Source organism: Phytopseudomonas argentinensis, assembly GCF_900113905.1.
Classification (GTDB): domain Bacteria; phylum Pseudomonadota; class Gammaproteobacteria; order Pseudomonadales; family Pseudomonadaceae; genus Aquipseudomonas; species Aquipseudomonas argentinensis.
Genome location: NZ_FORC01000001.1, coordinates 1,242,190 through 1,298,041, shown reverse-complemented (window position 1 = coordinate 1,298,041; position 55,852 = coordinate 1,242,190). Strand labels below are relative to the sequence as shown.

Here is a 55,852-nt window from a genome sequence, read left to right as displayed (position 1 = left end):
GGGTGTGGTCAACCGCGACTACGATGCCGCCGCCATCGCCAACTCGGTGCTCTCGCAGATGCAGGCGCGTGGTGTGGTCAAGGCCGACCAGTACAAGGTGCTGTACACCTCGCAAACCTTCCCCACCACCGGTTATGGCTACGTCTACAACCTCAAGCCGGAACTGGCCGACAAGGTGCGCAAGGGCTTCGAGACCTTCGACTGGGAAGGCACCGCGCTGCAGGCGGAATTCAAGAACTCCGGCCAGGCGCAGTTCATCCCCATCACCTACCAGGAGCACTGGGAAGTGGTGCGCAAGATCGACCAGGCCATGGACGTGAGCTACGCGTGCGACAACTGAGCCATACGGCGTTGAGAGGAGCACAGCCATGAACCTGCTCGAGATCAAGGGCCTGGGCAAGCGCTACGCCACCGGTGACCAGGCCCTGGCGGACATCCGCCTGGCGCTGCCGAAAAGCCAGGTGATGGCGCTGATCGGCCCGTCCGGCGCCGGCAAGAGCACGCTGATTCGCTGCATCAATCGCCTGGTGGAGCCCAGTGAGGGCCAGGTGCTGCTCGGTGGCCTGTCACTGACCGGGCTGCGTGGCGGCGCCTTGCGCAAGGCGCGGCGGCGCATGGGCATGATCTTTCAGGACCATGCCCTGGTCGATCGCCTGACGGTCATGGAGAACGTGCTGTCCGGGCGCCTTGGTTATGTGGGCTTCTGGCGCAGCGTCTGGCGCCGCTACCCGCGGGCTGACGTGCAGGAGGCGTTTCGCCTGCTCGAACGCGTGGGCCTGGCCCATGCCATCGACAAGCGCGCCGATGCGCTGTCCGGTGGCCAGCGCCAGCGTGTCGGCATTGCCCGCGCGCTGCTGCAGAACCCGGAGCTGCTGCTGATCGACGAGCCCACGGCGAGCCTCGATCCGAAAACCTCCCGGCAGATCATGCGGCTGATCCGCGAGCTGTGCGAAGAGCGCGGCCTGACCGCGATCATCAATATCCATGACGTCGACCTGGCACGGCGCTTTTGCGACCGCATCGTCGGCCTGCACGCCGGTCGGGTGGTCTTCGATGGTTTGCCCGATGCCCTGGATGCCGCGACGCTGACCCGCATCTACGGTGAAGAAGACTGGGACGCCCATGCCGCCGAAGCGGCGCAGGATGACGACCCCGATGCGCCGCCCGCACTGCATGCGTCGCGCTCCGGCTGGCCACGGGTGACCACCTGATGGCCGGGCAGGTGAGCCTGGACGAGCGCCTTGCCAGAGCAAGGGCCGGCGACTGGCGACCGCCCGCGCTGTTGTCGGGAAGAGGGCAGCGCTGCCTGGTGATCGGCGGCCTGCTGCTCTATCTGCTGCTGGCCGGTTCGAGCATCAACCTGGACTGGCATCGCATCGCCGAAGGCTGGTCGCGGGGCCTGGCCTTCGCGGCCGGTTTCCTGCAGCCGGATTTCACCAGCCGCGGTGGCGATATCCTCGAAGGCCTCCTGGAAAGCCTGAGCATGACCCTGGTCGCCAGCGTGCTGGGCATTGCCCTGTCGGTTCCGGTGGGCCTGGGCGCCGCGCGCAACCTGTCGCCGCTACCGATCTACCTGTTCTGCCGGTGGCTGATCATGGTGTCGCGCACCTTCCAGGAGGTGATCATCGCCATCCTGTTCGTGGTGATGTTCGGCTTTGGCCCCCTGGCCGGCGTCGCCACACTGACCTTCGCGACCATCGGCTTTATCGCCAAGTTGCTGGCCGAGGCGATCGAGGACATCGATGCGCGACCGCTGGAGGCCATTCGCGCCACCGGCGGCAGCTGGTTGCAGGTGCTCAACCACGCCGTGCAGCCACAGATCCTGCCGCGGCTGATCGGGCTGTCGCTGTACCGCCTGGATATCAACTTCCGCGAGTCGGCGATCATCGGCATCGTCGGCGCGGGAGGCATCGGCGCGACGCTCGGCACCGCCATGGATCGTTACGAATACAACACGGCCGCCGCCGTGCTGCTGATCATCATCGCCATCGTGCTGGCCGCCGAGTATCTCTCCGGTTACGTACGTCGCTGGCTTCAGTAAGGCGCTATCCCCATGCCGATCATTCATGCCGACACCGCAGAGCCGCAATGGCGGCGCCGTACCAGCGCCCAGCAGTGGTGTAACTGGCTCGCCTGGTTCGCCGGCGCGTTGCTGTTCGTCTGGTGCGCACGGTTCATCTCCGAGAACACCCTTTGGGAGTTCGTGGCGGACGCCGGAAGCCAGGGTGCCTCGCTGCTGGCACGTATGGTGCCACCCCAATGGGACTACACGCCCGAGTTGCTCAGGCCGCTGTGGGATACGCTCAACATCGCCACTCTGGGCACCGCCCTCGGGGTAATGCTGGCCTTTCCCCTGGCATTTCTCGCGGCGCGCAACACCACCCCATCGCCGCTGATCAGAAGCGCCGCGCTGCTGGTGATCGTCTCCTCGCGCTCGATCAACTCGCTGATCTGGGCGATGCTGCTGGTGGCGATACTCGGCCCAGGGGTGCTGGCCGGGATCATCGCCATCGCACTGCGCTCGGTCGGCTTCGTCGGCAAGCTGCTCTACGAGGCCATCGAAGAAATCAGCACCTCGCCGGTGGAGGCCATCGGCGCCACCGGGGCAGGGCGCCTGCAGGTGCTGCAGTTCGGCGTGGTGCCGCAGATCATGCCGGCCTTCGTCGGCACCTCGCTGTATCGCTGGGATATCAATATCCGTGAGGCGACCGTATTGGGGTTGGTCGGCGCTGGCGGCATCGGCCTGCAGCTCGATGCGGCTATCAACAACCTCGCCTGGAGCCGGGTCAGCGTGATCTTCATGCTGATCTTCGCCACCGTGATCTTTTCCGAGTGGGCCTCGGCGAAGCTGCGTCAGCGCCTTTCCTGAGCCAAGCCTCCTCGGCGCCTCCTCGGGCTGCCAGATGTGCCGGCATGCGCCGGTCTTTTGTGGTTCTGCCCACGTTCATTGTGATCCAGTGCCGATTCGCAAATGCCACGATTGTCAGCGTCAAGGCAACTCGCTAGCATTCCCGCCCAGCATGTAACTTGATGTGACGGCGGCGCCTGCAAAGGCTGCTGGCGCCACAGCCAAGACCAAACCTTTTCCAGAGCCAACAGTGTGAAGTGCGGGCGCCAGGATCCCTGAGCCAGCACAAGGAGTGCAGTGCGGTGGTTCGCTTTCTTTCGCAGCGCCGAGCGATTCGGTTCGCTCCCACCGGTCGCTGGCTGGCGCGCTGCGTGCTGCTGCTCTGCGCTGCCCTGACGATGCCATCGAGCTGGGCCGACCCTCGCGGCGGCGAGCCGTCCGTTTCCCTGCAGGCACCAGGCGGCGGCTGGCGCTATTACGGCCTCAACGACGGCGATAACGACGCCCGCGTGGCCTACCCGACACCGCCCATCGATCGTGGCGCCCAGCGTGGGCGCAGCCTGATCGAAGGTACCCTGCAGAACATCGGTCACCTGCGCACGCCACACCGGCTGGTGGTCAACGGCAACCCGCTACCGCTGTATACCGACGAGCAGGGCAGCTTCGCCCGACCCTATGCCTTCGGCGCCGGCTCCAACAGCGTGGAACTGGTGGCCGGCGAAGGCAAATCGCTCAAGCGGGTGCAGTTCTATGAGGCCAACAACCTGCGCACGCCGGCACGCATTCGCATGGTGCTCGGCTGGGACGACCCCAAGGCCGAGCTCGACCTGCATGTGGTCACCCCGGATGGTCAGCACGCGTTCTGGAGCCAACCGGTGCTCAGCAACGGCGGCGGCCTGGATGTGGATAGCGTCGATGGCCCCGGCCCGGAAATGTTCACCATGACCGCGCCGCTGCAAGGCACCTACCTGATCTACGTGAACTACTGGGGCAACCTGGGCAGCGAAGGCTACAACTTCGAGGCCGGCAGCAACCAGAACGAGATCATCACCGCGCAGATCAACCTGATCTTCAACGAGAACACCGTCAACGAGAAGCGCGAGACCTTCGTGGTGCCGCTACGCGCCATCGGTGAGCTGCTGTTCGTCAAATCTTTCAATTACTGATATCCCGAGGCTCGGATGAACCGGAATACCACTGCCCACCTGCGCCACGTCGCTCTCCTGCTGGCGGCTGGCCTGCTCGCCGCCTGTGGCCAGGATTCGCGCGATCTGGGTGAACGCAGCGCCCTGGGTCTGGATCTGCAGCGCCCCGATGCGCTGATCGAGAGTGCCTCGCTCAGCCGTCTGCCCAAGGATCTGCTGGCGGTGCCGCTGCTGCGCGACACCCTCACCGAAGACTTCGTGTTCTATTACGAGCACAACGCCGACCGCCTCGGTTTGGTCGGCAGCCTGCGGCGGATCATCTACGAGCGCGACCTGAAGCTGCGCGACGAGCTGCTCGACGAATTGCTCGACCAGCCCGCCGACGTGGCGTTGTGGAAGGGCGCCGATGGCAAGCTCAAGCATTTCGTGATGGTCATGCAGCGTGGTGGCCTGGCCAAGGTCCTCGAGCCGCTGGCCCATGTCGCCCTGGATGACACCCAGCTCAGCAAGGCCGGCGAGCTGCACGTCGATGGCGGCAGCGTGCCGCTGTACCGCCTCAACTACCTGGGCGATCGCGCCCTGCTGCTGGCCAGCCACGGCGACAAGCTCTTGGTGCTGTCGTCTCCCGGCATGCTGTTCGGTGAGGACGACAAGCTTGGCCGTGCGGCCACCGAGTCCGTCGAAGCGCTGCTCGACGGCGACAATCCCTTTGCCAAGCGCTTCGGCCTCAAGGCGCGCGAGACCGAGCAGCAGCGTATTTCCCTGAGTGGCGAGTACGTCGCGCTGGGTTACCAGCGCTTCTTCCCGGCCTTTGCCGGCGTGCGTTTCGAGAAAGGCGAGGGCGGCTGGAGCAGCTTCCTGGCACTCAACGAATTCGACGATCAACCGGCCATGGATTTCACCCCGATCTGGAAAGCCATGCCCATGGGCGCCAGCGCCTGCGTCGCCGTGCCGGTGGCACCGGGCAGTGCCGAGAAGCTGCTGGAGCGGGTCGGCGCGAGCAAGGCCGTCAGCGAGGACCTGCAGAAACGCCTGGGCAGCACCGCCGGCCTGTGCTGGTACGCCGACTCGCGGTTGCACTCGCCGCTGCTGGTCACGCACCTCGACGAAGCCGCCACGCCGGAGCTGGATCAGGCCATCGGCGGGCTGTTCGACGGCATGATTGGCGCCTTCGAGCCCAATGCCGAGAATGGCCGCTTTCCGGTCGAAAGCCAGAGCACGGCCGATGGCCACACCTGGCGCCGCGAGGTGGGCTCCAACTTCGGTCAGTACCCGGCCGAGCAGGGCACCATTCCCGATGCCCTGGTCTCCCAGGGCTTCTTCCGGGTGAGCCTGGCGCGCCAGGGACAGACCTTGCTGTTCTCCCTCGATGACCGGCTGGTGGACAAGGCGCTCGATACGCTGAACAAGCGCTTCCCGCCGCTGGCCGAAGTGCTGCCCACCGACGGCGTGGTGCCCGGATACCTGGCGCCCGAAGGCCTCTCGCGCCTGCTCGAACAGGAAACCCTGGACAGCCTGCCGGCCAACTACGAACCGGTATTCCGCAATGCCGCCGACACCCACCTGCTGCCCAAGCTGCGCGCCATGGGCGGTTATGGCCAATTCGCGCTGACGCTGCCGAAAGGCACCGAAGCCGATGACGATTGGAAGTGGATTCCGCTCGAATGGCGCGCGCTTTGATCACCGCCATGCCGGCTTGGCGCGTGCTGCTGGCTGCGGCGCTGCTCGCGTTCGGCCTGTGCGCCCGCGCCGAGCAGGCGACCGGCCTCGATCCCGAGCAGTCGCAGATCTTTCGCGCCTGGTTCGTGCGTATCGCCCAGGAGCAGCTGCGCCAGGGCCCCAGCCCGCGCTGGTATCAGCAGGATTGTGTCGGCCTGGTGCGCTTCGCCGCCAACGAGGCGCTCAAGGTGCACGACGCCAAATGGCTGCGCGCCAACGGCCTGTCCAACCGCTACCTGCCGCCGGAGCTGCAACTGAGCGACGCACAGCGCCAACTGGCGCAGAGCTGGCAACAGGGCGGCGGCAAGCAGGGCCCCTACGTCAATGCGATCAAGATGATCCAGTTCAACAGCCAGTTGGTCGGCCGCGACCTGAACCAGGCGCGCCCCGGCGACCTGATGTTCTTCGATCAGGGTGACGACCAGCACCTGATGATCTGGATGGGCCGCGACATCGTTTACCACACCGGCACCACCACTCCCACGGATAACGGCATGCGTGCCGTCAGCCTGCAACAACTCATGACATGGAAGGACACCCGATGGATACCCGACGACGCCAACCCCAACTTTATCGGCATCTATCGGCTGAATTTCCTCGCGCGATGAACCGTCTGCTCGCCGTCGCGCTGCTGGCGCTCATGCCCCTGGCCGCTCATGCCGAGGACGAAGTGCCTGCCAGCGGCTACACGCCGCTTGCCGGTGAGTCGTTCTTCCTGCTCGCCGATTCGAGCTTCGCCGCCGATGAAGTGGCCACCGTGCGCCTCGAAGCGCCGGGCCGCGACTACCGCCGCTACCGCATGGAAGGCTACGGCGGCGTGGACATGCGCCTGTACCGCATCGATCAGCCGCTGGAGTTCCTCAAGCGCCAGAAGAACCTGCACCGCGTGGTCGCCGAGGGCCAGTTCAAGGGCGAGGGGCTGTCCAATACCCTGTCGTACCTGTGGGACAACTGGTACCGCAAATCCCGCCGGGTGATGCAGCGCGCCTTCTCCTACGAGTCGCGCAAGCAGGTTACCGAAGAGGCGCCGGAGCTGAAGATGGGCAACGCCATCGCTGCGCCTACCGAGTACACCCCGCAGGTGCAGTTCGCGCCGATGAAGGGCCTGCCGCTGGTCGCCGAGTTCCGCTACCCGCTGTGGGAAGCCAAGCCCATCGAGCCGCCTGCCGGCGTCGACCTGTCCGGCTCGTCGAGCAACTTCGTCAGCGTCGCCTCGGGCAACGTCTACGTGCCGCTGGGCAAGCTTAAACCGGGCCTGTACCTGGCCGAAGCGATCATCGGCAAGTACCGCGCCACCACCGTGGTGTTCGTTTCCAACACCGTGGCGGTCAGCAAGATCGCTGGCGGCGAGCTGCTGGTGTGGACCGCCGACAAGCACCAGGGCACCCCTGTAGCCGACGCCAAGCTGCTGTGGAGCGATGGCCTGGGCGTGATGACCAGCGGCAACACCGACGCCCAGGGCCTGCTGCGCCTGGGCCACGCCAGCCCGGAGCGCTCCTACGTGATCGGTGAGGACGCCGACGGTGGCGTGTTCGTCTCCGAGAACTTCTATTACGACAGCGAGATCTACGACACCAAGCTGTACGCCTTCACCGACCGCCCGCTGTACCGCCCCGGCGACTGGGTGGAAGTGAAGATCGTTGGCCGCGAGTTCAAGAACGCCCGTGAATCCGTAGCGGCCGGCACCGCGCCGATCAGCCTCAGCGTGCTCGACGCCAACGGCACCGTGCTGCAGACCCAGAGGCTCGATTTCGACAGCGCCCGTGGCGGCCAGGGCCGCTTCCAGCTGCCGGACAACGCCGTGGCCGGCGGCTACGAGCTGCGTTTCGCCTACCGCGACGGGCTGTACAGCAGCGCCTTCCGCGTCGCCGAGTACATCAAGCCGCACTTCGAGGTGTCGCTGGATCTCGACAAGCCGGACTTCCGCACCGGTGAGCCGGTCAAGGGCGCCCTGGTGCTGCTTTACCCGGACGGCAAACCGGTGGCCAACGCCAAGGTGCAGCTGAGCCTGCGTGCCCAGCAGCTGTCGATGGTCGACAACGAACTGCAGTACCTCGGCCAGTTCCCGGTCGAGCTGGCCAGCAGCGAGGTCAGCACCGACGGCCAGGGCCGCGCGGCGCTGGACCTGCCGGCTGCCGACAAACCGAGCCGCTACCTGCTCAGCGTGTTCGCCAGCGATGGCGCCGCCTACCGGGTCAAGACCAGCAAGGAAATCCTCATCGAGCGCGGCGCAGCCCGCTATCGCCTGAGCGCCCCGCAGCGCTTCAGTTCGGCCGGCCAGGCGGTGAATTTCGCCTACCAGAGCGAAGGCACCAGTGAGCGCAAACCGGCCCGCTACGAGTGGGTGCGCCTGGAAGACCAGAGCACCGGCAGCGGCGAGTTGGCGGCAGATGCCAAGGGTTTCGAGCTGAATTTCGAGCGCCCCGGCACCTACAGCATCACCCTCAAGGACAGCAGCGGCCTGATCCTCGGCGCCACAGGCCATTCGGTCAGCGGCGAAGGCGTCAAGTCGGTGGCCGGCACCATCGAGATCGTGCTCGATAAAGCCGAGTACCAGGCCGGTGACGAAGCCCTGGCGTTGATCACCTTTCCCGAGCCGGTCAGCGATGCGCTGCTGACCCTGGAACGTGACAAGGTCGAAGCCACCGCGCTGCTCTCCAAGGGTGGCGACTGGCTCAAACTCGAGCGCCTGTCCGACACCCAGTACCGCGCGCGCATTCCGGTCGGCAAGACCTTCTCGCCGAACATCACCTTCTCGGCGCTGTACACCCGCGGCGGTGACTACAGCTTCCAGAACGCCGGCATCAAGGTTGCCACGCCGCAGATCGACATCGCCATCAAGGCCGACAAGGAGGTGGTGCAACCGGGCGAACTGGTCACCGTCGAGCTGAGCACCCTGTTCGCAGGCAAGCCGGTACCGACACGCCTGACGGTCAGCGTGGTGGACGAGATGATCTACGCCCTGCAGCCGGAAATCGCCCCCGGTATCGACCAGTTCTTCTATCATCCGCGCCGCAACAACGTGCGCACCAGCGCCAGCCTGTCGTTCATCAGCTACGACCTGGCCCTGCCGGGCATGCCCAGTGCACCGGGCCGCGCCAACCGCAGCGAGCGCGGCGTCAAGGTGCTGGAGCGGCCGCGCCGCGAGGAAGTCGACACCGCTTCCTGGCAGCCCGACCTGGTCACCGATGCCAACGGCAAGGCGAGCTTCAGCTTCCGCATGCCGGACTCGCTGACCCGCTGGCGCATCACCGCCCGGGCGGTGAGCGCGGAGGGTGAAGTCGGCCAGAAGCGCCAGTTCGTGCGCTCGGAAAAACCGCTATACCTGAAGTGGAGCGGTCCGAGCCGCTTCCGGGTCGGCGACAAGCCGGCGCTGGGCCTGTTCGCCTTCAACCAGGGCGAGGAGGGCGCCAAGGCCGAACTGCTGATCCGTCATGGCGAGCAGGAGCAGCGCCGCGAGGTGACGCTGGCCAAGGGCATCAACTACCTGCCGGTCGAGGAGGCGGTGATCGCCGCCGGCGACTTCAGCGCCGAGCTGCGCCAGGCCGGCAAGGTGGCCGACGCTCTGGCCATCAAGTTGAGCACCGTGGCGCCTGGTTGGCAGCAGGTGCGCAGCGAGCAGCTGTCGGTGTTCCCGGGCAGCACGCCGTTGCAATTGCCGGCTGATGCAAGCCAGGTGCAACTGCGCGTGGCTGACAGCGGCGCCGGTTTGTTCAACGCCGCGCTGGATGATTTGCTCGACTACCCCTATGGCGGCGTCGAGCAGACCGCCAGCCGCCTGCTGCCGTTGAGCCTGGCCTACCCGGCGCTGGCCGCCGGCGAGCCGCGGATCAAGGATCGCCTGCGCCTGATCATGCAGAACAGCCGCCTGCGCCTGGTGCAGATGGCCGGCCCCGAAGCGACCTTCACCTGGTGGGGGGGGGATGCCGATGGCGACGCCTTCCTGACCACCTACGCCTATTACGCCGACTGGCACGCCAGCCGCGCCCTGGCCATTCAGTTGCCGCCGGAGCACTGGCAGCGCGTGCTGGAACTCTATGCCAAGCGCGCCCCGGAAACGCCGCTGTTGCAGCGTGCGCTGATCCTGGCGTTCGCCCGCGACATGGGCCTGCCGGTGAAAACCTTGCTCGAAGGCCTGGTGTATGACCTGGCCGCCGCGGGCGAAGGCCAAGAAGTGGTGCTCGGTGAGGGCGACAGCCTGGTGATGGCGGCGCCGGATTCGGCCCTGGGCCTGGCGATTGCCCGTGAGCTGGGCGTGCACCTGGCGCAGCAGAACAATGTGCCGGTGGCCGAGGCGCTGCACGGGCAGCTCGATGGCGCCCGTCGCCGCCTGGCCGAAAGCCAGTCGCCCTTCGTGGCCGCCGTCGCCCTGTACCTCAATGGCCCTGATCGTCAGCGTGCCCAGCGTCTGCTCGGCGAGCTGGCACCGGCCCAGGCCGGCCTGGAACGCGCCCTGGCGCTGACCTGGCTGCAGCCGTCGCTGGACCTGCGCAGTGCCCAGCCGACGCTGGCGCTGGAAGGTGACTGGCAGGAAGTGGAAGGCACCAGCGGCGAGAGTTACTGGCAGTGGACCGGCGCGCAACCGCCCCAGGCCCTGCAGGTGGCTGGCGATCTGGATCAGCCGAGCGATGTGCGCCTCGACTACCAGAGTGCCCAGGCCGCGCCGAGCAATGTGCCGGTCACGTTGACGCGCCGTCTGCTGCGGCTGGTTCCGGGCGACAAGGCCTTCGAGTTCCGCGCCGAGGAAGTCGGCAAGGACGAGATCTCCAGCGCCGACCTGTACCTGGACGAAGTGACCCTGAGCAGCGAAACCGAACAGCCCCTGCGCTACGGGATGCTGGAAGTACCGCTGCCGCCGGGCGCCGACGTGGAGCGCACCACCTGGGGTATTCAGGTCAGTGGCCTGGGTGGCGATGAAGCCTCGGCGCTGGAGAAGGCCCGCAACGAGCCGGGCGAGCTCAGCTACGCGGTGCCGGTGGACAGCCTGGAGGGCGAACTGGTGCTGCGTCACCTGGTGCGCTTCTCGCAGAAGGGCGAGTTCGTGCTGCCGCCGGCCCGCTACGTGCGCCTCTATGCACCGGGCCAGCAGGCGCTGGAAGCTGAACCAACCCTGCAGAAGGTCACCGTTGAGTAGCAGGCAGTTGAAAAACTATCTACGTTGCCATCGCGGCGTTAAAAACAGGCTCAAAATGCTCATGTACTACTCGTACATTCCGCTTTTTCGCCTGCTTTTGCCTTGCGCTGGCTGCCTCGATCACGTTTTTCAACGGCCTGCTAAGCGCTGCATCCTCGCTTCGCTGGTCCTGCTGGCCGCCGTCAGCGGTTCGGCAATGGCTGGCGAGGCGCCGCTGTCGCTGGCCTGGCAAACGGCCGGCGGCAGCGAACTGCTGCGCCTCGACGGGCAGCGGCTGGTCAGCCGCGAACCCTTGCCCGACACTCTGCAGGCGCCATTGGGTAGCCTGTGGAAATTGTTCGTCTATGCCTACCTGGTCGACAGCAAACAGCCGGAGCACGGCTACCAGTGCCGCGGCGGCAACAAGGAAGAGGTGTATTGCTGCAACCCGGGCGAGCGTATCGATCGGGACCAGGCGCTGGTCAAGTCCTGCGGCCTGTATTTCGAGCAGGAGAATCTGCAACTGAACCAAGGCGACTGGTCGCGCTACTGGCAGGCCCGAAAGGCGCCGAGCTGGATCAGCGAGCGCCAGCGCTTGGCGCCGGCTACCCGCGTCTCTGTTCAACAACTGCTCACGCAGCTCGCACAACTGCCGGCCCAGGCCGATGCCCGCAAGGTGCTGCTGGATGTGCTGTTGAACGGTGACGGTTCAACGGTCAGCGCCCTGGGCGGTCGCCTGCGGGTGAAGACCTGGAGCTGGCTGGCCGATAACGATCGCCAGGCTCGCCAGGGCGGTTTCGCCGGCTGGCTGGCCGACGGCACGCCGGTCTGGGCCGGTGGCTCGGGCACCAGCGTGATGGTGCTCAAGCGCCATGGCGAGGCGCTCGGTCAGGTACTGCCCACGCCCTGGCCAAGCGAGGCCGGCAGTTGCGTCGAGGTGCGCCTGTTCGCCCGCTACCCGCTGCGCCAGCTCAGGCGCGAGGGCAGTAACGCGGCAGTGGAGCCTGGCGCGCTCGATGGCCGTTACGAGGTCGAGTTCACCAACGGCAACCGCCTGCCCATCGAAAGCCACGGCGAGCTGTTTCTCGAGCAAAACAGCGAAGGGCTGCAGCTCACTGCCCATCTGGATCGTGAGGACTATGTGGCCCGTGTGCTGGATCGTGAGGCCTCGGCGCAGCCTGCCGAGGCCGCCAAGGCGCTGGCCATCACCGCGCGCACTTACCTGCTGCAGAGCGCCGGGCGGCGCGGCGAGTGCCTGCGTATCGATGACAGCAGCGCCAGCCAGCGCGTAGCGCCGCGCCCGGCCAGCCAGGGCGCCCGGGATATCGCCGCGTGGACGGCCGACCTGGTGCTGGCCGGCACGCCGGTCACCTACCACACTACCCAGCCCGGCACTGATCGTCTGGCCTGGACGCAGGCGGTCGAGCAGGCGAACAGCGGCCTGCGTTATGACGCCATTCTGGCCCGCGCCTTCCCACGCGCCACGCTGAGCCGCTGGGACAAACCCGTGGCGGCCTGCCAGCCCCTGGCTGCCGCCGAGCAGTGGCTGCGCAAGCAACGACGTGACTGGCGGCAACGCCTGGACGCCGAGCCGGGCTATGAAGAAATTCAACAGTTCACCGTTTGCCAGTTGACGGCCGGCCGGCCCTATGTGGATCGCGAGCGCCAGCGCATTTTCGTGCGCGGCTTCTTCTCCCTGCAGGACCGCCTCGACCTGACTCACGAATACCTGCACCTGGCCTTCGTCGCCCACCCCAATGGACAGGACGAGGCCTACGTGGAAGGCCTTGCCCGCACCCTGTTACTGGAATGACATCATGGCTCTGATCACCCCTCGTATCGCCCTCTGCCTGACCCTGCTGCCGCTTTGTGCGCTGGCCGAGGTAAAGCTCGACACCCCCCGCAGCGGCTGGCGCGTTGGCGGTGGCGACGGCGCGCAATTCATGCAGGAGGTCAATTACCCGGCGTCCTCGGTCAACAGTGCCGCCAATCAGGCCGACACGGCGCGGATCAAGGGAGCGATCAGCCAACTGCGCAAGGACGAAAGCAGCGCGCCTGGCCGGCTGGTGGTCAACGGCACCAGCATGCCGCTGAAGATTGACGAGGATGGTGGCTTCGACCGCCCGTTCGTGTTCCCGGCCGGCAGCAACAACGTCGAGGTGCGCAGCCCCGATGGCAGCCAGCGCCGCCGCGTGCAGTTCTACAACAACGGCAGTGGCGAAACCCCGGCGCGCCTGCGCGTGGTGCTGTCGTGGGACAGCGACAACACCGACCTCGACCTGCACCTGGTCACCCCCGATGGCGAGCATGTCTGGTACGGCAATCGTTCGCTGGCCAATGGCGCGGCCCTGGATGTAGACGTGACCACCGGTTACGGCCCGGAAATGATTGCTTCGCCTACCCCGATGAAGGGCCAGTATCTCGTCTACGTGAACTACTACGGCGGTGGTTACAGCTATGACGATGAAGGCGAGAGCAACGCAGGGCAGATTCTCACCACCGGGCAGATCACCCTGATCACCGAAGAGGGTACAGTCAACGAGAAGCAGGAGAGCTTTCTGGTGCCGATGCGTACACCGGGCGAGCTGACGCTGGTGAAGAGCTTCAGCTATCCGTAATTCGTAGCCTGCGGTTGAGCGCAGCAATAGCCAGGGTTCGGTTCCACCGGGTATCGCTGCGCTCGACCCGGGCTACGGGCTTTATGTATGTTGGTTTATATCAAAAAAAGCTTATCAATCCTTCATTATTATTCGTTTGATCGCGTTATCGCCCTTCGTCACACTCCCTCTCATTGCCCGCCACGGTTTCTCTGCCGGGGCGGGCAAGGTTGCAAACAGACGAGTACATCATCCAGGGACGGATGCTCCTGCCTGCCGCTTGCAGCGGTACCCAGCGAGCCTCTTATTTGAGAGGCTCGATCTTTTCGACGATACCGATGAAGTCCCACGCGCATTTCCCCCAATGGCTTTCCGCCTTTCTGCCTGACGCCCTGCATACCCGCCCTCGTGAATGGAGCCGCGCCGCCTTTGGCGCTGCCGCCGGGTTCCTGTTCAGCACCTGGGTGTGCAGCCAACTGTTCGGCCTGCATATGGCGGTGCATTTCTCCGGCCCGCTGGCGGCGTCGGCGGTGCTGCTGTTCGCGGTATCCTCAGGCGCCCTGGCTCAGCCCTGGTCGATTCTCGGCAGCTACCTGTGCGCCAGCGCCGTCGCGCTGACGATCACCCATTTCATCGATCACAGCCTGCTGGGTGCGGCGCTGGCCCTGGGTCTCAGTCTGCTGCTGATGTGCCCGCTGCGCTGCCTGCATCCTCCGGGCGGCGCCATCGCCTTCTGCATGGTGTTCGCCACGCCCCTGCCGGGCGATCCGTTCTGGCAGCCGGCGCTGGTGGCGATGACCGCCGGGGTCGGCCTGCTGGCTTGCGCGCTGCTCTACAACAACCTCACCCGCGTGCCCTATCCGCGCCCGCATCCGGGGACGCAGGCGGTCCACCACACCCATGACCCGCTGCCCAGCGAGCGCGCCGGCATCAATGCCGGCGACCTGGACCACGCCCTCGACGAACTGGGCTCCTTCGTCGACATCACCCGCGAAGACCTCGAACTGATCGTGCGCAGCACCGAGAAACACGCGCTGCGCCGCAGCATGGGCGAGATCCGCGCCGGGCAGATGATGTCCCGCGACCTGGTCTACGCCACGCCGCAAACGGCAGTTGCCAAGGGCCTGTACCTGTTGACCCATCACGGCTTCAAGGCCCTGCCGGTCCTCGACGCCGGGCGGCTGGTCGGTATCGTCAGCCTGGTCGATCTGGTCAGCGCCACGCGCGCCAATAGCTTCAACCTGCGCGCCATCCTCGGCCTGCAGAAGCAGAAGGTATTGGGCGAGGTGATGACCACGCCGGTGCGCACCGTGGATGCCGAAACCCATGTCGTCGACCTGATCGCGCTGCTCTCGGATGAAGGCCTGCACTGCCTGCCGGTGCTCGACGACGGCAGGCTGGTTGGGGTGGTCACCCAGACCGACCTGGTCGCCGCGCTGCACCGCGACCTGCTCAGGCATCTCGACTGAAGCATCGAATGAACCGTCGCACGCCCGTACACTGGGCGCCGGATCAGGCTTGAGGAATGGCCGGCGCCGCGTGCCGGCAGAGTGACCATGGATATCGACCTTACCCGCACCTTTCTGGAAATCGTCCGCAGCGGCAGCTTTATCGCCGCCGCCGAGCGCATGCACGTCACCCAGACGGCGATCACCGCGCGCATCCAGAAGCTGGAAAGCCACCTGGGCAGCACGCTGTTCGTGCGCAATCGCGCCGGCGCGCGGCTGACGCCTGATGGCGAAGCGTTCGTCACCTACGCCAACCAGATCCAGCAGACCTGGGAAGCGGCGCAGCGCGACCTGCCGTTGCCGGATGGCTATCACAACGTGCTGCATATCGGCGGCGAGGTGAGCCTGTGCAACCCGCTGATGCTGCGCTGGGTCAGCGCGATTCGCCAGGGCATCGAAGGCTACGCGGTGCGTGCCCAGGTCGCCGAGTGCGCCAGTTTGCTGCGTCAGGTGGAAATGGGCGTGATGGATGCGGCCCTGGTCTACCAGCCCAGCTACTGGGCCGGCATGCAGGTCGAGCAGGTGCTCGAGGAGAAGCTGATTCTGGTCCGCGCGGCAAACCCGGAGCCCTACGTGTATATCGACTGGAGCGACAGCTTCCGCGCCCAGCACGACCGCGCCCTGCCGGACAAGGCGCGGGCACCGGTGTCCTTCAATCTCGGGCCGCTGGCCCTGCAATACATCCTGGAGCACGGCGGCTCAGGTTATTTCCGCACTCGGGTGGTGCAGAGCTACCTGGACAAGAGGGTGCTGGAGCGGGTGCCCAGGGCGCCGGAGTTCAGCTACCCGACCTATCTGGTGTATTCCCGCGAGCGGGATTCGGCGGCCCTGCAGCAAAGCTTCGAGCTGCTGCGCGAGATCGCTGAACAGGATGCCGACTGGTCGCAGCGCTGGGATCCGGCGCTGTAAGCGTCTGTTCACGATCTTTCGGCTCGAACTCAGCACTTTGCCTGCAAAGTGGCGGAAGCGGCCGTTCGCTGCTTTGGCTTTTTCATGTTTCACATGCCACAAAATTAACAGGCGACATCAATCGCCCCTTCAGCAGGCCGAGCGGAATCGTTGTGGATAGGGTTGAGCGACATGGATGTCGCGGCGTGCCCTCGGAGCAACGATGTAGCGAGGGAACCCCGGCGAAGCCGGGGCCGTATGTCGGGGCTAGACCTTTTGGTTTCTTTTGGCGGGCCGGCCATCCGGGCAATGCCAAAAGAAACCCGCTCGACAGAGCGGAACCGAACGTAAGAATAATGCGATAACTCTGGCAAACCACAGCTCAAGCATGTGGAGCGGGCTGTCCTGAAGACTCGAGGCTAAAGCCTCTCCCACAAAAGCGCCGTGCCTGCCGACCGCTTCTGCCTTGTAGCAGCCTCTTGATGTCGCCTGAAAGATCGTGAACAGCCCTCCGTCTTACTTCAGGCTTTCCACGCGCACCGGCACCACGCCCGAGCGGATCATGTCCAGTGACTCCGCCGCCTTGCGCGACACGTCGATGATCCGCCCGCGGGCGAAGGGACCGCGGTCGTTGATGCGCACCACCACGCTGCGGTCGTTGTTGAGGTTGGTCACCCTGACCATGGTGCCGAAGGGTAGGGTGCGATGGGCGGCGGTCAGGGCATTCTGGTTGAAGCGCTCGCCGCTGGCCGTCCTGTTGCCGTGGTGGGCCTTGCCGTAATAGGAGGCCTTGCCGTCGGCACGGTAATCGCCAGGTACACCACCGCCAAAGCTGCTACAGCCGGCGAGCAGCAGGCTGAACAGACCCAGCAGAATCGATAATCGGCGCATTGTGTTCTCCATCCCGAACGTCAGATGTGAAAACGCCGGGTAACCCCGGCGTCTTCAAATCGCTCAGCCTTCGAGCTTTTTCTTCAGCAGTTCGTTCACTTGCCCCGGGTTGGCCTTGCCCTTGGAGGCTTTCATTGCCTGGCCGACGAAGAAACCGAACATCTTGCCGCGCTTGGCTTCGTCGCTGGCGCGGTACTGTTCGACCTGCTCGGCGTTGGCGGCCAGCACTTCGTCGAGCATCGCTTCGATGGCGCCGGAATCGGTGACCTGCTTGAGGCCCTTCTTGTCGATCACTTCATCAGCCGTTGCGCCTTCACCGGCAGCCAGGGCTTCGAAGACCATCTTGGCGATCTTGCCGCTGATGGTGTTGTCCTTGATGCGCAGGATCATGCCGCCCAACTGCTCGGCGGACACCGGCGACTGGTCGATCTCCAGGTTGTCCTTGTTGAGCAGGCTGGACAGCTCGCCCATCACCCAGTTGGCCGCCAGCTTGGCGTCGCCACAGGTTTTCGCGACCACTTCGAAGTAGTCGGCCAGCTCGCGGCTGGCGCTGAGCACGCTGGCATCGTAGGTCGACAGGGCGTACTGGCTTTCGAAACGCTCGCGTTTCTGCGGCGGCAGTTCGGGCAGCTTGGCGCGCAGGTCATCGAGAAAGCTTTGCTCGATCACCACCGGCAGCAGGTCCGGGCAGGGGAAGTAGCGGTAGTCGTTGGCTTCTTCCTTGCTGCGCATGGACTTGGTTTTGTTGGCTGCTACGTCGTACAGAACGGTTTCCTGCACGATTTTGTTGCCAGACTCAATCTCATCGATCTGCCACTCGATCTCGGTATTGATCGCGCGCTCAATGAATTTGAATGAGTTGACGTTCTTGATCTCGCGGCGCGTGCCGAACTCGGCCTGGCCCTTCGGGCGTACCGACACGTTGCAGTCGCAGCGCAGCGAGCCTTCGGCCATGTTGCCGTCGCAGATGCCCAGGTAACGCACCAGCGCGTGGATGGCTTTGACATAGGCCACGGCTTCCTTGGCCGAACGGATGTCCGGCTCGGAAACGATTTCCAGCAGCGGCGTACCCGCACGGTTGAGGTCGATACCGCTCATGCCCTGGAAGTCTTCGTGCAGGCTCTTGCCGGCATCTTCTTCGAGGTGCGCACGGGTGATGCCGATACGCTTGACGGTGCCGTCTTCAAGGGTGATGTCGAGGAAGCCCTTGCCGACGATGGGGTGGTCCATCTGGCTGGTCTGGTAGCCCTTCGGCAGGTCCGGGTAGAAGTAGTTCTTGCGCGCGAAGACGTTACGCTCGGCGATCTCGGCGTCGATGGCCAGGCCGAACTGGCAGGCCATGCGTACCGCTTCGGCGTTGAGCACCGGCAGGGTGCCGGGCATGCCGAGGTCGACCAGGCTGGCCTGGGTGTTGGGCTCGGCGCCAAAGGTGGTGGCGCTGGCCGAGAAGATCTTCGATTGGGTGCTGAGCTGAGCGTGAATCTCGAGCCCGATGACGGTTTCCCACTGCATGTCTTAATCCTTCCTCAGAAGCCGCTCGGTGCTTGTTTGTGCCAGTCGCTGACCTGTTGGTACTGGTGCGCGACATTGAGCAGACGACCTTCCTGGAAGTAGTTGCCGAGCAACTGCACGCCCACCGGCAGGCCATCGACGAAGCCGGCCGGCATCGACAGGCCGGGAATGCCGGCCAGGTTGGCGGTGATGGTGTAGATGTCTTCCAGGTAGGCGGAAACCGGATCGGCGTTCTTCTCGCCGAGCTTCCAGGCCAGGTTCGGCGTGGTCGGGCCGAGGATCACGTCGACGTCCTTGAAGGCCGCGACGAAGTCGTTCTTGATCAGCCGGCGAATCTTCTGCGCCTTGAGGTAGTAGGCGTCGTAGTAACCGGCGGACAGCGCGTAGGTGCCGACCATGATGCGGCGCTTCACTTCGGCGCCGAAGCCTTCCTCGCGGGAGCGCTTGTACAGGTCCTGCAGGTCTTTCGGGTTCTCGCAGCGATAGCCGAAACGCACGCCGTCGAAGCGCGACAGGTTGGAGCTGGCCTCGGCCGGGGCGATCACGTAGTAGGCCGGGATGGCGTGCTGCATGTTCGGCAGGCTGATGTCCTTGACCGTGGCGCCGAGCTTTTTCAGCTCCTCGACCACGGCCATGACCTTCTCGCCGATGCGCGCGTCCAGGCCGGCGCCGAAGTATTCCTTCGGCAGGCCGATGCGCAGGCCGGCCAGTGGTTGGGCGAGGGCAGCCAGGTAGTCATCCACCGGTTGGTCGACGCTGGTCGAATCCTTCGGGTCGAAGCCGGCCATGGCGCCGAGCAGCAGGGCGCAGTCTTCGGCGGTGCGGGCCAGCGGGCCGCCCTGGTCGAGGCTCGAGGCGTAGGCGATCATGCCCCAGCGCGACACCCGACCGTAGGTCGGCTTGATGCCGGTGAGGTTGGTCAGCGCGGCCGGCTGGCGGATCGAACCGCCGGTGTCGGTGCCGGTTGCAGCCGGAATCAGCCGTGCCGCCACGGCAGCCGCCGAACCACCCGACGAGCCGCCGGGTACGCGGCTGGTGTCCCAGGGGTTCTTGACCGGGCCGTAGTGGCTGGATTCGTTGGCCGAGCCCATGGCGAATTCGTCCATGTTCAGCTTGCCGAGAGTCACGGTGCCGGCGGCATTCAGTTTCTCGACCACGGTGGCGTCGTAGGGCGACTTGAACCCGGTGAGAATCTTCGAGCCACAACTGGTCAGCACGCCCCTGGTGCAGAACAGGTCCTTGTGGGCGATCGGCGCGCCGAGCAGTGCGCCGCTTTCACCGGCGGCGCGGCGCGCGTCGGCGGCCTTGGCCTGCTCGAGGGCCTGGTCGGCTGTCACGGTGATGAAGCTGTTGAGCTGCGGGTCGAGCTGCTCGATGCGGCTCAGCAGGCTCCCGGTCAGTTCGGCGGAGGAGAATTGCTTGTCGGCGAGGGCGCGGGCGATCTCGGCCAGGGTCAATTGATGCATGGCGGTGCGCTTTCCTTACTCGATGACTTTGGGAACCAGGTACAGGCCGCTTTCCACGGCCGGGGCGATGGCCTGGTAGGCCTCGCGCTGGTTCGCTTCGGTAACGGCGTCGGCGCGCAGGCGCTGAGTGGTTTCCAGCGGATGCGCCAACGGCTCGATGCCATCGGTATCGACGGCTTGCATGCTGTCGATCAGGCCGAGGATGCTGTTCAGGGTTGCGGTGGTCTGTGGCAGTTCACTGTCACTCAGGCCCAGGCGGGCCAGGTGTGCGATCTTTTCCACCTCGGTGCGTTCAAGCGCCATCGGGTTCTCCTATAAAGGCAGCCTTCATGGGCTGCCAGTGAAAATATCAGCAGGTGCCTTGCGCAGGGGGCAGGGAACGGATGCGTTTGGCCGGCGTCAAAGGCGGCGATAAGCGGTTCAGGCACACGTTGATCGCCGAGGCAGGCTTTTGCCATGTCGGCAGCAACGTCGAAGTTGCCTCAAATGCCGCGGAAAAACAGGCAATCTAACATATTGGTGCCTTGCTCAAAATCCCTGCCGTTGTTAGAGTTTGCCGCACTTTTTTACCTGCGTGTTTTCTTGCGCTGTATCTTTACCCACGCGTTGCCTAGGGTCCCTATCCCATGTTCAAAAAACTGCGTGGCATGTTTTCCAGCGATCTGTCGATTGACCTGGGCACTGCCAATACCCTTATTTATGTACGCGAGCGCGGCATCGTCCTGAACGAGCCGTCGGTCGTCGCCATCCGTACCCATGGCAATCAGAAAAGTGTCGTAGCCGTCGGCACCGACGCCAAGCGCATGCTCGGCCGTACACCGGGCAACATCGCCGCCATTCGCCCGATGAAAGACGGCGTGATCGCCGACTTCAGCGTCTGTGAAAAGATGCTCCAGTACTTCATCAACAAGGTTCACGAGAACAGCTTCCTGCAACCATCGCCGCGCGTGCTGATCTGCGTGCCGTGTAAATCGACCCAGGTCGAGCGCCGTGCCATTCGTGAGTCCGCGCTGGGTGCTGGCGCCCGCGAAGTGTTCCTGATCGAAGAGCCGATGGCCGCCGCTATCGGTGCCGGCCTGCCGGTCGAGGAAGCCCGTGGTTCGATGGTCGTCGATATCGGTGGTGGTACCACGGAAATCGCGCTGATCTCTCTGAACGGCGTGGTTTATGCCGAATCCGTACGGGTTGGTGGCGACCGCTTCGACGAAGCCATCATCACCTATGTGCGTCGCAACTACGGTTCGCTGATCGGTGAATCTACCGCTGAGCGCATCAAGCAGGAAATCGGTACTGCCTACCCGGGCGGCGAGATCCGTGAAGTGGACGTGCGTGGCCGTAACCTGGCCGAAGGCGTTCCGCGCAGCTTCACCCTCAACTCCAACGAAGTGCTCGAAGCACTGCAGGAATCCCTGGCGACCATCGTCCAGGCGGTGAAGAGCGCCCTGGAGCAGTCGCCGCCCGAGCTGGCCTCGGATATCGCCGAGCGTGGCCTGGTGCTGACCGGTGGTGGCGCCCTGCTGCGTGACCTGGACAAGCTGCTGAGCCAGGAAACCGGCCTGCCGGTGATCGTCGCCGAAGACCCACTGACCTGCGTGGCTCGCGGTGGCGGCAAGGCGCTGGAAATGATGGATCGCCACACCATGGATCTGCTGTCCACCGAATAAGCCGCACGCCTCACGCTGCAGCAGCTCGGAAGCTACCATCGCGCCGCATGCAGCTTCCGGGCAGGCTACGAGGTAATCGCCATAAAGCCGCTATTCGCCAAAGGTCCTTCGCTCGGTGTACGCCTGCTGGTGTTCGCCGTGCTGTCGGCTGCCCTGATGGTCGTCGACGCCCGCCTGACCGTCCTGCATTCGGTGCGTAGCCAGCTCGGCCTGATCGTCGAGCCGGTCTACTGGCTCGGCCGTCTGCCGGTCACCCTGTGGGAGAGCGCCACCCAGGAGCTCAGCTCGCGCAACGAGCTGGCCGCCGAGAACGAGAAGCTCAAGGCCGAGCAACTGATGATGCAGCGCCGCCTGCAGAAGCTCGCCGCCCTGACCGAGCAGAACGTGCGCCTGCGCGAGTTGCTCAACTCCTCGGCCCTGGTCGACGATGAGGTGCTGGCCACCGAGTTGATCGGCATCGACCCCAACCCCTTCACCCACCGCATTCTCATCGACAAGGGCGAGAAGGATGGGGTAGTGCTTGGCCAGCCGGTGCTCGATGCCCGTGGGCTGATGGGCCAGGTGGTCGAGGTGATGCCCTACACCTCCCGCGTGCTGCTGCTCACCGACACCACCCACAGCATTCCCGTGCAGGTCAACCGCAACGGGCTGCGGGCCATCGCTACCGGCACCGGCAACCCGGAGCGCCTGGAGCTGCGTCACGTGGCCGATACCGCCGATATCAAGGAAGGCGATCTGCTGGTCAGCTCCGGTCTTGGCCAGCGCTTCCCGGCCGGTTATCCGGTGGCCACTGTGACCGAAGTGGTGCACGACTCCGGCCAGCCGTTCGCCATCGTACGCGCCGTGCCGACCGCCAATCTCAATCGCACCCGCTATATGCTGCTGGTCTTCACCGACCCGCGCACACCGGAGCAGCGTGCTGCCGAGTCGGCCGAGGCGCAGGAGGAGGTCGATCGCCAGGCCCTCGAGCATCCGGATGCCGAGGCCGCCATCGAGGACGCGCCGCCAGCCGACGTGCCGGCTCCCGCGGATCCTGCTCCGGCATCAGGCAGCGGTGAGGAGAGCCATCAATGATCGCGACCCGCTCGAGCAATCTCTGGGTGATCTGGGCCAGCCTGATACTGGCGCTGCTGCTCAGTGTGTCCACCTTGCCACGCTTCATGGAGATTGGCCGGCCGCTGTGGCTGGCGCTGTTTCTCACCTACTGGGTGCTGGCCGTGCCGCACCGTATCGGCATGACCAGCGCCTTCTGCTTCGGCCTGCTGGCCGATGTGCTCAATGGCACCTTGCTGGGACAGAACGCGCTGATCCTCACCCTGATCACCTTTCTGGTGCTCAGCCTGCACCAGCGCCTGCGCATGTTTCCCATGTGGCAGCAGAGCATGGTGCTGCTGGTGGTGTTCGGCATCGCGCAACTGGTGCAGCTGTGGCTCAACGCGCTGACCGGCAACCGCCCGCCGACCCTGGCCTTCGTGCTGCCGGCGCTGGTCAGTGCGCTGCTCTGGCCCTGGGTGTGCACCCTGTTGCGCGCGGTGCACCGGCGCATGCGTGTCAACTGAACCGCGCTGCGGCGCCTGATTGCGAGACCTGTGCATGACCACGCTCTACCTGGCCTCCGCTTCACCGCGACGGCGCGAGTTGCTCGCGCAGATCGGCGTTCCCTTCGTCACCCGCGTGCAGCCCATCGATGAAACACCGTTGCCCGCCGAAGCCCCTGCCGCCTATGTGGAGCGCCTGGCGTTGGCCAAGGCGCAGGCCGTGTTCGCCACGCTGGAGGATCGCCACGACGCCGTAGTGCTCGGCTCCGACACTGCCGTGGTGCTCGACGGCCGTATTCTCGGCAAACCCGTCGACCGGGAGGATGCGCTGGCCACGCTGGCGGCCCTGTCCGGCCGTGAGCACCAGGTGCTGACAGCCGTCGCGCTGGTCAACGACATCCGCGCCGAGGCACGCGTGGTGGCCAGCACCGTGCGCTTCAAAACCCTCGATCGGACACAAATCGAAGCCTATTGGGCCACCGGCGAGCCGCGCGACAAGGCCGGCAGTTATGGTATTCAAGGGTTGGCGGCGGTATTCGTCAGCCAGATGCAGGGCAGTTATTCAGCGGTGGTCGGCCTGCCATTGTGCGAGACTGCCGAACTGCTCGCGCAATTCGCGATTCCGTGCTGGCAACAGGCTGCCAGCGCATAACCCAGAGGTTGCAGGCTGCGATGGTTTGGGCGCGTTGCGCCCAGTGCTGCTTTCAGCTTCATCTCAGCCAAGAGATGGGCGCATGAGTGAAGAGATCCTGATCAACATCACGCCGATGGAATCGCGCGTGGCGGTGGTGGAAAACGGTGTCCTGCAGGAGGTGCACGTCGAGCGCACCCAGCGTCGCGGCATCGTTGGCAACATCTACAAGGGCAAGGTGGTGCGCGTGCTGCCCGGCATGCAGGCGGCGTTCGTCGACATCGGCCTGGAACGCGCGGCGTTCATCCATGCCTCGGAAATCTCCAGCCGTGAAGGCAGCGCCGTGGAGAGCATCAGTGCCCTGGTGCACGAAGGCCAGAGCCTCACCGTGCAGGTTACCAAGGACCCGATCGGCAGCAAGGGCGCGCGCCTGACCACCCAACTGTCGATTCCGTCGCGCTACCTGGTGTACATGCCGCGCACCAGCCATGTCGGCATCTCCCTGAAAATCGAGGACGAGGCCGAGCGCGAGCGCCTCAAGCAGGTGGTCGCCGATTGCGTGACCGCCGAGGGAATCGCCGAAGCCGGCGGTTTCATCCTGCGTACCGCGGCCGATGGTGCGCGGGCCGAGGAAATCCTCGTCGATATCCGCTACCTGCGTCGCCTGTGGACGCAGATCGCCGAGCAGATGAAGAGTGCGCCGACCCCTTCGGTTATCTACGAAGACCTCAGCCTGGCGCTGCGCACCCTGCGTGACCTGGTCAGCCCGCGTTCCGAGAAGATCCGCGTCGACTCGCGGGAAACCTTCGGCAAGATCACCAGCTTCGTCGCCGAACTGATGCCGGAGATCGCCGACCGTCTGGAACACTACCCGGGCGAGCGGCCGATCTTCGACCTGCATGGTATCGAGGACGAGATCCAGAAGGCTCTGGAGCGCAAGGTACCGCTGAAATCCGGCGGCTACCTGATCATCGACCCGGCCGAGGCGATGACCACCATCGACGTGAATACCGGCGCCTTCGTCGGCCATCGCACGCTCGAGGAGACCATCTTCAAGACCAACCTCGAGGCGGCCACCGCGATCGCCCGGCAACTGCGCCTGCGCAACCTGGGCGGGATCATCATCATCGACTTCATCGACATGGAGGACGAGGAGCACCAACGCCAGGTATTGCGCACCCTGGAAAAGCAGCTCGAGCGCGATCACGCCAAGACCAACATCATCGGTATCACCGAGCTCGGCCTGGTGCAGATGACCCGCAAGCGCACCCGTGAAAGCCTCGAGCAGGTGCTGTGCGAACCCTGCAGCCATTGCCAGGGCCGTGGCAAGCTGAAGACCGCGGAAACCACCTGTTACGAGATCTTCCGCGAGATCCTTCGCGAGGCCCGTGCTTACCAGCCCGAGGGCTACCGGGTGCTGGCCAACCAGAAGGTGGTCGACCGCCTGCTCGACGAGGAGTCGGGCAATGTCGCCGACCTCGAAGCATTCATAGGACGAACCATCAAGTTCCAGGTCGAAACCATGTACTCCCAGGAACAATATGATGTGGTGCTGCTGTGAAGACGCCCGGCCGGGCCGGGACGTGAACTGAATGGCGCGTTTGGGGTTGGCGTTCTCCACGCTGTTGCGCTGGAGCCTGGGGCTGTGCGCGCTGGGCCTGGTACTGGCCGCCTTCTATGTGAGCCTCGGTCGCCAACTGGTGCCGCTGGTGGCCGAATACCGGCAGGAAGCCGAAACTCGCGCCAGTGAAGCCCTGGGCATGCCGGTCAGCATCGGCGCGCTGGAAGGCCACTGGCGCGGCTTCGCGCCGTTGCTGACGGTGCGCGACCTGCGTGTTGGCGAGGGTGAGCAGGCGCTGGCCCTGGAACAGGTGCAGCTGGTGCCCGACCTGCTTGGCAGCCTGGTGGCCTGGCAACCGCGCCTCGCTGATCTGCAGCTCGATGGCCTGAGCCTGACGCTGCGCGAAGACGAGCAGGGCGCCTGGCATGTCGAAGGCTTGCCGCAGCGCCAGGACCAGCCGCCGCTGGACGTTGCCAAGGCGCTGCGTCAGTCCCAGGTGCTCGGCCATCTTTCCCTGCTCGGCAGTCAGATAAGCATCCAGCCCCGCGAGCAGGAGCCGCTGCAACTCACCGACATCAATCTCAGCCTCGATAACGGCAGCAGCCGTCAGCGCCTGAATGCCCGCCTGCACCTGCCGGATGGCCAGCCCCTGGCCCTGCAGCTGCGTACGCGCATCCAGCCCGAGCACTGGCAGGACGCTCGCGCCGAGCTGTACCTGAGTGCACCGCAGAGCGACTGGGCCACCTGGCTGCCGCGCAGGCTGACCGGCGACTGGCAGCTCGAACAGCTGCAGCTGGGCGGGGAGTTGTGGGGAGTGTGGGACAAGCGTCAGCTGCAGCGCGCGGTTACCCGTCTGCATGCCCCCGCCATGGCCGGGCGCTATGGCCAGCGCAAGTCCGTCGCGCTCAAGGATCTGGCCCTGAATGCTTACTTCGAACGCAAGGGCGACGATTTCGACCTGCTGCTCGATGATTTTGCCTTCAGCCGCGGCGACAGCCGCTGGGGCGAGGCACGCATCGCCCTCGGCCACCAGGCACCCCGTAATGACCAATCACAGCGCTGGAAACTGAGCGCCGATCGCCTTGATGTCGGCCCCCTGGTGCCGCTGGCCGAGAGCCTGGCGCCGCTGCCGGACACCGCCCTGGAGCTGCTGCAGACCCTCAAACCCCATGGCGGGCTGCGCAACCTCAACGCCAGCTTCCAGCCGGAGGTCCAAGGCCCGGAGCGGCTGCAGTTCTCCGCCAACCTGGAGCGCGTTGGGTTTTCTGCCTGGCATGCCTCGCCTGCCGTGGAAAATGGCAGCGGCAGCATCAGCGGTGACCTTGGCGGCGGCGAGCTGAAGGTCGACAGCGAAGATTTCTCCCTGCACCTCACCACCCTGTTTCCCAAAGCCTGGGTCTATCAGCAGGCCAAGGGCCGTCTGACCTGGACGCTCGACGATGAAGGTTTCACCCTGCGCGCGCCCTACCTGCAGGTGGTCGGCGAAGAGGGCAAGGTGGCCGGCGACTTCCTGATCCGCATGCTCAAGGACCCTGAGCGCGAGGACTACATGGACCTGCGCGTGGGCATGCGCGACGGCGATGCGCGCTTCACCGAAAAGTACCTGCCGAGCCCGGTGCTCAGCCCGGCGCTGGACGAGTGGCTGAAGACCGCCATTCACGGTGGCAAGGTCAACGAGGGCTATTTCCAGTACCAGGGTTCGATCAACCGCAACCCCGATCCTGCGGTGCGCAGCATCAGCCTGTTCTTCGACGTGGAGGATGCCGAGTTGGCCTTCCAGCCCGGTTGGCCGGCATTGCGTGACGCCCGCGGGCAGGTGCTGATCGAAGACAGCGGCGTGCGCGTGCGGGTGTCCGAAGGCAGCATTTTGAACAGCCATGTGCGCGAGGCATTCGCCGATATCCCCCATGTCGACAGCGGCGAGACCCCGCACCTGAAACTCAAGGGCAAGCTGCAGAGCAGTGTCGGCGATGGCCTGAAAATCCTTCAGGAAACGCCGCTGGGCGTCGCCGATACCTTTGCCGGCTGGAAGGGCAACGGCGCCCTGGAGGGTGCCCTGGATCTCGACATTCCTCTGAAAAAGGGCGAGCAGGCCAAGGTGATCGTCGACTTCAGCGCCGACAAGGCCGCATTGACCATCAGCAAGCCCGAGCTGCAGTTGAGCGAGGTGAGCGGAGACTTCCGCTACGACACCGGAAAAGGGCTGAGCGCGCCTTCGATCAGTGGCCGCGCGCTGGGCCATGCGATCCGTGGCAGGGTGGTGGCCGATGGCAAGCCAGGTCAGCCGCGCAGCCAGATCGAAGCCAACGGTGTGGTGTCGCTGGGCAACCTGACGCAGTGGTTGGGCGTCAAGCAGAAGCTGCCTGCCGAAGGCAACCTGCCGTATCGCCTGAATCTGAGCCTGGAAGGCGCACAAAGCCAGCTGAAGGTCGATTCTGATCTCAAGGGCCTGAGCATTGCCTTGCCCGCCCCCTTCGGTAAGGCCGCCGACGAGCAGCGCGCGACCCAGTGGCGCATGAGTTTTGGCGGCGCCGAGCAGCGTTACGGACTCGATTACGCTGATGTGGCCAGCCTCACCCTGGCCGCCCCATCGGGCAAATTCGATCAGAGCCGCGGTGAGCTGCGCCTGGGTGACGGCTCGGCGATTCTGCCAACCTCCAGAGGTGTAAGGGTGCGTGGGCGTGTTGCGCGGGTCAATCTGGGCGAATGGCAGCAGGCGATCGAGCCCTATCAGCAGTCATCACGCCAACCGGCTCAGCAGGGCCGACAGCTGTTCAGCGATGCCCAACTGCGCATCGATCGTTTCGAGGGGCTGGGGCAGCAGCTCGACGAGCTCGACGTTGGCCTGCGGCCACTCGATGGGGGCTGGTCGCTGAATCTGGACAGCTCTTTGGCCAAGGGCCGTATCGACCTGTTCGAAGCAGCCGACCGGCCCATCGTCGCCGACCTGGAGTATGTGCGTCTGCCTGCCGCCAAGCCGAAAACCGCCGACGCACCGGAGCCTGAAGGTCCCGACCCGCTGGCCGATTTCGACCCGCGGCAGATTCCGTCACTCGATCTGCGCATCGCCCATGTGTTCCAGGGCGATGACGACATGGGCGCCTGGTCACTCAAGGCGCGGCCGGATGGCCAGGGCGTGCAGTTCAATGATCTGGATATCAACCTCAAGGGCCTGCACCTGGGCGGCGCGATCGGCTGGCAGGGCGTACCGGGACAAACGCGCAGCTGGTACAAGGGGCGCATGCAGGGCGAGAAACTGTCCGAAGTGCTCAAGGCCTGGGGATACGCGCCATCGGCGACCAGCGAGAGCTTCCGCCTGGATGCCGACGGGCACTGGCCGGGTTCGCCTGCCTGGTTCAATCTCAAGCGCTATTCCGGCAGCCTCGACGCGGCGCTGCGCAAGGGGCAGTTCGTCGAAGTGCAGGGCTCGGCGTCGGCGCTGCGAGTATTCGGGCTGCTCAACTTCAACTCCATCGGCCGTCGCTTGCGCCTGGATTTTTCCGATCTGCTCGGCAAGGGCCTGAGCTACGACCGGGTCAAGGGCAACCTGTCGGCCACCGATGGCGTATTCGTCACCCAGGGGCCGATCACCATGACCGGGCCGTCGAGCAACCTGGAACTGGATGGCACCCTGAACATGATCAACGAAGGCATCGATGCCAAGCTGCTGGTTACCCTGCCGGTCACCAACAACCTGCCACTCGCCGCGCTGATCGTCGGCGCACCGGCCATCGGCGGGGCGTTGTTCATCGCCGACAAGCTGCTCGGTGATCGCGTGGCGCGCTTTGCCAGCGTGCAATACGACGTCAAGGGCACCCTGCATGACCCACAGCTGACCTTCGACAAACCCTTCGAGAAGCCCAACTGAGCCGGAGATGCCGATGTCATTCGCCGTGATCCAGATGGTCAGCCAGGACGATATCGTTGCCAACCTGGCACAGGCTCGGCGCCTGCTGGAGCAGGCTGCGGCGGGTGGCGCGCGCCTGGCGGTATTGCCGGAAAACTTCTCCGCTCTTGGTCGCCGCGATGCTGCTGCCCTGGGTCGGCAGGAGGCCAATGGCGAAGGCCCGGTACTGCCATGGCTGCAGCGCACCGCCCGCGACCTCGGTCTGTGGATCGTCGCCGGCACCCTGCCGCTGCCGCCACAGGGCCAGCCCGACGGCAAGCCGCGGGCCTGTTCGCTGCTGGTCGATGGGCAGGGCCAGTTTGTCGCCCGCTACGACAAGCTGCACCTGTTCGACGTGGACGTCAGCGACAGCCGTGGCCGTTATCGCGAGTCGGACGACTATGCCCATGGTGGGCAGGTGGTGGTGGCCGATACGCCCGTTGGGCGCCTGGGTTTGACCGTCTGCTACGACCTGCGTTTTCCTGAACTCTATGGTGCACTGCGCGAAGCAGGCGCCGAACTTATTACCGCGCCCTCGGCCTTTACCCGGGTCACCGGCGCCGCGCACTGGGAGGTGTTGCTCCGTTCGCGCGCCATTGAAACCCAGTGCTACCTGCTGGCCGCGGCCCAGGGCGGCGTTCATCCGGGCGGCCGGGAAACTTACGGCCACAGCCTGATCGTCGATCCCTGGGGACGTAAGCTGGCCGAAATTGCCGAGGGCGAGGCGGCGCTGCTGGCCGATCGCGATGCTGTCGAGCAGGCAGCGATCCGCGAACGCATGCCGGTGCTGCGACATAAACGATTTTTCGCTGCGGCCGAGCCGCGGCAGCCTGATGTGGAGACCTTATGAGCGACCTGTTATCGACCGTCAGCGAGCAACTGCTGAGCCCCGGCGGCCTGAGCCTGGAACACCTGCCGGGGATCCTTGGCGAGCTGGCCGGCCCCGGGATCGATGCCGCTGACCTGTATTTCCAGACCCAGGTCTCTGAAACCTGGGTGCTCGAAGATGGCATCGTCAAGGAGGGCAGCTTCAATCTCGACCAGGGCGTGGGCGTGCGTGCCCAGTCCGGTGAGAAGACCGGTTTCGCCTACAGCAATGCCATCACCCCCGAAGCGCTGAGCCAGGCGGCTCGCGCCGCGCGCTCGATTGCCCGCGCCGGCCAGCAGGGCCGCGTGCAGGCCTTCAAGGCTACCGAAGTGATGCCGCTGTATGGGGCCGACAACCCGCTGGACGTGATCGACCGCGCCCAGAAGGTCGAGCTGCTCAAGCGCATCGACGTGGCCACCCGTGCCCTGGACCCACGCATCAAGCAAGTGACGGTGAGCCTGGCCGGCGTCTGGGATCGCGTGCTGGTCGCCGCTACCGATGGCAGCCTGGGCGCCGATATCCGCCCGCTGGTGCGCTTCAACGTCAGCGTGATCGTCGAACAGAACGGGCGTCGCGAGCGTGGCGGCCACGGCGGTGGCGGGCGCACCGACTACCGCTATTTCCTCAATGAGGATCGCGCCATGGGCTACGCCCGTGAGGCGCTGCGCCAGGCGCTGGTCAACCTCGAGGCGATCGCCGCGCCGGCCGGCACCCTGCCGGTGGTAATGGGCGCCGGCTGGTCCGGCGTGCTACTGCACGAGGCTGTAGGTCACGGCCTGGAAGGCGACTTCAACCGCAAGGGCAGCTCCAACTACAGCGGCAAGATCGGCCAGCAGGTGGCATCCAAGCTGTGCACCATCGTCGACGATGGCACCCTGGCCGAGCGCCGTGGTTCGTTGAGCATGGACGACGAGGGCACGCCGACCCAGTGCACCACGCTGATCGAGAACGGCGTGCTCAAGGGCTACATGCAGGACAAACTCAACGCCCGCCTGATGGGCGTGGCGCGCACCGGCAACGGCCGCCGTGAATCCTACTCGCACCTGCCCATGCCGCGCATGACCAACACCTACATGCTGGCTGGCGAGAGCGACCCCGAGGAAATCATCCGCTCGGTGAAGAGGGGCATCTACTGCGCCAACCTCGGCGGCGGTCAGGTCGACATCACCAGCGGCAAGTTCGTGTTCTCCACCAGCGAGGCTTACCTGATCGAGGACGGCAAGATCACCGCCCCCGTCAAGGGCGCGACCCTGATCGGCAACGGCCCCGAGGCGATGAGCAAGGTCTCGATGGTCGGCAACGACCTGGCGCTGGATAGCGGCGTGGGCACCTGTGGCAAGGACGGGCAATCGGTGCCGGTCGGCGTCGGTCAGCCGACCCTGAAGATCGATTCGATCACGGTCGGCGGTACCGGCGCGTGAAACACGCTGGCGAACTGCCGATCCGTGCGGCCGGACGCGACCTAGCGCAGGCCGCGCTGGCTTTCGTCGAGTTCGCGAATGTACTTGAAGATCTTGCGTGAGGACGCCGGCGCCTTGTTGTGCGCCGCCTCATGCTGGGCGTGGCGAATCAGACCGCGCAGGTGCTGGCGGTCGGCGTCAGGGTAGTCGACGATGAATTTTTCCAGCACCTCGTCGTTGCCCTCGATCAGCCGGTCACGCCAGCGTTCAAGATTGTGGAAACGTTCGTTGTACTGGCGGGTGGAGGCGTCGACCTGGTCGAGCAGGGCGAGAATGGCGTCAATGTCCTGTTCGCGCATCAGCTTGCCGATGAACTGGACATGGCGCTTCTTGGCCGAATTGGCGGTGTGCTTGGGGGCTTCTTCCAGAGCGCGGCGCAGGGCGTCGGTCAGCGGCAGCTTGCGCTGCAGGTCAGGCTTGAGGCCGGCCAGACGCTGGCCGAGGTCCTGCAGGGCATGCAGCTCGCGCTTGACCTGGGTTTTGCTCTTCTCGCCGGAGAAGTCGTCGGAGTAATCAGACATGGTGCGGTGATCCAATGGGAAACGCCGCCATGATAGCAGCAAGTTTCTTGCCGCATGCGCGACCCGCGTCGTTGCCGCTGTGGCTATCGTTCAGGAGTCGTTATGAGTGAAGTGGAAGTAGTCGGACCCGCTGCCCTGCCAGGCTTGCAGGCGCAGGTCGAACAGATCATCGCCGAGGCCAAAAAGCAGGGTGCCACCGCCTGCGAGGTCGCCGTGTCGGTGGAGCAGGGGCTGTCCACCACGGTGCGTCAGCGCGAGGTGGAGACCGTTGAATTCAATCGTGATCAGGGTTTCGGCATCACCCTGTACGTCGGCCAGCGCAAGGGCTCGGCCAGTACCTCGGCCACTGGCGAGGCGGCCATTCGCGAAACCGTGGCAGCCGCCCTGGCCATCGCCAAGCATGCCTCCGAGGACGAGAGCGCCGGCCTGGCCGATGCCGCATTGATGGCACGCGAGCTGCCGGAGCTGGATCTCTACCATGCCTGGGACATAACGCCGGAGCAGGCCATCGAGCGCGCGTTGCTCTGCGAGGCGGCGGCCTTTGACGCCGACGCGCGTATCCGCAATGCCGATGGCACCAGCCTGGGGAGCCATCAGAGCTGTCGCGTGTATGGCAACAGCCATGGCTTCGTCGGGGGGTATGCCAGCACTCGCCACAGCCTCAGCTGCGTGATGATCGCCGAAAGCGAAGGGCAGATGCAGCGCGATTACTGGTATGACGTGAACCGCCAGGGCCACCTGCTAGCTGACCCTGCCAGCATCGGCCGGCGCGCCGCGCAACGGGCGGTCAGCCGCCTGGGCGCTCGCCCGGTACCGACCTGCGAGGTGCCGGTGCTGTTTTCGGCGGAACTCGCCACCGGCCTGTTCGGCAGCTTCCTGGGCGCGATTTCCGGCGGTGCGCTGTATCGCAAATCATCATTTCTGGATGGCACCCTGGGCGAGCAGCTGTTCCCCTCGTGGCTGAGCCTCGACGAGCGCCCGCACATTCCCCGTGCCATGGGCAGTGCGGCGTTCGATGGCGACGGCCTGGCGACCTACGCAAAACCCTTCGTCGAGGGCGGCCGCCTGGTGTCCTACATCCTCAGCACCTACTCCGGGCGCAAGCTGGGTATGCCCAGCACGGCGAACGCCGGCGGCGTGCACAACCTGTTTGTCAGCCATGGCGACGAGGATCAGCGGGCGCTGATCAAGCGCATGGGCCGCGGCCTGCTGGTCACCGAGCTGATGGGCCACGGCCTGAACATGGTGACCGGTGACTACTCCCGCGGTGCCGGTGGCTACTGGGTCGAGAACGGCGAGATCCAGTTCGCCGTGCAGGAGGTGACCATCGCCGGCAACATGCGCGACATGTTCCGACAGATCGTCGCCGTCGGCAGTGATCTGGAGCTGCGCAGCAATATCCGCACCGGCTCGGTACTGATCGAGAAGATGACCGTCGCCGGCAGCTGAGCATCAGGCGGGGCGCTCGGCGCCCGCTCTCCGGCAAGCCGTTGCGCAAGGCGTCGGCTTGCTATCCTCCCGTTCCTCCCGCTGAACCGCCAACCCGGCCGGCCTGATCATCCCTCATCCGTCGCTGTTATTCGGCAGCTGTGTTTGCATTTGCCCTAAAGGATTGATTATTTTTCCTATATAGGAATTAATATCATTATCTTTTGAGGGATTGCCATGAGATTTCGCGCGAGCAATACGCCTTGTCTGGACTGCTGGCACTGGCTGGGATTCAGGATCCGCTGCGCACTGCTCCCCGACGAGCCGCGGTTGCTGGAACTGCACTGGGCCCAGGGGCGCCAACTGGTCGAGCACGGCCGTCTGTGCCCCTGGCGGATGTCGCTGACAACCCTGACCCTGCTCATGGACACCGCCTGCGACACGGCGCTGCCCTGGCACTGGCGCAGCGTCTGCCTGGATCACGCCTATCGCTCGCTGTACGCGCTGCAGCACCTGGCAGTCGACCGCGAGCAGCAGTGCAGCCTGATTCGCGTGCGCAACCGCCTGGCCACCCTGCGCATGCAACCCTCGCTTTCGATGGCCGAACTGGCAGAAGGAAATCCCTATGAGTAACCTTAACAGCGACACCCGTATCGAACGCGACAGCATGGGTGAGCTGGCTGTGCCAGCCGCAGCGTTGTATGGCGCCCAGACCCAGCGCGCGGTCAACAACTTCCCGGTGTCGGGGCAGACCATGCCCGAAGCGTTCATTCGCTCCCTGGTGCTGGCCAAGGCCGCTGCCGCTCGCGCCAACGTCGACCTGGAGCAGATTCTGCCTGCCCAGGGCGATGCCATCGTCGCGGCATGCCAGCAGTTGCTGAGCGAAGACTTCATGCAGCATTTTCCGGTGGACGTGTTCCAGACTGGCTCCGGCACCAGCTCCAATATGAATGCCAATGAGGTGATCGCTACCCTGGCCACGCGCGTTCTGGGCGAAACGATCAACCCCAACGATCACGTCAATTGCGGGCAGAGCAGCAACGACATCATCCCTACCACCATCCACGTCAGTGCCGCCATCGAGGTCAGTGAAAAGCTGCTGCCCGCCCTGGGGCATCTGCTCGAGGTGCTGTGCAACAAGTCCCTGGCCGTGCAGCCCTATGTGAAGACGGGTCGTACTCACCTGATGGACGCCATGCCGGTGCGCATGAGCCAGGTACTCGATGGCTGGGCCCAGCAGATTCAGGCCAATATCCAGTTACTAACCGGGTTGCTGCCCGCGCTGCAGGCGCTGGCCCAGGGAGGTACTGCTGTGGGCACCGGCATCAATGCCCATCCGCGCTTTGCCGAGTTGTTCTGCCAGGAACTCAACGCCTTGACCGGCCGGCAGTTCACGCCGGGCGGCAACTTCTTCGCCCTGATCGGTTCCCAGGACACCGCGGTTGCGCTGTCCGGGCAGCTGAAGACCGTTGCCGTGTCGCTGATGAAGATCGCCAACGACCTGCGCTGGATGAACTCCGGGCCGCTGGCCGGCCTCAGCGAGATCGAACTCGAGGCGCTGCAACCCGGCTCGTCGATCATGCCGGGCAAGGTCAATCCGGTGATTCCGGAAGCCACCGCGATGGTCGCCGCCCAGGTGATCGGCAATGACGCCGCCATCGCCGTGGCGGGGCAGTCCGGCAATTTCGAGCTGAACGTCATGCTGCCGGTGATCGCCCATAACCTGCTCGGCAGCATCGAGTTGCTGGCCAACGTCAGTCGCCTGCTGGCCGATCGTGCCATTGCCAGCTTCAAGGTCAACGAGCCCAAGCTCAAGGAGGCGCTGGGCCGCAATCCGATCCTGGTTACGGCGCTCAATCCCCTGATCGGGTACCAGAAAGCCGCGGAAATCGCCAAGAAGGCCTATCGCGAAGGCCGGCCGATCATCGACGTGGCCGAAGAAATGACCGAGCTGGGGCGTGCCGAGCTGGAACAGCTGCTCAACCCCGAGCGCCTTACCGAGGGCGGTCTTTGAGTGCTGCGTAGCTTGCGCAGCGGTGTCCTGAACCCAGGCGAGGAGGCAGATCATGGAGCAGTGGAAACGACTCATCGCAGCCGGTAACCGCTACTTCGCCGAAGGCCGCTGGGTCGAGGCGCGCGAGCAGTACCTGCAGGCACTCGCCCTGGCGCAGGTGCTGTTCGAGCGGTGGAGCGATGCCGACGCCGCGGTGGCGGCGTTCGTCGTCTCGCAGCACAACCTCGCCGACCTGCAGTTGACGATCGGCCACCCCGAGGGCGCGGCCGAGCACCTGTGCGCCTGTCACGAGCATCTGCTGCGCAGCATGGCCGGCGCGCATCTGTCACCCGAATTGCGTCAGGCTGCCATGAACCACAGTCGGCGCACTTACGCCGGTGTATTGAACTTTGTCGCCGAGCACGGGGCCTACCCCCGTACGGATCGATTGCTGGATGCCCATGCATCCGGCGATGCACCAACGGCAGAACGTGTTCCGTCTGCCAACCGTCAGTACCATTAGAGGAGTGAAACCATGCCGTATAGCCTGCCTGCTCTGCCCTATGCCTACGATGCCCTGGAACCGCACATTGATGCGCAGACCATGGAAATCCACCACAGCAAGCACCACCAGACCTACGTCAACAACCTCAATGCCGCCCTGGAAGGCAACGCGCTGGGCGAGCTGCCGGTCGAGCAACTGCTCACTCGTCTCAAGGAAGTGCCGGAAGACAAGCGCGGCGCGGTGATCAACAACGGGGGTGGCCACGCCAACCACTCGCTGTTCTGGACGGTGATGAGCACCAATGGCGGCGGTGAGCCACAGGGCGACCTGAAAGCGGCCATCGACAGCCAGCTGGGCGGCTTCGAAGCCTTCAAGGAAGCCTTCACCAAGGCTGCCCTGACCCGCTTCGGCAGTGGCTGGGCCTGGCTCAGCGTGACGCCGCAGAAGAAACTGGTGGTCGAGAGCACCGGTAACCAGGACAGCCCGTTGATGAACGGCAATACGCCGATTCTCGGTCTGGACGTCTGGGAGCACGCCTACTACCTGCGCTACCAGAATCGCCGTCCGGAATACATCGGTGCGTTCTACAACGTGGTTGACTGGGCCGAAGTGGCGCGTCGTTACCAGGCTGCCCTGGCCTGAGTGATGCAGCGCAATCGACCCAGATTCCCCATGGGCCCGTTTCACGGGCTCATCGTCGCCAATCGCCGTTGGCTGCGTTACGCGCTGGGTGTGATGCTGCTCTTCGTGGGCGTGATCATTCTCGCCTCCAAGCTCCAGGCCTGGATGTGAGAAGGGCCGGCGATTGCCGGCCCTTCTTCATGTCGACAGGCTGAAATCCCGCCCGCTACTTGTCCCTGCGCCCGGCCTTTCATTCGCCTTCGTCGAAGTAGTCGTTGATCAGGTCGACCAGCGCCTGCAGCGCCTCGTCTTCACGCTCGCCTTCGGTGAGCAGGTGTACGTTGGTGCCTTTGCCAGCCGCCAGCATCATCACCGCCATGATGCTCTTGCCGTCGACCATCGCTTCGGCACTACGACCGATCTTGACCTGACATGGAAAACGCCCCGCGACGCCGACGAACTTGGCGGCCGCCCGGGCATGCAGGCCGAGCTTGTTGATGATGGTGATTTCACGGGCGGGCATCGCGGCAATTCCTTAACTGAGGTCGCGGTGGCGAATCTGGACGTTCTTCAGCAGCGGCTTGAGGGCCTGGCCCAGACGGTTGGCCAGGTAGACGGAGCGGTGGTGGCCGCCCGTGCAACCGATAGCCACGGTCACGTAGGAACGGTTGCTCGCCGCGAAGCGGGGCAGCCACTTGTGCAGGTAGGTATGGATGTCCTGGTACATTTCCTCGACATCTGCCTGGGCTGACAGGTATTCCTCCACGGGCTGCTCCAGGCCGGTGAAATCACGCAACTCGGGCTTCCAGTAGGGGTTGGGCAGGCAACGGACGTCGAACACCAGGTCGGCATCCACCGGCATGCCGCGCTTGAAGCCGAACGATTCGATCAGGTACGCGGTGCCCGGCTCAGACTGGTTGAGCAGGCGTAGCTTGAGGGTGTCGCGCAACTGATAGAGGTTCAGGTGGGTGGTGTCGATCTTCAGGTCGGCCCGGTCGATGATCGGGCTCAGCAGCTTGACTTCGGCGGCCATGGCTTCGGCCAGGGAGCGCTGATCGTTGGTCAGCGGATGGCGCCGACGGGTTTCCGAGAAGCGCTTGAGCAGGGTTTCTTCACTGGCATCGAGGTACAGCACGTCGCAGCGGATATTGCGCGAGCGTACTTCGTCGAGCAGTTCGGAGAAGCGCCTGAGTTGGCTAGGCAGGTTGCGTGCATCGATGGACACCGCCACCTGCGGATGCAGCAATTCGCTATTGGGCAGCGCACGCTCGGCCAGTTCGGGCAGCAGGCCGGCCGGTAGGTTGTCGATGCAATAGAACCCGTTGTCTTCGAGCACGTCGAGCGCCGTGCTCTTGCCCGAACCGGAACGACCGCTGACGATGATCAGACGCATGGACTCACCCCGGTGGCTATTGGCCGTTCTGGACGTTGACGACGGTCTGGTACAGGGATTCGCTGTCCTGAGCCTGGCGCAGCCGCTCGCGGATGTCTTCACGGTCGAACATGCTGGCGATCTGGCGCAACAGCTCAAGGTGTTCGTCGGTCGCTGCCTCAGGCACCAGCAGCACGAAGAGCAGGTCGACTGGAGCGCCATCGATGGCGTCGAAGTCGACGGCATTGCTCAGCTTGAGCAGGGCACTGATCGGCGTGCTACAGCCAGGCAGGCGGCAGTGGGGAATGGCAATGCCGTTGCCGAAACCGGTCGAGCCGAGTTTTTCACGGGCAATCAGGCTTTCGTAGATGGTCTGGCCGTCGAGATCGGGCAGGTCCCGCGCAATCACGCTGGCTATCTGTTCGAGGACACGCTTCTTGCTGCCGCCCGGCACGTTCACCAAAGAACGGCCGGGGGTCAGGATGGTTTCAAGTCGGATCATAGGAGAAGGACGACTCAGCGGGCCATTGCGCCCTGCTGACGATCGAGCTGTTTTTCCTTGTGCTTGATAAGTTGGCGATCGAGTTTGTCGGTCAATAGATCAATGGCTGCGTACATGTCGTCATGCTCGGCATTGGCTACCACTTCACCGCCGGCGATGTGCAAGGTGGCTTCGACTTTCTGCTTGAGCTTCTCGACCTCCAGAATGACCTGCACATTGGTGATCTTGTCGAAGTGCCGCTCGAGCCGCCCGAGCTTTTCTTCGATGTAGCTGCGTAGTGCGTCTGTCACATCCAGCTGGTGCCCACTGATGTTGACTTGCATACCGCTTCTCCTTGTTGCCGTGTGTGAGTGGCAGGTATTGAACCTGCCGCAGGAACACCGGGGCTCAGCTTTCGCTACAAGGGCGCCCTACATCAGTCTCTTGCGTTCGCTCGAAGGCGCTATACCGAGCGATTCACGGTATTTGGCGACTGTGCGGCGCGCCACTTGAATGCCCTGTGCTTCCAGTAAACCAGCGATCTTGCTGTCGCTCAATGGCTTTTTCGCATTTTCCGCAGCGACCAGTTTTTTGATGATGGCGCGGATCGCGGTCGACGAACATTCGCCGCCTTCGGAGGTGCTGACGTGGCTGGAAAAGAAGTATTTCAGCTCGTAAATACCGCGTGGCGTATGCATGTACTTCTGGGTGGTGACCCGCGAAATGGTCGATTCGTGCATGCCTACCGCCTCGGCGATGTCGTGCAGCACCAGCGGCTTCATGGCTTCGTCGCCGTAATCGAGGAAGCCGCGCTGGTGTTCGACTATCTGCGTGGCGACCTTCATCAGCGTTTCGTTGCGGCTCTGCAGGCTCTTGATGAACCAGCGCGCCTCCTGCAGCTGATTGCGCATGAAGGTGTTGTCGGCGCTGGAGTCGGCACGTTTCACGAAACCGGCGTATTGGGCATTGACGCGCAAGCGCGGCATGGCCTCTTGGTTGAGTTCCACCAGCCAGCGATCGTTATGCTTGCGCACGATCACATCCGGCACCACGTACTCGGGTTCGCTGGATTCTATCTGCGAGCCGGGCCTGGGGTTGAGGCTCTGGATCAGCTCGATGATCGGGCGCAGCTCGTCTTCCTTGAGCTTCATGCGGCGCATCAGCTGGGCGTAGTCACGGTTGCCGAGCAGGTCCAGATAGTCGCTCGTCAGGCGCAGCGCCTCGCTCAGCCAGGGTGTGGCAGTCGGCAGCTGGCGTAGTTGCAGGAGCAGGCACTCGCGCAGGTCGCGGGCGCCGATGCCGGAGGGCTCGAACTGCTGGATGCGGCGTAGCACGGCCTCGACTTCATCCAGCTCGACATCCAGCTCCGGGTCGAAGGATTCGACGATCTCGTCGAGAGTCTCTTCCAGATAGCCCTGGTCGTTGATGCAGTCGATCAGGGTGACGGCGATCAGCCGGTCCTTGTCGGACATCGGCGCCAGGTTGAGTTGCCAGAGCATGTGGCTCTGCAGGCTCTCGCCCGAAGAGGTGCGGGTGGTGAAGTCCCACTCGTCATCGTCGTTGCTGGGCAGGCTGCTGGCGCTGGTCTGGTAGATGTCTTCCCAGGCGGTATCGACGGGCAGCTCGTTGGGAATGCGCTCGCCCCATTCGCCCTCTTCGAGGTTGTCGACGGTCTGGGTATTTTCCTGGAAGCTCGATTCCTGAAAGGTTTCTTCCTTTGCTGCCGTCGCGGTCGCGCTCTCCGCGCCATCGGCCATGGGATCCGAGTTGTCGAAGTCTTCGCCTTCTTCCTGGCGCTCCAGCATCGGGTTGGATTCCAGTGCCTCCTGGATTTCCTGTTGCAGATCCAGGGTGGACAGTTGGAGCAGGCGAATGGCTTGTTGCAGCTGCGGTGTCATCGTCAGCTGCTGGCCCATTTTCAGGACTAGCGATGGTTTCATTGCAGACCTTATCCGGCGTCTGTACGTAATCCACGACAGGGCGCCGAAGCGCCACTAGGAAGCAAATTATATGCCTGAATCCAAGCCCTTTGCCTAGGGCCTGTTACCATTTCGTTGCGGCAACACCGCAGCGGTAACAGGCGTTTGCAAGAGGCATCGAGGAGTATCCGCTACAGGCGGAATTCGTGGCCCAGATAGACTTCCTTGACCACCTGGTTGGCCAGGATGGCTGCGGAGTCGCCTTCGGCGATCAACTGGCCATCACTGACGATATAGGCGGTTTCGCAGATATCCAGGGTTTCACGTACGTTGTGATCGGTGATCAGCACGCCAATGCCCTTGGCCTTGAGGTGATGGATGATCTGCTTGATGTCGCCCACGGAAATCGGATCCACACCGGCGAATGGCTCATCGAGCAGGATGAATTTGGGTGAGGTGGCCAGGGCGCGCGCGATTTCCACACGGCGGCGCTCACCGCCGGACAGGCTCATGCCCAGGTTGTCGCGGATGTGGGTGATGTGGAATTCCTGCAGCAGACTCTCGAGCTCCAGCAGCCGCTGTTCGCGATTCAGATCCTTGCGCGTTTCCAGGATCGCCATGATGTTGTCGGCAACGCTGAGCTTGCGAAAGATCGAGGCTTCCTGGGGCAGGTAACCGATGCCGGCGCGCGCGCGGCCGTGCATCGGCTGGTGGCTCACGTCCAGGTCGTCGATCAGCACGCGGCCCTGATCGGCTTGCACCAGCCCGACGATCATGTAGAAACAGGTGGTCTTGCCGGCGCCGTTGGGGCCGAGCAGGCCGACGATCTGGCCGCTGTCGATGCTCAGGCTGACGTCGCGCACGACCTGGCGACCCTTGTAGCTCTTGGCCAGGTGCTGGGCTTTCAAGGTTGCCATGGTTATTGACCCTGCTCGGCAGCGGGGGCCGCTTTCTTCTGCGGCTGGATCACCATGTCGATACGCGGTCGTGGGCTCGACACGTTGGTGCCGGTGGCCCGACCCGCGTTGACGATCTGGCGGCGGGTGTCGTAGACGATCTTCTCGCCTTCGAAGGTGTTGCCTTCCTGGACGACCTTGGCCTGGTCGATCAGCACGATGCGCTCGTTGGCAGCGAAGTATTGGATGGTCAGGCCGTAGGCCTTGACGATCTGCTTGTCGACCGCCGGCTTCTGCTCGTAATAGGCCGGTTTGCCCACCGAGGTGAATACATCGACTTCGCCCTGGGCATTCTGGGTGATGGTCACGGTATCGCCGGTGATCTTCATGGTGCCCTGGGTGATGACTACATCGCCGCGGTACACGGCTACGCCTTGTTTGTCGTCCAGTTCAGCGCTGTCGGCCTGCACGCGGATCGGTTGGTCGCGGTCACTCGGCAGAGCCCAGGCGCTTACGCTTCCTAGCGTGGCGCCGAGGCTTAGAAGTAGGGGGAGGGTTTTAACGAACCTCATGCTGGCCTCTTACGTTGGACTGCAGGATCATCCTGCCGTCATTCAAGTACGCTTTCATTCCTTGTGCCGTGGTCACCCCATTGGCCGCGTCGATTCTAACGGCTTGCTGGGTCTGCGCATATTCCTTCTGTGGGAATACGGTCAGGCGGCTGGTGGTGAGTATAGTGGGGCGGCCCTTTTCGTCCGTGCGCTCGACGCGTACCTGGTCGATCAGTTCGACCTCGTTGCCGTCGGGGCCGACTTCACCGCGGGCGCTGCGTACCTTCCAGGGCAGCTCGGTGCCGCGGAACAGGTTCATGCGCGGCTCCGTCAGCAGGGTGGTGTCGCTGCTCTGCACGTGTTCGAGTCGCTCGCTGGTCATGTCGTTCTGCACCCGGCCGTCGGGCAGGTACTGCACGCTGCGTGCATTGATCGCGTAGAAATCGATGGGGTTGTCCGGGCCGGTATGCTGCGGGGCGCTGGAGAAGCTGTCTGGATTGATGTTCCAGTAGCCAGCCGCCACCACCAGCAGTGCGCCGAAGGTCAGCAGGACGGGAGTGAGGTATTTGCGCAGCATCGGCAGGCCCTATAGGTAGACGGACTGGGCGGCATCGAGCGTGCCCTGTCCGCGCATGATCAGTTCACAGAACTCACGGGCGGCGCCTTCGCCGCCGCGCGCCAGGGTCACGCCGTGTGCATGCTCACGTACGAATTCGTTGGCGCTGGCCACTGCCATGCCCAGGCCGACCCGGCGGATCACTGGTAGATCCGGCAGGTCGTCACCCAGATAAGCGACCTGCTCATAAGTCAGGCCCAGCTCGGCGAGCAGCTCGTCGAGCACGTCGAGTTTGTCTTCGCGGCCCTGGTACAGGTGCTGGATGCCGAGGTTCTGTGCGCGGCGCTCGACCACCGGGGTCTTGCGGCCGCTGATGATCGCCGTACGCACGCCGGAGTTGATGAGCATCTTGATGCCCTGACCATCGAGCGTGTTGAAGGTCTTGAATTCGCTGCCGTCTACCAGGAAATACAGCTTGCCGTCGGTCAGCACGCCATCGACATCGAAGATCGCCAGTTTGATGGCATGGGTGCGTTGCAGAAGATCGTTCATCACATTACCCCCGCGCGTAGCAGGTCACCCAGGTTGAAGGCGCCTACCGGGCGCCCGCTGGCATCGATCACCACCAACGCGCTGATCTTGTTGTCTTCCATGATCTTCAGCGCCTCGGCGGCGAGCATGTCGGCGCGGGCGGTCTTGCCGTGGGGGGTCATGACCTCGTCGATGCGTGCATCGCGTACGTCGATGCCTTTGTCCAGGGCCCGACGCAGGTCGCCGTCGGTGAATATGCCGGCCAGCTTGCCATCGTTCTCCAGCACGGCGGTCATGCCCAGGCCTTTCTGGGTCATTTCCAGCAGTGCGTCACGCAGGCTGGTGCCGCGCTTGACCTGGGGCAGGCTGGCGCCGGCGTGCATGACGTTCTCGACCTTGAGCAGCAGGCGGCGACCCAAGGCACCGCCGGGATGGGAGAAGGCGAAGTCTTCGGCGGTGAAACCACGAGCTTCGAGCAGAGCGATGGCCAGTGCATCACCCAGTACCAGCGAGGCGGTGGTCGACGAGGTGGGCGCCAGATTGAGTGGGCAGGCTTCCTTGGCCACCCGGGTGTCGAGGTTGACTTCGGCGGCCTTGGACAGCGGCGACTCGGGGTTGCCGGTCATGCTGATCAGGGTGATGCCGAGGCGCTTGATCAATGGCAGAAGGGTGACGATCTCGGCGGTGGAACCCGAGTTGGAGAGTGCCAGTACCACGTCATCGCGGGTGATCATGCCCATGTCACCGTGGCTGGCTTCGGCCGGGTGCACGAAGAACGCCGTGGTGCCGGTGCTGGCCAGGGTCGCGGCGATCTTGTTACCGATATGCCCGGACTTGCCCATGCCCACCACCACCACGCGGCCCTTGCTGGCCAGAATCAGCTCGCAGGCCTTGACGAAGTTGGCGTCGATACGGGGCAGCAGCTCCTGCACGGCCTCGATCTCAAGGCGGATGGTGCGCTGTGCGGAATCAATCAGGTCGCGGGTCTGGTTCATGCTCGGCTTGGACTGCTCGACGAAAAAGACGGGGATTATAGCGGGAAAGCCCTCTGGACTCATCATTCATGCTCTGGCCTGTAAATGGCAAAGCTGTCACAACCCTGAACACCGGTGCTGCCCGGCTTTGGCGGGCAAATATGCAAATGCTATAGTCCGCAGCCGTTTTGAGGGGCCAACGGTAGTGCCCTTATCCCGATGCCGGGCGTCTGATTAGGAAGGCAGTACGCAATGGAGTTCCGATGAGCGCGGAAAATCAGTACGCGGTCGAGCTTAAGAACGTAAGTTTTCAGCGCGGCGAGCGACACATCTTCAAGAACGTCGACATCTGCATCCCGCGGGGCAAGGTCACCGGGATCATGGGGCCGTCCGGCTGTGGCAAGACCACCCTGTTGCGGCTGATCGCGGCCGAGCTGCGCCCGAGTGGCGGGGAAATCCGTGTCAATGGCCTGAACCTGCCGGATCTGTCGCGCAGCGAGCTGTTCGACATGCGCAAGCAGATGGGGGTGTTGTTCCAGAGCGGTGCCTTGTTCACCGACCTCGACGTGTTCGAGAACGTGGCCTTTCCGCTGCGCGTGCATACCCAGCTGCCCGAAGAAATGATTCGTGACATTGTTCTGATGAAGCTGCAGGCCGTTGGCTTGCGTGGCGCCATCGAGCTGATGCCTGATGAGCTGTCCGGCGGTATGAAACGCCGCGTCGCCTTGGCGCGGGCCATTGCCCTGGATCCGCAGATCCTCATGTATGACGAGCCGTTCGTCGGTCAGGACCCGATCGCCATGGGCGTGCTGGTGCGACTGATTCGCCTGCTCAACGATGCCTTGGGCATCACCAGCATCGTGGTTTCACATGACCTGGCCGAGACAGCCAGCATCGCTGACTACATCTATGTGGTGGGCGACAGCCAGGTACTGGGCCAGGGCACGCCGGCCGAACTGCGTGACTCGGATAATCCCCGGGTGCGTCAATTCATGCAGGGAACGCCAGACGGCCCGGTTCCCTTCCATTTTCAAGCGCCGAATTACCACGACGATCTTCTGGGAGGGCGCTGATGCGCAGGACATCTTCACTCGAACGCGTTCGCCTGTTCGGGCGGGCGGGTATCGATGTGGTCGCCGCGCTGGGGCGTTCGACGATCTTCCTGCTGCGCGCGTTGTTTGGCCGCGGCACCTCTGGCAACGGCCTGCAACTGTTGATCAAGCAGTTGTATTCGGTGGGCGTGCTGTCCCTGGCGATCATCGTGGTGTCGGGGGTGTTCATCGGCATGGTGTTGTCGCTGCAGGGCTTCAGCATTCTGGCCAAGTACGGCTCCGAGCAGGCGGTGGGGCAGATGGTCGCCCTGACCCTGTTGCGCGAGCTGGGGCCGGTGGTCACCGCGCTGTTGTTCGCTGGGCGTGCCGGCTCGGCGCTGACCGCCGAGATCGGTAACATGAAGTCCACCGAGCAGCTGTCGAGCCTGGCGATGATCGGCGTCGACCCGCTCAAGCACATCGTCGCGCCGCGCTTGTGGGCCGGCTTCATCTCCATGCCGCTGCTGGCGATGATCTTCAGCGTGGTGGGTATCTGGGGCGGCGCGATGGTCGCTGTCGATTGGCTGGGGGTCTACGAGGGCTCGTTCTGGGCCAATATGCAGAACAGTGTTTCATTCCGCGAAGACGTGCTCAACGGCGTGATCAAGAGCCTGGTCTTCGCCTTCGTGGTGACCTGGATCGCCGTGTTCCAGGGCTATGACTGCGAACCCACTTCCGAAGGCATCAGCCGTGCGACCACTCGCACCGTGGTGTATGCCTCGCTGGCCGTACTCGGGCTGGACTTCATTCTGACCGCTTTGATGTTTGGAGATTTCTGATGCAAAACCGCACGATGGAAATCGGTGTCGGCCTGTTCCTGCTGGCCGGCTTGCTGGCCCTGCTGCTGCTGGCGCTGCGGGTCAGTGGTCTGGCGCCTGGCAACAACGTCGATACCTACAAGGTGTACGCCCATTTCGACAATATTGCCGGCCTCACGGTACGCGCCAAGGTGACCATGGCGGGCGTCAATATCGGTCGTGTCACTGCGATCGATCTGGATCGCGACAGCTACACCGGGCGCGTAACGATGGAACTCGACAGCGCTGTCGACAATCTTCCGGTGGACTCCACCGCATCGATCCTGACCGCTGGTCTGCTCGGTGAAAAGTACGTGGGTATCAGCGTTGGCGGCGACGAGGAGTTGCTGGCCGATGGTGGAACCATCCACGACACCCAATCTTCCCTGGTGCTTGAAGACCTGATTGGCAAGTTCTTGCTCAATTCGGTGAACAAAGACCAGGAAAGCCAATGAGGTACCCGATGATGATCAAGACCCTGCGCAACAGCCTTGTCGCCCTGCTGGCCGCTCTGCCGCTACTGGCCGTGGCCGCACCTGCCGCCCACGAAGTGGTGCAACAGACCACCGACACCCTGCTGGCCGATCTCAAGGCCAACAAGGATGAGTACCGCAAGAATCCGGATGCCTTCTACAACTCGCTCAATGAAATTCTTGGCCCGGTGGTGGATGTCGACGGCGTCGCGCGCAGCGTGATGACGGTGCGTTATTCGCGCCAGGCCACCCCCGAGCAGATGACCCGCTTCCAGGAAAACTTCAAGCGCAGCCTGATGCAGTTCTACGGCAACGCGCTGCTGGAGTACAACAACCAGGATATCCGCGTGATTCCCGCTTCCGGCAAGCCGAATGCCGAGCGCACCTCGGTGAACATGGAAATTCGCGACGGCAAGGGCACCGTGTACCCGCTGTCGTACACCATGGTGGCGATGGACGGTACCTGGAAGCTGCGCAACGTGGTGATCAATGGCATCAACGTCGGCAAGCTGTTCCGCGACCAGTTCGCCCAGTCTATGCAGAACAACCGCAACGACCTCGACAAGGTCATCGACAGCTGGGCCGACACCGTTGCCAGGGCTCGCCAGGCGCGGGGTACGTCGTGAGTTCGGCGGCCATCGTCGAACAGGCGCCCGGCGTTCTGGCGCTCTCCGGCGTTCTCGATCACCACAGCGGCCCGGCCCTGCGCGAGCAGGGCGGGCGGCTGATTCGTGACACCCAGGCGAGCAGTTGCGTGATCGATTGCTCGGCCGTCGAGAAGTCCAGCAGCGTCGGCCTGTCGCTGCTGCTCTGTTACATGCGCGACGCCCGGGCTGCTGGCAAGGCGCTAAGCGTTCGCGAGCTGCCCCAGGACATGAACGGAATCGCCAAGGTGTGCGAGTTGCAGCACGTGCTGCCGGTGCCCGTCTGAGCGAGTGGCTGCAGGCAGCGCAGCCGGCTGAAGCGGAAAATCGCCGCCGGCCGTTTTTTGGTATGATGCCCGCCCCATGTCCGCTGGCCTTGCGATGACGCCATGGCGCCAGCCTCGCTGCGTCGGCCATGGTGCTGCTTATTACAGGCGTCGCCGGGCGACGTTCACGCTTATTGAATACGTTGATCGAGGTTGAGCATGCAGGCCCTTGAGGTAAAAAGTTTCTTGGAGACCAAACTGCCGGATGTACAGGTAGAGGTCGACGGTGAAGGCTGCAACTTCCAGCTCAACCTGATCAGCGACGAGTTGGCCGGCCTTAGCCCGGTCAAGCGTCAGCAACAGATCTACGCTCACCTCAATCCCTGGATCGCCGATGGCAGCATCCATGCCGTGAGCATGAAATTCTTCAGCCGTGCCGATTGGGCCGCGCGCTCCTGAGACGACGAATTAGCTATGGATAAATTGAGCATTACGGGCGGCGTGCGTCTCGACGGCGAAATCCGCATTTCCGGTGCGAAGAACTCCGCACTGCCGATCCTGGCCGCCACCCTGCTGGGCGACGCACCGGTGACCATCTGCAACCTGCCGCACCTGCACGACATCACCACGATGATCGAGCTGTTCGGCCGCATGGGCATCGAGCCGATCATCGACGAGAAGCTCAGCGTCGAAGTCGACGCGCGCACCATGAAGACCCTGGTCGCGCCCTACGAGCTGGTGAAGACCATGCGCGCCTCGATCCTGGTGCTCGGCCCCATGGTCGCCCGTTTCGGCGAAGCCGAAGTGGCGCTGCCGGGCGGTTGCGCCATCGGTTCGCGCCCGGTCGACCTGCACATCCGTGGCCTCGAGGCCATGGGCGCGATCATCGACGTCGAAGGCGGCTACATCAAGGCCAAGGCGCCGGAAGGCGGCCTGCGCGGTGCGCACTTCTTCTTCGACATGGTCAGCGTCACCGGTACCGAGAACATCCTGATGGCCGCCACCCTGGCCAAGGGCCGTACGGTCTTGGAAAACGCCGCCCGCGAACCCGAAGTGGTGGACCTGGCCAACTGCCTGATCGCCATGGGCGCGAAGATCCAGGGCGCCGGTACCGACACCATCACCATCGATGGCGTCGAGCGCTTGCACGGTGCACGCTTCAACGTGATGCCCGACCGTATCGAAACCGGCACCTACCTGGTCGCCGCCGCTGCCACTGGCGGCCGCGTCAAGGTCAAGGACGCCGACCCGAGCACCCTGGAAGCGGTGCTGGCCAAGCTGCAGGAAGCCGGCGCCGAGATCACCACCGGTGCCGACTGGATCGAGCTGGACATGAAAGGCAAGCGCCCGAAGGCGGTGAGCCTGCGTACCGCGCCGTACCCGGCGTTCCCGACCGACATGCAGGCGCAGTTCATCGCCCTCAATGCCATCGCCGAAGGCACCGGTACAGTGATCGAGACGATCTTCGAAAACCGCTTCATGCACGTCTACGAAATGAGCCGCATGGGCGCGCAGATCCAGGTCGAGGGCAACACCGCCATCGTCACAGGCGCCGCTCAGCTCAAGGGTGCTCCCGTCATGGCCACCGACCTGCGCGCCTCGGCGAGCCTGGTCATCGCTGCGCTGGTCGCCCAGGGCGACACCGTGATCGATCGCATCTACCACATCGACCGCGGCTACGAATGCATCGAGGAAAAACTTCAATTGCTGGGGGCGAAGATTCGCCGCGTGCCAGGCTGACCACATGCTGACCATTGCCCTGTCCAAAGGCCGTATCCTCGACGACACCCTGCCGCTGCTGGCGGCGGCAGGCATCGTGCCGACCGAGAATCCGGACAAGAGCCGCAAGCTGATCATCCCCACCACCCAGGACGATGTGCGCCTGCTGATCGTGCGCGCCACCGATGTGCCGACCTATGTCGAGCACGGTGCCGCCGACCTCGGCGTCGCTGGCAAGGACGTGCTGCTCGAGTACGGCGGCCAGGGGCTCTACGAGCCGCTGGACCTGCGTATCGCCCGCTGCAAGTTGATGACCGCCGGTGCGGTTGGCGCGCCCGAGCCGAAAGGCCGGCTGCGCGTGGCCACCAAGTTCGTCAACGTTGCCAAGCGCTACTACGCCGAGCAGGGCCGTCAGGTGGATATCATCAAGCTGTATGGCTCAATGGAGCTGGCGCCGCTGGTGGGCCTGGCCGACAAGATCATCGACGTGGTCGACACCGGCAACACGCTCAAGGCCAATGGCCTGGAAGCCCAGGAACTGATCGCCCACATCAGCTCGCGGCTGATCGTCAACAAGGCGTCCATGAAGATGCAGCACGCTCGTCTTCAGGCGCTGATCGACACGCTGCGTGCAGCGGTCGAGAGCCACCATCCGCATTGATCCTTTCCTGCGCGGCTAATACCCGCGCAGCGCCTATCCGTGTCATAGCCAAATTCTCAGGTGCCCGCACGGTGGGCTTGCTACTCTAGCGGCGCCTGAGAACACGCCATTCAGATGAGGCTTTCGCTATGACCGCACCAGTTGCCATTCGCCGACTCAACGCTGCCGACGCGGATTTTGCCCAGCATCTGGATCATCTGTTGAGCTGGGAAAGCGTCTCGGACGACGGCGTCAATCAGCGCGTGCTGGATATCATCAAGGCCGTGCGTGAGCGCGGTGATGCGGCGCTGGTCGAGTTCACCCAGCGTTTCGACGCCCTGGAAGTGGCCTCCATGGCCGACCTGATTCTGCCGCGTGAGCGCCTGGAACTGGCGCTGACCCGCATTACTGCTGAGCAGCGCCAGGCGCTGGAGGTCGCTGCCGAGCGGGTACGCAGCTACCACGAAAAGCAGAAGCAGGATTCCTGGACCTATACCGAGGCCGACGGCACGGTGCTGGGCCAGAAGGTCACGCCGCTCGATCGCGCCGGCCTGTACGTGCCCGGTGGCAAGGCTTCCTATCCGTCCTCGGTGCTGATGAATGCCATTCCGGCCAAGGTCGCCGGCGTGGCCGAAGTGGTCATGGTGGTGCCGACCCCGCGTGGCGAAATCAACGAGATCGTCCTGGCCGCTGCGGCCATCGCCGGTGTCGACCGGGTGTTCACCATCGGTGGCGCCCAGGCCGTGGCGGCGCTGGCCTATGGCACCGAAAGCGTGCCGCCGGTGGACAAGATCGTCGGGCCGGGCAACATCTACGTGGCCACCGCCAAGCGCCACGTGTTCGGCAAGGTGGGCATCGACATGATCGCCGGGCCGTCGGAAATCCTCGTCGTCTGCGACGGCCAGACCGACCCCGACTGGATCGCCATGGACCTGTTCTCCCAGGCCGAGCACGACGAGGACGCCCAGTCGATTCTGGTCAGCCCGGACGCCGCGTTCCTCGACAGGGTCGCCGAGAGCATTGCCAGGCTGCTGCCGAGCCTGGAGCGCGAGGCGATTGCCCGTACGTCCATCGAAGGCCGCGGCGCGCTGATTCTGGTCGAGGACATGGCCCAGGCCATCGAGGTCGCCAACCGCATCGCCCCCGAGCACCTGGAACTGTCGGTCGAAAACCCCGAGCAGTACCTGCCCGAGATTCGCCATGCCGGCGCGATCTTCATGGGCCGCTATACCGCCGAGGCGCTGGGCGACTACTGCGCAGGCCCCAACCACGTGTTGCCGACTTCGGGTACCGCGCGTTTCTCGTCGCCGCTGGGTGTGTACGACTTCCAGAAGCGCTCGTCGATCATCCACTGCTCGGCCGCCGGTGCCTCCGAGTTGGGCAAGGTCGCCTCGGTGCTGGCCCGTGGCGAGTCGCTGACCGCCCACGCCCGCAGCGCCGAGTATCGCATCAAGAACTGACTGGGCCCGCGAGCAGCGTTGCCTGCTCGCGCAGAGATCACAATCGAATTCGAGGAGAGAAGGGCAGATGAGCAAATTCTGGAGCCCCTTCGTCAAAGACCTGGTGCCCTATGTGCCGGGTGAGCAGCCGAAGCTGACCAAGCTGGTCAAGCTCAACACCAACGAAAATCCCTACGGCCCGTCGCCCAAGGCCATCGCCGCCATGCAGGCGGAGCTCAATGACGACCTGCGTCTGTACCCCGATCCCAATGGCGATCGCCTCAAGCAGGCCGTCGCCGCTCACTATGGCGTGCCGGCCAGCCAGGTGTTCGTCGGCAACGGCTCGGACGAAGTCCTGGCCCACGCCTTCCACGGCCTGTTCCAGCACGGCAAGCCGCTGCTGTTCCCCGATATCAGCTACAGCTTCTACCCGGTCTACTGCGGGCTGTACGGCATCCAGGCCGAGCCGATCGCCCTGGACGAGCAGTTCCAGATCCGCATCGAGGACTATGCGCGGCCCAACGGCGGCATCATTTTCCCCAACCCGAACGCGCCGACCGGCTGCCTGCTGGCGCTCGAGGCCGTGGAGCGTCTGCTGCAAGCCAACCCGGATAGCGTGGTGCTGGTGGACGAGGCCTATATCGACTTTGGCGGCGAATCGGCGATCAGCCTGGTGAGCCGGTACCCGAACCTGCTGGTCACCCAGACGCTGTCCAAGTCGCGCTCGCTGGCCGGCCTGCGCGTCGGCCTGGCGGTGGGCCACGAGGACCTGATCGAGGCCCTGGAGCGGATCAAGAACAGCTTCAACTCCTACCCGCTGGACCGTATCGCCATCGCTGGCGCCGCGGCTGCGTTCGAGGATCGCGCCTATTTCGAGCAGACCTGCGCGGCGGTGATCGACAGCCGCGAACAGGTGGTTGCCGGTCTGCAGGCACTGGGGTTCGAGGTGCTGCCATCGGCGGCCAACTTCATCTTCGCCCGCCACCCTGGGCGTGACGCGGCCGGCATCGCTGCCGCCTTGCGTGAGCAGGGGGTGATCGTGCGCCACTTCAAGCAAGCGCGCATCGCCCAGTTCCTGCGCATCAGCATCGGCTCGCCCGAGCAGAACCAGGCACTGCTCGATGCCCTCGCGGCGCTCTGATCGATAGCCACATAAAAAACCAGGGCCCAGGCCCTGGCTTTTTGTATCTGCTCCAGCTGCGAGCGCTAGTTGCTGGTGGCCACTGGCGGACGGATACCGATCTCGGCCTTGAGCTCCATTGGCTTGCCGTTGCGCATCACTTCGATGCGAATGGTCTCGCCCGGTTTGGCGCGGGCGACCTGGTTCATCGAACGGCGAGCATCGCCTGCCGGTTCACCGTCGATCTTGAGAATCAGGTCGTTGGGTTGCAGGCCGGCTTTCTGCGCCGGACCGTTACGGTAGATACCGGCGACGATGATGCCCTGGCGGCCTTCCAGACCAAAGGACTCGGCCAGCTCCGGGGTCAGCGGCTGCACTTCGAGGCCTAGCCAGCCGCGGATCACCTTGCCATGCTCGATGATCGCCTGCATTACTTCCATCGCCAGCTTTACCGGGATGGCGAAACCGATGCCCTGGGAGCCGCCGGATTTGGAGAAGATCGCCGTGTTGATGCCGACCAGGTTGCCGTAGGCGTCAACCAGTGCACCGCCGGAGTTGCCCGGGTTGATCGCCGCATCGGTCTGGATGAAGTCTTCGTAGGTGTTGAGGCCCAGCTGGTTACGGCCGGTGGCGCTGATGATGCCCATGGTCACGGTCTGACCGACGCCGAAGGGGTTGCCGATGGCCAGGGTCACGTCGCCGATGCGGATATTGTCGGAGCGCCCCAGGGTCATCGCCGGCAGATCCTTGAGGTCGATCTTCAGCACGGCCAGGTCGGTCTCCGGGTCGCTGCCGATCACCCGCGCCAGGGTTTCACGACCATCCTTGAGGGCCACCACGATCTGGTCGGCATTGGCGGTCACGTGGTTATTGGTCAGCAGGTAGCCTTCCGGGCTCATGATCACCGCCGAGCCGAGGCTGGACTCCATGCGCCGCTGGCCGGGCAGATTCTCGCCATAGAACTTGCGGAACTGCGGGTCGTCGAGCAGCGGATGATTGGACTTGCCTACGTATTTGGTGGTGTACAGGTTGGCCACCGCTGGCGAAGCGACGCTGACGGCCGTGGCGTAGGAGGCAGGGCCCTCCTGGGAGCGCGTGTAGACCGGCGCCTGGCGCAGTTGCACGTCATGCATGGGCAAACCGACCAGCTGCGGGTACTGCTGCATGATCAGCAGCGACACCAGAACGCCAACCAGTAGTGGCCAGCCGAAGAAACGCAGGGCCTTGAGCATCGATCCAATCCTGAGGGTTGCGAGGCCCCTATCGGGCCCTTAAGGTGCGCCATTATAGAGAACCGTGCCAAGAAAGCAGCGGTTCGCCACCGTTCGTGAGGAAATCTGTATGGCCATTGCCCTGACCACTCTCGTTGAGGACGCCGAGCGCTATCTTGGCGCCTCACGCATCGCCGATTACTGCCCCAACGGCCTGCAGGTCGAGGGGCGGCCGCAGGTGCAGCGCATCGTCAGTGGCGTGACCGCCAGCCTGGCGATGATCGAGGCCGCCGTCGAAGCGCGCGCCGATGTCCTGCTGGTGCATCACGGCTATTTCTGGAAGGGCGAAAACCCTTGTATCACCGGCATGAAGCAGCGCCGACTGAAAAGCCTGCTGGCCAACGACATCAGCTTGCTGGCCTACCATCTGCCGCTCGACCTGCACCCTGAAGTGGGCAATAACGTGCAACTGGCGCGGCAGCTCGATATCACCGTCGAAGGCCCGCTCGAGCCCGATAACCCGCGTACCGTCGGCCTGGTCGGATCGCTGGCGCAGCCAGTCAGCGCCCGCGACTTCGCCCGTCGCGTGTATGAAGTGTTGGGCCGCGAGCCATTGCTGGTGGAGGAGGCGCGTATGGTCAGCCGTATCGGCTGGTGCACAGGGGGCGGCCAGGGCTATATCGACCAGGCCATCGCGGCCGGCGTCGACCTGTATCTGACCGGTGAGGCCTCGGAGCAGACCTACCACAGTGCCCGGGAGAACGGCGTCAGCTTCATCGCCGCCGGGCACCATGCCACCGAGCGTTATGGTGTGCAGGCATTGGGCGAGTACCTGAGCCGACGCTTCGCCATCGAGCACCTGTTCATCGATTGCCCGAATCCGATTTGACAGCGCCGGTGAGGAAGGTGGTGGCGTCCAGGCTTGACCCTGAACGCCACCGTCACGATCAGAAGTCGTAACGTACCTTGGCACGCAGGGTATCGGCATCGAATCCCGAGCGGCCGACATGCTCATAGCCTGCCCCAAGGCTCAAGGCGCCGAGCCGGTAGTTGACGCCCAGGCTGGCCTCATAACTGTCACGTGCCGGGCTGGCACCATGAGTCACGAACGACGAGCCGCCGAGCACGAAGCTCGATGTACTGCTGGCACGGTCGGCCGCGAAATCATGGTAGGCCATCAGCTTCAGTTCCGGCTCCAGGGTGCCCTGGCCGACGGAGAACTGGCTGGCTAGACGTGCACCCGCGCCGAGTTCGATAGCTTCGTAGCGCTGGCTGCTGACTGCCAGTGCAGCCGAAGAGCCCTTTTCGCGATAACTGTCGATGTCCAGGCGGCTATAGCGTGTGGCTACGCGAGGCTCCAGGGTGACGCTGCCAGCATGCAGCCCATAGCCCGCCTCCAGATTCAGCGCCAGAGACTGGCTGTCGAAGTCGCCCTTGGCACGGGTGCCGGCGATGTTGCGCTTGCTGGTGTTGTCGTTGAAGCCGTAGCTCAGGCTGGTATCGACGAATACCGGGCCCTGTTCGAAGCCCGAATACAGGGTCAGTACCTGGCTGTCGATCTCGCTCTTGTTGCCGGTGCGGCCACTGACCTTGGTATCCAGGTTGCTGTAGGCCACACCCAGCGTCCACTGCTCGTCGAGCTTGCCGTCGAGGCCAAGGCTCAGGCCGCGGCTGTCGGCGTCGTAACCGGCGATGCCGCTGCGACGGCCCTGGCGCAGATCGCTGTCGTGGCCTTGAACCCAGAAGCCGGTTTCGCTGAATGGCGAGCCGGACGAAGCGCCGCGCAGGGAAGAAGTCCGGGAGCCAACGGCACCGCTGACCATGCTTTGCACCGCATTGGCTGCAGCCTGTACCGCGCCATCAACCTGGGGCGTGAGTTGCTCGCTGAGGGCTGCAAGTTGTGCCTCCTCGGCATTAGCGAACGCCTGGAATACCGGGTCGCTGCTGTCCAGTTGGGGCATTACATTTGCGTAGAACGGCTGGAAGGCACGGCGGGCGTTGGGGCTGCTGCCGGCCTGACCGAGGACCTCGCTGGCCTGCTGGTCAGATACGCTGCTAACGGTGGCCAATACTTCGGTACCGGTGATTCGAGACGAATTGACGGTTAACAGTGGTGAGCTACTGACGACCAGGCTACGGTCACCGTCGTACTCAATCCCCCCATCAGCGTGCACCAGTTTGTACTCTTTGCCCGCCGCACGAAAGGCTTCCGAAGTAGGGCGAAGCGCGATGCTGCTTTCTTCCGAAAAGTATGCCTCCTCTTTAACTTTGAGAATGGCCTTGTCGGGATCGGTTGCATCACTGAGGTTAAGTTGCAACACCGTGCCGCGGTTCATTTCAAGATAGCCATCCAGCGTCACATGAGGTTTAAGCAGTGTCAGTTTTCCCGGTCTGCCCAGGGGGCTATCGTCGGCGTTGTAAATATCCACGCCACCATAATGATCGCCGTCGTTAAGGTGGTCGCCGTCAAACGTGGCGTCCCCGACGATGTCTATATAGGTCATGCCGTGAACATTCCCCTTTATCGTACCTCCCCCCCAGATCAGTCGTGAGTTATTGTTTTGCGTATCGGAGTAGATAGCGTATTCACCACCCTCGATTAGCCCACCATTCTGATAGATGATGCTGAACGGAGCATAGCCGGGTAGGTTGCTGTTGGAATCCATACTCGACAGGTAGATACCTGCGCGATCACCTTTGATCGTACCGCTGTTGATAATGTCACCCGCAATGCGACTCTTCTCGACATAGATGCCCACCGAATCTGCACCGCTTGCAGTAATGGAGCCGCTGTTGTTCAGCTTACCGC

53 protein-coding genes (2 of these 53 running past the window's edge) are annotated in these 55,852 nt (G+C 64.1%); 36 read left to right on the top strand and 17 right to left on the bottom strand.

From position 1 onward, the window contains the following. The 12 genes from phnD to BM154_RS05880 form a co-directional block, all read left to right on the top strand. On the top strand, positions 1-340 hold the 3' end of the coding sequence (gene phnD / locus BM154_RS05935; RefSeq protein ID WP_074881429.1) for a phosphate/phosphite/phosphonate ABC transporter substrate-binding protein. Its footprint begins 617 nt before the window's first position; the window shows 340 of its 957 coding nt (coding positions 618-957); the start codon falls outside the window, past its left edge; the stop codon is at positions 338-340. Between the two features lie 28 nt (positions 341-368). Next, entirely contained in the window at positions 369-1,211 is an 843-nt protein-coding gene (gene phnC, locus BM154_RS05930) for a phosphonate ABC transporter ATP-binding protein (protein WP_208609414.1), read from the top strand. Then, on the top strand, positions 1,211-2,041 hold the full coding sequence (gene phnE / locus BM154_RS05925) for a phosphonate ABC transporter, permease protein PhnE (RefSeq protein WP_074881428.1): 831 nt from the start codon (positions 1,211-1,213) through the stop codon (positions 2,039-2,041). Before phnC ends, phnE (BM154_RS05925) begins: the two co-directional genes overlap by 1 nt. Positions 2,042-2,053: 12 nt before the next feature. Beyond that, complete coding sequence (gene phnE, locus BM154_RS05920; protein ID WP_074881427.1) at positions 2,054-2,869, top strand: phosphonate ABC transporter, permease protein PhnE; 816 nt, start codon at positions 2,054-2,056, stop codon at positions 2,867-2,869. Positions 2,870-3,246: 377 nt separating this feature from the next. Continuing rightward, complete coding sequence (locus BM154_RS05915) at positions 3,247-4,014, top strand: YfaP family protein (protein WP_074882401.1); 768 nt, start codon at positions 3,247-3,249, stop codon at positions 4,012-4,014. A gap of 15 nt (positions 4,015-4,029) precedes the next feature. After that, positions 4,030-5,673, top strand: a complete 1,644-nt coding sequence (locus BM154_RS05910; RefSeq protein ID WP_074881426.1) for a DUF2138 domain-containing protein — start codon at positions 4,030-4,032, stop codon at positions 5,671-5,673. An 8-nt stretch (positions 5,674-5,681) separates the two neighbouring features. Then, positions 5,682-6,320: a DUF1175 domain-containing protein gene (locus BM154_RS05905; RefSeq protein WP_139225414.1), complete on the top strand. Its 639-nt coding sequence runs from the start codon at positions 5,682-5,684 to the stop codon at positions 6,318-6,320. Continuing rightward, complete coding sequence (locus BM154_RS05900; protein WP_074881424.1) at positions 6,317-10,846, top strand: alpha-2-macroglobulin family protein; 4,530 nt, start codon at positions 6,317-6,319, stop codon at positions 10,844-10,846. Before BM154_RS05905 ends, BM154_RS05900 begins: the two co-directional genes overlap by 4 nt. 196 nt (positions 10,847-11,042) lie before the next feature. Then, complete coding sequence (locus BM154_RS05895; protein ID WP_074882398.1) at positions 11,043-12,638, top strand: DUF2300 domain-containing protein; 1,596 nt, start codon at positions 11,043-11,045, stop codon at positions 12,636-12,638. Positions 12,639-12,642: 4 nt separating this feature from the next. Continuing rightward, on the top strand, positions 12,643-13,443 hold the full coding sequence (locus BM154_RS05890; protein ID WP_074881423.1) for a YfaP family protein: 801 nt from the start codon (positions 12,643-12,645) through the stop codon (positions 13,441-13,443). Positions 13,444-13,760: 317 nt separating this feature from the next. Then, positions 13,761-14,891 (top strand): HPP family protein, encoded by a 1,131-nt coding sequence (locus tag BM154_RS05885; protein ID WP_074881422.1) that lies wholly within the window; start codon positions 13,761-13,763, stop codon positions 14,889-14,891. An 87-nt stretch (positions 14,892-14,978) separates the two neighbouring features. Next, positions 14,979-15,839 carry a LysR family transcriptional regulator gene (locus BM154_RS05880; protein ID WP_074881421.1) on the top strand — a complete coding sequence of 287 codons (861 nt, stop codon included), beginning with the start codon at positions 14,979-14,981 and terminating at the stop codon, positions 15,837-15,839. Positions 15,840-16,334: 495 nt separating this feature from the next. Here the strand turns inward: BM154_RS05880 and BM154_RS05875 are convergent, their stop codons facing one another. From BM154_RS05875 to gatC, 4 genes are all read right to left on the bottom strand, one after another. After that, on the bottom strand, positions 16,335-16,709 hold the full coding sequence (locus BM154_RS05875) for a septal ring lytic transglycosylase RlpA family protein (protein ID WP_139225389.1): 375 nt from the start codon (positions 16,707-16,709) through the stop codon (positions 16,335-16,337). Positions 16,710-16,772: 63 nt separating this feature from the next. Further along, positions 16,773-18,221 (bottom strand): Asp-tRNA(Asn)/Glu-tRNA(Gln) amidotransferase subunit GatB, encoded by a 1,449-nt coding sequence (gene gatB, locus BM154_RS05870; RefSeq protein ID WP_074881419.1) that lies wholly within the window; start codon positions 18,219-18,221, stop codon positions 16,773-16,775. 14 nt (positions 18,222-18,235) lie between these two features. Then, positions 18,236-19,687: an Asp-tRNA(Asn)/Glu-tRNA(Gln) amidotransferase subunit GatA gene (gene gatA / locus BM154_RS05865; protein ID WP_074881418.1), complete on the bottom strand. Its 1,452-nt coding sequence runs from the start codon at positions 19,685-19,687 to the stop codon at positions 18,236-18,238. Positions 19,688-19,702: 15 nt separating this feature from the next. Then, positions 19,703-19,990: an Asp-tRNA(Asn)/Glu-tRNA(Gln) amidotransferase subunit GatC gene (gene gatC / locus BM154_RS05860; protein ID WP_074881417.1), complete on the bottom strand. Its 288-nt coding sequence runs from the start codon at positions 19,988-19,990 to the stop codon at positions 19,703-19,705. Between the two features lie 323 nt (positions 19,991-20,313). On the opposite strand from gatC, the gene mreB reads away from it, so the two are divergent. From mreB to tldD, 8 genes are all read left to right on the top strand, one after another. Further along, positions 20,314-21,351, top strand: coding sequence for a rod shape-determining protein MreB (mreB, locus tag BM154_RS05855; protein WP_070884352.1), 1,038 nt, complete (start codon positions 20,314-20,316; stop codon positions 21,349-21,351). 81 nt (positions 21,352-21,432) lie between these two features. Beyond that, positions 21,433-22,425 (top strand): rod shape-determining protein MreC, encoded by a 993-nt coding sequence (mreC, locus tag BM154_RS05850; protein ID WP_074881416.1) that lies wholly within the window; start codon positions 21,433-21,435, stop codon positions 22,423-22,425. Then, a complete protein-coding gene (gene mreD, locus BM154_RS05845) occupies positions 22,422-22,910 on the top strand; it encodes a rod shape-determining protein MreD (protein WP_074881415.1) in 489 nt (162 codons plus the stop codon). The genes mreC and mreD overlap by 4 nt, the downstream gene beginning before the upstream one ends. A 34-nt stretch (positions 22,911-22,944) precedes the next feature. Then, positions 22,945-23,541: a Maf family protein gene (locus BM154_RS05840; protein ID WP_074881414.1), complete on the top strand. Its 597-nt coding sequence runs from the start codon at positions 22,945-22,947 to the stop codon at positions 23,539-23,541. 82 nt (positions 23,542-23,623) lie between these two features. After that, complete coding sequence (gene rng / locus BM154_RS05835; RefSeq protein WP_074881413.1) at positions 23,624-25,081, top strand: ribonuclease G; 1,458 nt, start codon at positions 23,624-23,626, stop codon at positions 25,079-25,081. A gap of 31 nt (positions 25,082-25,112) precedes the next feature. After that, entirely contained in the window at positions 25,113-28,949 is a 3,837-nt protein-coding gene (locus BM154_RS05830) for a YhdP family protein (RefSeq protein ID WP_074881412.1), read from the top strand. 13 nt (positions 28,950-28,962) lie between these two features. Beyond that, the gene (locus BM154_RS05825) at positions 28,963-29,817 is read left to right on the top strand and encodes a carbon-nitrogen hydrolase family protein (protein ID WP_074881411.1); all 855 of its coding nucleotides are present in this window, start codon (positions 28,963-28,965) and stop codon (positions 29,815-29,817) included. Next, positions 29,814-31,256 carry a metalloprotease TldD gene (tldD, locus tag BM154_RS05820; RefSeq protein ID WP_074881410.1) on the top strand — a complete coding sequence of 481 codons (1,443 nt, stop codon included), beginning with the start codon at positions 29,814-29,816 and terminating at the stop codon, positions 31,254-31,256. Before BM154_RS05825 ends, tldD begins: the two co-directional genes overlap by 4 nt. A 41-nt stretch (positions 31,257-31,297) precedes the next feature. Here the strand turns inward: tldD and yjgA are convergent, their stop codons facing one another. Next, the gene (gene yjgA / locus BM154_RS05815) at positions 31,298-31,816 is read right to left on the bottom strand and encodes a ribosome biogenesis factor YjgA (protein WP_074881409.1); all 519 of its coding nucleotides are present in this window, start codon (positions 31,814-31,816) and stop codon (positions 31,298-31,300) included. Positions 31,817-31,918: 102 nt separating this feature from the next. Here yjgA and pmbA point away from each other — a divergent pair, with 102 nt between their 5' ends. From pmbA to BM154_RS05790, 5 genes are all read left to right on the top strand, one after another. Beyond that, positions 31,919-33,265, top strand: coding sequence for a metalloprotease PmbA (pmbA, locus tag BM154_RS05810; protein WP_074881408.1), 1,347 nt, complete (start codon positions 31,919-31,921; stop codon positions 33,263-33,265). A gap of 216 nt (positions 33,266-33,481) precedes the next feature. Then, positions 33,482-33,877, top strand: a complete 396-nt coding sequence (locus tag BM154_RS24275; protein ID WP_074881407.1) for a hypothetical protein — start codon at positions 33,482-33,484, stop codon at positions 33,875-33,877. Beyond that, on the top strand, positions 33,870-35,258 hold the full coding sequence (fumC, locus tag BM154_RS05800) for a class II fumarate hydratase FumC (protein WP_074881406.1): 1,389 nt from the start codon (positions 33,870-33,872) through the stop codon (positions 35,256-35,258). The genes BM154_RS24275 and fumC overlap by 8 nt, the downstream gene beginning before the upstream one ends. Before the next feature lie 52 nt (positions 35,259-35,310). Further along, positions 35,311-35,760 (top strand): hypothetical protein, encoded by a 450-nt coding sequence (locus tag BM154_RS05795; RefSeq protein ID WP_074881405.1) that lies wholly within the window; start codon positions 35,311-35,313, stop codon positions 35,758-35,760. A 12-nt stretch (positions 35,761-35,772) separates the two neighbouring features. After that, a complete protein-coding gene (locus tag BM154_RS05790; protein WP_074881404.1) occupies positions 35,773-36,384 on the top strand; it encodes a superoxide dismutase in 612 nt (203 codons plus the stop codon). Between the two features lie 229 nt (positions 36,385-36,613). On the opposite strand, the gene BM154_RS05785 is transcribed toward BM154_RS05790, so the two are convergent. The 10 genes from BM154_RS05785 to BM154_RS05740 form a co-directional block, all read right to left on the bottom strand. Next, positions 36,614-36,886 carry an HPr family phosphocarrier protein gene (locus BM154_RS05785; protein WP_074881403.1) on the bottom strand — a complete coding sequence of 91 codons (273 nt, stop codon included), beginning with the start codon at positions 36,884-36,886 and terminating at the stop codon, positions 36,614-36,616. A gap of 12 nt (positions 36,887-36,898) precedes the next feature. Continuing rightward, on the bottom strand, positions 36,899-37,756 hold the full coding sequence (gene rapZ, locus BM154_RS05780) for an RNase adapter RapZ (RefSeq protein ID WP_074881402.1): 858 nt from the start codon (positions 37,754-37,756) through the stop codon (positions 36,899-36,901). Positions 37,757-37,772: 16 nt separating this feature from the next. Beyond that, positions 37,773-38,237 carry a PTS IIA-like nitrogen regulatory protein PtsN gene (gene ptsN / locus BM154_RS05775; protein ID WP_074881401.1) on the bottom strand — a complete coding sequence of 155 codons (465 nt, stop codon included), beginning with the start codon at positions 38,235-38,237 and terminating at the stop codon, positions 37,773-37,775. 14 nt (positions 38,238-38,251) lie between these two features. Beyond that, positions 38,252-38,560 carry a ribosome hibernation-promoting factor, HPF/YfiA family gene (gene hpf, locus BM154_RS05770; protein ID WP_074881400.1) on the bottom strand — a complete coding sequence of 103 codons (309 nt, stop codon included), beginning with the start codon at positions 38,558-38,560 and terminating at the stop codon, positions 38,252-38,254. Positions 38,561-38,647: 87 nt separating this feature from the next. Further along, on the bottom strand, positions 38,648-40,156 hold the full coding sequence (locus BM154_RS05765) for an RNA polymerase factor sigma-54 (protein WP_074881399.1): 1,509 nt from the start codon (positions 40,154-40,156) through the stop codon (positions 38,648-38,650). A 170-nt stretch (positions 40,157-40,326) separates the two neighbouring features. Beyond that, positions 40,327-41,052, bottom strand: coding sequence for an LPS export ABC transporter ATP-binding protein (gene lptB / locus BM154_RS05760; protein ID WP_074881398.1), 726 nt, complete (start codon positions 41,050-41,052; stop codon positions 40,327-40,329). 2 nt (positions 41,053-41,054) lie between these two features. After that, positions 41,055-41,603, bottom strand: coding sequence for a lipopolysaccharide transport periplasmic protein LptA (gene lptA / locus BM154_RS05755; protein WP_074881397.1), 549 nt, complete (start codon positions 41,601-41,603; stop codon positions 41,055-41,057). Continuing rightward, complete coding sequence (gene lptC, locus BM154_RS05750; protein WP_074881396.1) at positions 41,590-42,159, bottom strand: LPS export ABC transporter periplasmic protein LptC; 570 nt, start codon at positions 42,157-42,159, stop codon at positions 41,590-41,592. The genes lptA and lptC overlap by 14 nt, the downstream gene beginning before the upstream one ends. A 9-nt stretch (positions 42,160-42,168) precedes the next feature. Next, positions 42,169-42,690: a KdsC family phosphatase gene (locus tag BM154_RS05745; protein ID WP_074881395.1), complete on the bottom strand. Its 522-nt coding sequence runs from the start codon at positions 42,688-42,690 to the stop codon at positions 42,169-42,171. Continuing rightward, entirely contained in the window at positions 42,690-43,664 is a 975-nt protein-coding gene (locus tag BM154_RS05740; protein WP_074881394.1) for a KpsF/GutQ family sugar-phosphate isomerase, read from the bottom strand. Before BM154_RS05740 ends, BM154_RS05745 begins: the two co-directional genes overlap by 1 nt. Positions 43,665-43,906: 242 nt before the next feature. Between BM154_RS05740 and BM154_RS05735 the strand changes: the two genes are divergently transcribed. The 10 genes from BM154_RS05735 to hisC all read left to right on the top strand — a co-directional run bounded on the left by BM154_RS05735 (position 43,907) and on the right by hisC (position 51,853). Further along, a complete protein-coding gene (locus BM154_RS05735) occupies positions 43,907-44,716 on the top strand; it encodes an ATP-binding cassette domain-containing protein (protein WP_074881393.1) in 810 nt (269 codons plus the stop codon). Beyond that, complete coding sequence (mlaE, locus tag BM154_RS05730; protein ID WP_074881392.1) at positions 44,716-45,513, top strand: lipid asymmetry maintenance ABC transporter permease subunit MlaE; 798 nt, start codon at positions 44,716-44,718, stop codon at positions 45,511-45,513. The genes BM154_RS05735 and mlaE overlap by 1 nt, the downstream gene beginning before the upstream one ends. Next, positions 45,513-45,986, top strand: coding sequence for an outer membrane lipid asymmetry maintenance protein MlaD (mlaD, locus tag BM154_RS05725; protein ID WP_074881391.1), 474 nt, complete (start codon positions 45,513-45,515; stop codon positions 45,984-45,986). The genes mlaE and mlaD overlap by 1 nt, the downstream gene beginning before the upstream one ends. A gap of 11 nt (positions 45,987-45,997) precedes the next feature. Continuing rightward, positions 45,998-46,630 (top strand): MlaC/ttg2D family ABC transporter substrate-binding protein, encoded by a 633-nt coding sequence (locus BM154_RS05720; protein WP_074882397.1) that lies wholly within the window; start codon positions 45,998-46,000, stop codon positions 46,628-46,630. After that, positions 46,627-46,935, top strand: a complete 309-nt coding sequence (locus tag BM154_RS05715; RefSeq protein ID WP_074881390.1) for an STAS domain-containing protein — start codon at positions 46,627-46,629, stop codon at positions 46,933-46,935. The genes BM154_RS05720 and BM154_RS05715 overlap by 4 nt, the downstream gene beginning before the upstream one ends. A 198-nt stretch (positions 46,936-47,133) precedes the next feature. Continuing rightward, positions 47,134-47,373 carry a BolA family protein gene (locus tag BM154_RS05710; protein ID WP_027909990.1) on the top strand — a complete coding sequence of 80 codons (240 nt, stop codon included), beginning with the start codon at positions 47,134-47,136 and terminating at the stop codon, positions 47,371-47,373. Positions 47,374-47,388: 15 nt separating this feature from the next. After that, positions 47,389-48,654, top strand: coding sequence for a UDP-N-acetylglucosamine 1-carboxyvinyltransferase (gene murA, locus BM154_RS05705; RefSeq protein WP_074881389.1), 1,266 nt, complete (start codon positions 47,389-47,391; stop codon positions 48,652-48,654). A 4-nt stretch (positions 48,655-48,658) separates the two neighbouring features. Next, positions 48,659-49,294 (top strand): ATP phosphoribosyltransferase, encoded by a 636-nt coding sequence (gene hisG / locus BM154_RS05700; protein ID WP_074881388.1) that lies wholly within the window; start codon positions 48,659-48,661, stop codon positions 49,292-49,294. 128 nt (positions 49,295-49,422) lie between these two features. Continuing rightward, a complete protein-coding gene (hisD, locus tag BM154_RS05695; RefSeq protein WP_074881387.1) occupies positions 49,423-50,733 on the top strand; it encodes a histidinol dehydrogenase in 1,311 nt (436 codons plus the stop codon). A gap of 67 nt (positions 50,734-50,800) precedes the next feature. Further along, positions 50,801-51,853 (top strand): histidinol-phosphate transaminase, encoded by a 1,053-nt coding sequence (gene hisC, locus BM154_RS05690; RefSeq protein WP_074881386.1) that lies wholly within the window; start codon positions 50,801-50,803, stop codon positions 51,851-51,853. 65 nt (positions 51,854-51,918) lie between these two features. Here the strand turns inward: hisC and algW are convergent, their stop codons facing one another. After that, complete coding sequence (algW, locus tag BM154_RS05685) at positions 51,919-53,064, bottom strand: Do family serine endopeptidase AlgW (protein WP_074881385.1); 1,146 nt, start codon at positions 53,062-53,064, stop codon at positions 51,919-51,921. A 109-nt stretch (positions 53,065-53,173) separates the two neighbouring features. Here algW and BM154_RS05680 point away from each other — a divergent pair, with 109 nt between their 5' ends. Then, positions 53,174-53,932 carry a Nif3-like dinuclear metal center hexameric protein gene (locus BM154_RS05680; RefSeq protein ID WP_074881384.1) on the top strand — a complete coding sequence of 253 codons (759 nt, stop codon included), beginning with the start codon at positions 53,174-53,176 and terminating at the stop codon, positions 53,930-53,932. Positions 53,933-53,990: 58 nt separating this feature from the next. On the opposite strand, the gene BM154_RS05675 is transcribed toward BM154_RS05680, so the two are convergent. Then, positions 53,991-55,852 carry the 3' portion of an autotransporter family protein gene (locus BM154_RS05675; protein ID WP_083414455.1) on the bottom strand. Its footprint extends 1,000 nt past the window's final position, so the window shows 1,862 of its 2,862 coding nt (coding positions 1,001-2,862); its start codon lies beyond the right edge, outside the window — the gene reads right to left on this strand; it ends in the stop codon at positions 53,991-53,993.

What these genes read in the sequence shown, in the direction of transcription:
- phnC (WP_208609414.1), top strand. Translation starts at nt 369, where the DNA reads ATGAACCTGCTCGAGATCAAGGGCCTGGGCAAGCGCTACGCCACCGGT.
- phnE (WP_074881428.1), top strand. Translation starts at nt 1,211, where the DNA reads ATGGCCGGGCAGGTGAGCCTGGACGAGCGCCTTGCCAGAGCAAGGGCC.
- phnE (WP_074881427.1), top strand. Translation starts at nt 2,054, where the DNA reads ATGCCGATCATTCATGCCGACACCGCAGAGCCGCAATGGCGGCGCCGT.
- BM154_RS05915 (WP_074882401.1), top strand. Translation starts at nt 3,247, where the DNA reads ATGCCATCGAGCTGGGCCGACCCTCGCGGCGGCGAGCCGTCCGTTTCC.
- BM154_RS05910 (WP_074881426.1), top strand. Translation starts at nt 4,030, where the DNA reads ATGAACCGGAATACCACTGCCCACCTGCGCCACGTCGCTCTCCTGCTG.
- BM154_RS05905 (WP_139225414.1), top strand. Translation starts at nt 5,682, where the DNA reads ATGCCGGCTTGGCGCGTGCTGCTGGCTGCGGCGCTGCTCGCGTTCGGC.
- BM154_RS05900 (WP_074881424.1), top strand. Translation starts at nt 6,317, where the DNA reads ATGAACCGTCTGCTCGCCGTCGCGCTGCTGGCGCTCATGCCCCTGGCC.
- BM154_RS05895 (WP_074882398.1), top strand. Translation starts at nt 11,043, where the DNA reads ATGGCTGGCGAGGCGCCGCTGTCGCTGGCCTGGCAAACGGCCGGCGGC.
- BM154_RS05890 (WP_074881423.1), top strand. Translation starts at nt 12,643, where the DNA reads ATGGCTCTGATCACCCCTCGTATCGCCCTCTGCCTGACCCTGCTGCCG.
- BM154_RS05885 (WP_074881422.1), top strand. Translation starts at nt 13,761, where the DNA reads ATGAAGTCCCACGCGCATTTCCCCCAATGGCTTTCCGCCTTTCTGCCT.
- BM154_RS05880 (WP_074881421.1), top strand. Translation starts at nt 14,979, where the DNA reads ATGGATATCGACCTTACCCGCACCTTTCTGGAAATCGTCCGCAGCGGC.
- BM154_RS05875 (WP_139225389.1), bottom strand. Translation starts at nt 16,709, where the DNA reads ATGCGCCGATTATCGATTCTGCTGGGTCTGTTCAGCCTGCTGCTCGCC.
- gatB (WP_074881419.1), bottom strand. Translation starts at nt 18,221, where the DNA reads ATGCAGTGGGAAACCGTCATCGGGCTCGAGATTCACGCTCAGCTCAGC.
- gatA (WP_074881418.1), bottom strand. Translation starts at nt 19,687, where the DNA reads ATGCATCAATTGACCCTGGCCGAGATCGCCCGCGCCCTCGCCGACAAG.
- gatC (WP_074881417.1), bottom strand. Translation starts at nt 19,990, where the DNA reads ATGGCGCTTGAACGCACCGAGGTGGAAAAGATCGCACACCTGGCCCGC.
- mreB (WP_070884352.1), top strand. Translation starts at nt 20,314, where the DNA reads ATGTTCAAAAAACTGCGTGGCATGTTTTCCAGCGATCTGTCGATTGAC.
- mreD (WP_074881415.1), top strand. Translation starts at nt 22,422, where the DNA reads ATGATCGCGACCCGCTCGAGCAATCTCTGGGTGATCTGGGCCAGCCTG.
- BM154_RS05840 (WP_074881414.1), top strand. Translation starts at nt 22,945, where the DNA reads ATGACCACGCTCTACCTGGCCTCCGCTTCACCGCGACGGCGCGAGTTG.
- rng (WP_074881413.1), top strand. Translation starts at nt 23,624, where the DNA reads ATGAGTGAAGAGATCCTGATCAACATCACGCCGATGGAATCGCGCGTG.
- BM154_RS05830 (WP_074881412.1), top strand. Translation starts at nt 25,113, where the DNA reads ATGGCGCGTTTGGGGTTGGCGTTCTCCACGCTGTTGCGCTGGAGCCTG.
- BM154_RS05825 (WP_074881411.1), top strand. Translation starts at nt 28,963, where the DNA reads ATGTCATTCGCCGTGATCCAGATGGTCAGCCAGGACGATATCGTTGCC.
- tldD (WP_074881410.1), top strand. Translation starts at nt 29,814, where the DNA reads ATGAGCGACCTGTTATCGACCGTCAGCGAGCAACTGCTGAGCCCCGGC.
- yjgA (WP_074881409.1), bottom strand. Translation starts at nt 31,816, where the DNA reads ATGTCTGATTACTCCGACGACTTCTCCGGCGAGAAGAGCAAAACCCAG.
- pmbA (WP_074881408.1), top strand. Translation starts at nt 31,919, where the DNA reads ATGAGTGAAGTGGAAGTAGTCGGACCCGCTGCCCTGCCAGGCTTGCAG.
- BM154_RS24275 (WP_074881407.1), top strand. Translation starts at nt 33,482, where the DNA reads ATGAGATTTCGCGCGAGCAATACGCCTTGTCTGGACTGCTGGCACTGG.
- fumC (WP_074881406.1), top strand. Translation starts at nt 33,870, where the DNA reads ATGAGTAACCTTAACAGCGACACCCGTATCGAACGCGACAGCATGGGT.
- BM154_RS05795 (WP_074881405.1), top strand. Translation starts at nt 35,311, where the DNA reads ATGGAGCAGTGGAAACGACTCATCGCAGCCGGTAACCGCTACTTCGCC.
- BM154_RS05790 (WP_074881404.1), top strand. Translation starts at nt 35,773, where the DNA reads ATGCCGTATAGCCTGCCTGCTCTGCCCTATGCCTACGATGCCCTGGAA.
- BM154_RS05785 (WP_074881403.1), bottom strand. Translation starts at nt 36,886, where the DNA reads ATGCCCGCCCGTGAAATCACCATCATCAACAAGCTCGGCCTGCATGCC.
- rapZ (WP_074881402.1), bottom strand. Translation starts at nt 37,756, where the DNA reads ATGCGTCTGATCATCGTCAGCGGTCGTTCCGGTTCGGGCAAGAGCACG.
- ptsN (WP_074881401.1), bottom strand. Translation starts at nt 38,237, where the DNA reads ATGATCCGACTTGAAACCATCCTGACCCCCGGCCGTTCTTTGGTGAAC.
- hpf (WP_074881400.1), bottom strand. Translation starts at nt 38,560, where the DNA reads ATGCAAGTCAACATCAGTGGGCACCAGCTGGATGTGACAGACGCACTA.
- BM154_RS05765 (WP_074881399.1), bottom strand. Translation starts at nt 40,156, where the DNA reads ATGAAACCATCGCTAGTCCTGAAAATGGGCCAGCAGCTGACGATGACA.
- lptB (WP_074881398.1), bottom strand. Translation starts at nt 41,052, where the DNA reads ATGGCAACCTTGAAAGCCCAGCACCTGGCCAAGAGCTACAAGGGTCGC.
- lptA (WP_074881397.1), bottom strand. Translation starts at nt 41,603, where the DNA reads ATGAGGTTCGTTAAAACCCTCCCCCTACTTCTAAGCCTCGGCGCCACG.
- lptC (WP_074881396.1), bottom strand. Translation starts at nt 42,159, where the DNA reads ATGCTGCGCAAATACCTCACTCCCGTCCTGCTGACCTTCGGCGCACTG.
- BM154_RS05745 (WP_074881395.1), bottom strand. Translation starts at nt 42,690, where the DNA reads ATGAACGATCTTCTGCAACGCACCCATGCCATCAAACTGGCGATCTTC.
- BM154_RS05740 (WP_074881394.1), bottom strand. Translation starts at nt 43,664, where the DNA reads ATGAACCAGACCCGCGACCTGATTGATTCCGCACAGCGCACCATCCGC.
- BM154_RS05735 (WP_074881393.1), top strand. Translation starts at nt 43,907, where the DNA reads ATGAGCGCGGAAAATCAGTACGCGGTCGAGCTTAAGAACGTAAGTTTT.
- mlaE (WP_074881392.1), top strand. Translation starts at nt 44,716, where the DNA reads ATGCGCAGGACATCTTCACTCGAACGCGTTCGCCTGTTCGGGCGGGCG.
- mlaD (WP_074881391.1), top strand. Translation starts at nt 45,513, where the DNA reads ATGCAAAACCGCACGATGGAAATCGGTGTCGGCCTGTTCCTGCTGGCC.
- BM154_RS05720 (WP_074882397.1), top strand. Translation starts at nt 45,998, where the DNA reads ATGATCAAGACCCTGCGCAACAGCCTTGTCGCCCTGCTGGCCGCTCTG.
- BM154_RS05710 (WP_027909990.1), top strand. Translation starts at nt 47,134, where the DNA reads ATGCAGGCCCTTGAGGTAAAAAGTTTCTTGGAGACCAAACTGCCGGAT.
- murA (WP_074881389.1), top strand. Translation starts at nt 47,389, where the DNA reads ATGGATAAATTGAGCATTACGGGCGGCGTGCGTCTCGACGGCGAAATC.
- hisG (WP_074881388.1), top strand. Translation starts at nt 48,659, where the DNA reads ATGCTGACCATTGCCCTGTCCAAAGGCCGTATCCTCGACGACACCCTG.
- hisD (WP_074881387.1), top strand. Translation starts at nt 49,423, where the DNA reads ATGACCGCACCAGTTGCCATTCGCCGACTCAACGCTGCCGACGCGGAT.
- hisC (WP_074881386.1), top strand. Translation starts at nt 50,801, where the DNA reads ATGAGCAAATTCTGGAGCCCCTTCGTCAAAGACCTGGTGCCCTATGTG.
- algW (WP_074881385.1), bottom strand. Translation starts at nt 53,064, where the DNA reads ATGCTCAAGGCCCTGCGTTTCTTCGGCTGGCCACTACTGGTTGGCGTT.
- BM154_RS05680 (WP_074881384.1), top strand. Translation starts at nt 53,174, where the DNA reads ATGGCCATTGCCCTGACCACTCTCGTTGAGGACGCCGAGCGCTATCTT.